The sequence below is a fragment of the Streptomyces sp. NPDC051921 genome, from assembly GCF_040680975.1.
In the GTDB taxonomy this organism is placed as follows: domain Bacteria; phylum Actinomycetota; class Actinomycetes; order Streptomycetales; family Streptomycetaceae; genus Streptomyces.
Map to the genome: position 1 here is coordinate 112,731 of NZ_JBFAXU010000020.1, position 55,842 is coordinate 168,572.

52 protein-coding genes (2 of these 52 running past the window's edge) are annotated in these 55,842 nt (G+C 72.9%); 15 read left to right on the forward strand and 37 right to left on the reverse strand.

All coding sequences use genetic code 11. From position 1 onward, the window contains the following. The 8 genes from AB0M16_RS25420 to AB0M16_RS25455 all read right to left on the reverse strand — a co-directional run. On the reverse strand, positions 1–388 hold the beginning of the coding sequence (locus AB0M16_RS25420) for a S1 family peptidase (protein ID WP_365346791.1). 473 nt of this gene lie to the left of the window's left edge; only the first 388 of its 861 coding nucleotides appear in the window; the start codon lies at positions 386–388; the stop codon falls past the left edge of the window. Positions 389–652: 264 nt separating this feature from the next. Beyond that, the gene (locus AB0M16_RS25425; RefSeq protein WP_365346670.1) at positions 653–1,507 is read right to left on the reverse strand and encodes a S1 family peptidase; all 855 of its coding nucleotides are present in this window, start codon (positions 1,505–1,507) and stop codon (positions 653–655) included. Between the two features lie 206 nt (positions 1,508–1,713). After that, a complete protein-coding gene (locus AB0M16_RS25430) occupies positions 1,714–2,529 on the reverse strand; it encodes a DUF1684 domain-containing protein (RefSeq protein ID WP_365346672.1) in 816 nt (271 codons plus the stop codon). 21 nt (positions 2,530–2,550) lie between these two features. Beyond that, entirely contained in the window at positions 2,551–3,531 is a 981-nt protein-coding gene (locus AB0M16_RS25435; RefSeq protein ID WP_365346674.1) for an ABC transporter substrate-binding protein, read from the reverse strand. 140 nt (positions 3,532–3,671) lie between these two features. Then, entirely contained in the window at positions 3,672–4,424 is a 753-nt protein-coding gene (locus AB0M16_RS25440; protein ID WP_365346793.1) for an amino acid ABC transporter ATP-binding protein, read from the reverse strand. Positions 4,425–4,429: 5 nt separating this feature from the next. Next, positions 4,430–5,317 (reverse strand): amino acid ABC transporter permease, encoded by an 888-nt coding sequence (locus AB0M16_RS25445; RefSeq protein WP_365346676.1) that lies wholly within the window; start codon positions 5,315–5,317, stop codon positions 4,430–4,432. Between the two features lie 134 nt (positions 5,318–5,451). Further along, positions 5,452–7,284, reverse strand: a complete 1,833-nt coding sequence (locus tag AB0M16_RS25450; RefSeq protein ID WP_365346678.1) for an FAD/NAD(P)-binding protein — start codon at positions 7,282–7,284, stop codon at positions 5,452–5,454. After that, positions 7,281–8,138: an amino acid ABC transporter permease gene (locus AB0M16_RS25455; RefSeq protein WP_365346680.1), complete on the reverse strand. Its 858-nt coding sequence runs from the start codon at positions 8,136–8,138 to the stop codon at positions 7,281–7,283. The genes AB0M16_RS25450 and AB0M16_RS25455 overlap by 4 nt, the downstream gene beginning before the upstream one ends. Positions 8,139–8,614: 476 nt before the next feature. On the opposite strand from AB0M16_RS25455, the gene AB0M16_RS25460 reads away from it, so the two are divergent. Together AB0M16_RS25460 and AB0M16_RS25465 are read left to right on the forward strand one after the other, a co-directional pair. Then, positions 8,615–9,094, forward strand: coding sequence for a GNAT family N-acetyltransferase (locus AB0M16_RS25460; protein ID WP_365346681.1), 480 nt, complete (start codon positions 8,615–8,617; stop codon positions 9,092–9,094). After that, a complete protein-coding gene (locus AB0M16_RS25465) occupies positions 9,091–10,080 on the forward strand; it encodes an ABC transporter substrate-binding protein (protein WP_365346683.1) in 990 nt (329 codons plus the stop codon). The genes AB0M16_RS25460 and AB0M16_RS25465 overlap by 4 nt, the downstream gene beginning before the upstream one ends. Positions 10,081–10,087: 7 nt before the next feature. Here AB0M16_RS25465 and AB0M16_RS25470 read toward each other — a convergent pair whose 3' ends face one another. Next, positions 10,088–11,317: a DUF5685 family protein gene (locus AB0M16_RS25470; RefSeq protein WP_365346685.1), complete on the reverse strand. Its 1,230-nt coding sequence runs from the start codon at positions 11,315–11,317 to the stop codon at positions 10,088–10,090. Between the two features lie 343 nt (positions 11,318–11,660). Here AB0M16_RS25470 and sepF point away from each other — a divergent pair, with 343 nt between their 5' ends. Then, on the forward strand, positions 11,661–12,101 hold the full coding sequence (gene sepF / locus AB0M16_RS25475) for a cell division protein SepF (RefSeq protein ID WP_365346687.1): 441 nt from the start codon (positions 11,661–11,663) through the stop codon (positions 12,099–12,101). A 34-nt stretch (positions 12,102–12,135) separates the two neighbouring features. Here the strand turns inward: sepF and AB0M16_RS25480 are convergent, their stop codons facing one another. Continuing rightward, a complete protein-coding gene (locus AB0M16_RS25480) occupies positions 12,136–13,968 on the reverse strand; it encodes an MFS transporter (RefSeq protein WP_365346689.1) in 1,833 nt (610 codons plus the stop codon). Between the two features lie 403 nt (positions 13,969–14,371). Here AB0M16_RS25480 and AB0M16_RS25485 point away from each other — a divergent pair, with 403 nt between their 5' ends. Then, entirely contained in the window at positions 14,372–15,385 is a 1,014-nt protein-coding gene (locus AB0M16_RS25485; RefSeq protein WP_365346691.1) for a phosphatase PAP2 family protein, read from the forward strand. 75 nt (positions 15,386–15,460) lie between these two features. Here the strand turns inward: AB0M16_RS25485 and AB0M16_RS25490 are convergent, their stop codons facing one another. Further along, complete coding sequence (locus AB0M16_RS25490) at positions 15,461–15,652, reverse strand: I78 family peptidase inhibitor (RefSeq protein WP_365346693.1); 192 nt, start codon at positions 15,650–15,652, stop codon at positions 15,461–15,463. Positions 15,653–15,971: 319 nt separating this feature from the next. Here AB0M16_RS25490 and ctaD point away from each other — a divergent pair, with 319 nt between their 5' ends. Then, a complete protein-coding gene (gene ctaD, locus AB0M16_RS25495) occupies positions 15,972–17,684 on the forward strand; it encodes a cytochrome c oxidase subunit I (RefSeq protein ID WP_365346695.1) in 1,713 nt (570 codons plus the stop codon). Here the strand turns inward: ctaD and AB0M16_RS25500 are convergent. The 4 genes from AB0M16_RS25500 to AB0M16_RS25515 all read right to left on the reverse strand — a co-directional run bounded on the left by AB0M16_RS25500 (position 17,623) and on the right by AB0M16_RS25515 (position 21,798). After that, a complete protein-coding gene (locus AB0M16_RS25500) occupies positions 17,623–18,609 on the reverse strand; it encodes a YafY family protein (RefSeq protein ID WP_365346697.1) in 987 nt (328 codons plus the stop codon). The genes ctaD and AB0M16_RS25500 overlap by 62 nt on opposite strands. Positions 18,610–18,693: 84 nt before the next feature. Beyond that, a complete protein-coding gene (locus AB0M16_RS25505) occupies positions 18,694–19,971 on the reverse strand; it encodes a glycosyltransferase (protein WP_365346699.1) in 1,278 nt (425 codons plus the stop codon). Positions 19,972–20,039: 68 nt separating this feature from the next. Beyond that, positions 20,040–21,323 carry an ABC transporter substrate-binding protein gene (locus AB0M16_RS25510; RefSeq protein ID WP_365346701.1) on the reverse strand — a complete coding sequence of 428 codons (1,284 nt, stop codon included), beginning with the start codon at positions 21,321–21,323 and terminating at the stop codon, positions 20,040–20,042. Further along, complete coding sequence (locus AB0M16_RS25515) at positions 21,301–21,798, reverse strand: hypothetical protein (RefSeq protein WP_365346703.1); 498 nt, start codon at positions 21,796–21,798, stop codon at positions 21,301–21,303. The genes AB0M16_RS25510 and AB0M16_RS25515 overlap by 23 nt, the downstream gene beginning before the upstream one ends. Before the next feature lie 107 nt (positions 21,799–21,905). Between AB0M16_RS25515 and AB0M16_RS25520 the strand changes: the two genes are divergently transcribed. Genes AB0M16_RS25520 through AB0M16_RS25530 form a run of 3 tightly spaced genes read left to right on the forward strand, consistent with a single transcriptional unit; the run spans position 21,906 to position 25,599 of the window. After that, positions 21,906–22,322 (forward strand): hypothetical protein, encoded by a 417-nt coding sequence (locus tag AB0M16_RS25520; RefSeq protein ID WP_365346705.1) that lies wholly within the window; start codon positions 21,906–21,908, stop codon positions 22,320–22,322. Next, positions 22,310–24,940 (forward strand): ATP-binding cassette domain-containing protein, encoded by a 2,631-nt coding sequence (locus AB0M16_RS25525; RefSeq protein WP_365346707.1) that lies wholly within the window; start codon positions 22,310–22,312, stop codon positions 24,938–24,940. Before AB0M16_RS25520 ends, AB0M16_RS25525 begins: the two co-directional genes overlap by 13 nt. Beyond that, positions 24,937–25,599: an ATP-binding cassette domain-containing protein gene (locus AB0M16_RS25530; protein ID WP_365346709.1), complete on the forward strand. Its 663-nt coding sequence runs from the start codon at positions 24,937–24,939 to the stop codon at positions 25,597–25,599. The genes AB0M16_RS25525 and AB0M16_RS25530 overlap by 4 nt, the downstream gene beginning before the upstream one ends. Here AB0M16_RS25530 and AB0M16_RS25535 read toward each other — a convergent pair. Continuing rightward, a complete protein-coding gene (locus tag AB0M16_RS25535) occupies positions 25,596–26,141 on the reverse strand; it encodes a transglycosylase family protein (protein ID WP_365346711.1) in 546 nt (181 codons plus the stop codon). The two genes, AB0M16_RS25530 and AB0M16_RS25535, sit on opposite strands and share 4 nt — an antisense overlap. A 204-nt stretch (positions 26,142–26,345) precedes the next feature. Between AB0M16_RS25535 and AB0M16_RS25540 the strand changes: the two genes are divergently transcribed. Continuing rightward, the gene (locus AB0M16_RS25540; RefSeq protein WP_365346713.1) at positions 26,346–27,128 is read left to right on the forward strand and encodes a hypothetical protein; all 783 of its coding nucleotides are present in this window, start codon (positions 26,346–26,348) and stop codon (positions 27,126–27,128) included. A gap of 128 nt (positions 27,129–27,256) precedes the next feature. Further along, on the forward strand, positions 27,257–27,541 hold the full coding sequence (locus tag AB0M16_RS25545) for a hypothetical protein (protein WP_365346715.1): 285 nt from the start codon (positions 27,257–27,259) through the stop codon (positions 27,539–27,541). A gap of 86 nt (positions 27,542–27,627) precedes the next feature. Here AB0M16_RS25545 and der read toward each other — a convergent pair whose 3' ends face one another. The 5 genes from der to aroH all read right to left on the reverse strand — a co-directional run bounded on the left by der (position 27,628) and on the right by aroH (position 32,080). Next, positions 27,628–29,076 (reverse strand): ribosome biogenesis GTPase Der, encoded by a 1,449-nt coding sequence (gene der / locus AB0M16_RS25550; RefSeq protein WP_365346717.1) that lies wholly within the window; start codon positions 29,074–29,076, stop codon positions 27,628–27,630. A 69-nt stretch (positions 29,077–29,145) separates the two neighbouring features. After that, positions 29,146–29,790 carry a lysophospholipid acyltransferase family protein gene (locus AB0M16_RS25555; protein WP_365346719.1) on the reverse strand — a complete coding sequence of 215 codons (645 nt, stop codon included), beginning with the start codon at positions 29,788–29,790 and terminating at the stop codon, positions 29,146–29,148. After that, a complete protein-coding gene (cmk, locus tag AB0M16_RS25560) occupies positions 29,787–30,461 on the reverse strand; it encodes a (d)CMP kinase (RefSeq protein WP_365346721.1) in 675 nt (224 codons plus the stop codon). The genes AB0M16_RS25555 and cmk overlap by 4 nt, the downstream gene beginning before the upstream one ends. Positions 30,462–30,632: 171 nt before the next feature. Further along, positions 30,633–31,721: a prephenate dehydrogenase gene (locus tag AB0M16_RS25565; protein WP_365346723.1), complete on the reverse strand. Its 1,089-nt coding sequence runs from the start codon at positions 31,719–31,721 to the stop codon at positions 30,633–30,635. Next, entirely contained in the window at positions 31,718–32,080 is a 363-nt protein-coding gene (gene aroH / locus AB0M16_RS25570) for a chorismate mutase (RefSeq protein WP_365346725.1), read from the reverse strand. Before aroH ends, AB0M16_RS25565 begins: the two co-directional genes overlap by 4 nt. Positions 32,081–32,290: 210 nt before the next feature. Here aroH and AB0M16_RS25575 point away from each other — a divergent pair, with 210 nt between their 5' ends. The 3 genes from AB0M16_RS25575 (at position 32,291) to AB0M16_RS25585 (ending at position 34,083) form a co-directional block, all read left to right on the forward strand. Further along, positions 32,291–32,626: a DUF952 domain-containing protein gene (locus AB0M16_RS25575; protein ID WP_365346727.1), complete on the forward strand. Its 336-nt coding sequence runs from the start codon at positions 32,291–32,293 to the stop codon at positions 32,624–32,626. Positions 32,627–32,672: 46 nt separating this feature from the next. Then, on the forward strand, positions 32,673–33,182 hold the full coding sequence (locus AB0M16_RS25580; protein ID WP_365346729.1) for a Rieske 2Fe-2S domain-containing protein: 510 nt from the start codon (positions 32,673–32,675) through the stop codon (positions 33,180–33,182). 154 nt (positions 33,183–33,336) lie between these two features. Next, on the forward strand, positions 33,337–34,083 hold the full coding sequence (locus AB0M16_RS25585; RefSeq protein WP_365346731.1) for a nucleotidyltransferase domain-containing protein: 747 nt from the start codon (positions 33,337–33,339) through the stop codon (positions 34,081–34,083). Here AB0M16_RS25585 and AB0M16_RS25590 read toward each other — a convergent pair. The 14 genes from AB0M16_RS25590 to AB0M16_RS25655 form a co-directional block, all read right to left on the reverse strand. Next, entirely contained in the window at positions 34,006–34,821 is an 816-nt protein-coding gene (locus AB0M16_RS25590) for a nucleotidyltransferase domain-containing protein (RefSeq protein WP_365346733.1), read from the reverse strand. The genes AB0M16_RS25585 and AB0M16_RS25590 overlap by 78 nt on opposite strands. A 3-nt stretch (positions 34,822–34,824) precedes the next feature. Beyond that, positions 34,825–35,853, reverse strand: coding sequence for an ADP-ribosylglycohydrolase family protein (locus AB0M16_RS25595; protein WP_365346735.1), 1,029 nt, complete (start codon positions 35,851–35,853; stop codon positions 34,825–34,827). Then, positions 35,850–36,590, reverse strand: a complete 741-nt coding sequence (locus AB0M16_RS25600) for an NUDIX domain-containing protein (RefSeq protein ID WP_365346737.1) — start codon at positions 36,588–36,590, stop codon at positions 35,850–35,852. Before AB0M16_RS25600 ends, AB0M16_RS25595 begins: the two co-directional genes overlap by 4 nt. After that, positions 36,587–37,666: an AAA family ATPase gene (locus AB0M16_RS25605; RefSeq protein WP_365346739.1), complete on the reverse strand. Its 1,080-nt coding sequence runs from the start codon at positions 37,664–37,666 to the stop codon at positions 36,587–36,589. Before AB0M16_RS25605 ends, AB0M16_RS25600 begins: the two co-directional genes overlap by 4 nt. Then, on the reverse strand, positions 37,663–38,313 hold the full coding sequence (pnuC, locus tag AB0M16_RS25610; protein WP_365346741.1) for a nicotinamide riboside transporter PnuC: 651 nt from the start codon (positions 38,311–38,313) through the stop codon (positions 37,663–37,665). Before pnuC ends, AB0M16_RS25605 begins: the two co-directional genes overlap by 4 nt. A 124-nt stretch (positions 38,314–38,437) precedes the next feature. Next, the gene (locus AB0M16_RS25615) at positions 38,438–39,556 is read right to left on the reverse strand and encodes a pseudouridine synthase (protein WP_365346743.1); all 1,119 of its coding nucleotides are present in this window, start codon (positions 39,554–39,556) and stop codon (positions 38,438–38,440) included. Then, positions 39,556–40,119 (reverse strand): SMC-Scp complex subunit ScpB, encoded by a 564-nt coding sequence (gene scpB, locus AB0M16_RS25620; protein ID WP_365346795.1) that lies wholly within the window; start codon positions 40,117–40,119, stop codon positions 39,556–39,558. Before scpB ends, AB0M16_RS25615 begins: the two co-directional genes overlap by 1 nt. Before the next feature lie 32 nt (positions 40,120–40,151). Beyond that, a complete protein-coding gene (locus AB0M16_RS25625) occupies positions 40,152–41,633 on the reverse strand; it encodes a ScpA family protein (protein ID WP_365346745.1) in 1,482 nt (493 codons plus the stop codon). A 45-nt stretch (positions 41,634–41,678) separates the two neighbouring features. Beyond that, complete coding sequence (locus AB0M16_RS25630; RefSeq protein ID WP_365346747.1) at positions 41,679–42,194, reverse strand: hypothetical protein; 516 nt, start codon at positions 42,192–42,194, stop codon at positions 41,679–41,681. Continuing rightward, positions 42,179–43,204 (reverse strand): ParA family protein, encoded by a 1,026-nt coding sequence (locus tag AB0M16_RS25635; RefSeq protein WP_365346797.1) that lies wholly within the window; start codon positions 43,202–43,204, stop codon positions 42,179–42,181. The genes AB0M16_RS25630 and AB0M16_RS25635 overlap by 16 nt, the downstream gene beginning before the upstream one ends. A 450-nt stretch (positions 43,205–43,654) precedes the next feature. Next, positions 43,655–44,770, reverse strand: coding sequence for an alanine dehydrogenase (gene ald, locus AB0M16_RS25640; RefSeq protein ID WP_365346749.1), 1,116 nt, complete (start codon positions 44,768–44,770; stop codon positions 43,655–43,657). 203 nt (positions 44,771–44,973) lie between these two features. Continuing rightward, positions 44,974–46,965 (reverse strand): tetratricopeptide repeat protein, encoded by a 1,992-nt coding sequence (locus tag AB0M16_RS25645; RefSeq protein WP_365346751.1) that lies wholly within the window; start codon positions 46,963–46,965, stop codon positions 44,974–44,976. Positions 46,966–47,473: 508 nt separating this feature from the next. Beyond that, the gene (locus AB0M16_RS25650) at positions 47,474–48,100 is read right to left on the reverse strand and encodes an NUDIX hydrolase (RefSeq protein ID WP_365346753.1); all 627 of its coding nucleotides are present in this window, start codon (positions 48,098–48,100) and stop codon (positions 47,474–47,476) included. Between the two features lie 90 nt (positions 48,101–48,190). Continuing rightward, positions 48,191–49,849: a CTP synthase gene (locus tag AB0M16_RS25655; RefSeq protein WP_365346755.1), complete on the reverse strand. Its 1,659-nt coding sequence runs from the start codon at positions 49,847–49,849 to the stop codon at positions 48,191–48,193. Positions 49,850–50,339: 490 nt separating this feature from the next. On the opposite strand from AB0M16_RS25655, the gene AB0M16_RS25660 reads away from it, so the two are divergent. Then, entirely contained in the window at positions 50,340–52,142 is a 1,803-nt protein-coding gene (locus tag AB0M16_RS25660; protein ID WP_365346757.1) for a glycoside hydrolase family 15 protein, read from the forward strand. Between the two features lie 208 nt (positions 52,143–52,350). After that, entirely contained in the window at positions 52,351–53,739 is a 1,389-nt protein-coding gene (locus tag AB0M16_RS25665) for an FAD-binding oxidoreductase (protein ID WP_365346759.1), read from the forward strand. Positions 53,740–53,752: 13 nt separating this feature from the next. On the opposite strand, the gene AB0M16_RS25670 is transcribed toward AB0M16_RS25665, so the two are convergent. Next, positions 53,753–55,396: an NAD(P)/FAD-dependent oxidoreductase gene (locus AB0M16_RS25670; protein ID WP_365346761.1), complete on the reverse strand. Its 1,644-nt coding sequence runs from the start codon at positions 55,394–55,396 to the stop codon at positions 53,753–53,755. A 29-nt stretch (positions 55,397–55,425) separates the two neighbouring features. Further along, positions 55,426–55,842: the final stretch of an APC family permease gene (locus tag AB0M16_RS25675; protein ID WP_365346763.1), read on the reverse strand. Its footprint extends 1,119 nt past the window's final position; only the last 417 of its 1,536 coding nucleotides appear in the window; its start codon lies off the right edge, out of view; the stop codon is at positions 55,426–55,428.

Consider the following 55,842-nt stretch of genomic DNA (forward strand, 5'->3'; position numbering starts at 1 on the left):
GGAAGTAGTAGTTCCCCGCACTGTCCCGGACGTTGAAGCCCAGCGAGCAGCGCCAGCTGCTCGCGTAGATGGCGTCACCGCCGGAGATCAGCTTCCTGAAGGTGCCGGAGGTGCGCTCGATGCGCAGGGCTCCGGCGTTGGCGCCGGCCTGGCGCTTGATCTTGGCTATCTCCGCCTGGGAGACGGTGGAGTCGACGGTGACGACCATCTTGTTGGTCGCCGGGTCGAGGTTCCAGGCGGTGCCCGGCACGTCGGCGGCGAGGACGGCGTCGCCCGCGGCCGAGAGCTGGGAGGCAGTGAAGGTGCCGGCCGACGCGGCGGAGTCGGCATTGGCGGCGGGAACGGCGATCGCCGCCGCGGCGATCAGACCGGTCGCCACGGCGAGCATCCGGATCGTTCTCGTGGGGGTGGTGCGCGTGGTCCTCACTTCTCGTTCCTCCAGAGGGGAATCGGGGGTCCGCCGTGGGGGTGGCCGGACCCGTGAGCCGCGGCCTTGGGGGGCCCGCGCTGTGGGGGAGTCTCAGGCCGTACGACTTCGCGCCGCAAGGGCTGCTTTCGGCCGTACATCCTTCAACTGACCAGCTTTATACGGGAGTTGCTCAGGTCTGCCTCGGCCTCGGTCCAGGACGCGACCTCGGTCCAGTCCTGGGCCTCAGTAGAGGCTGACCTTGTACTTGGCGAGCGCCTCCGGCACCGGCTGGTAGAACGTGGTGCCTCCGGTCGAGCAGTTGCCGCTGCCGCCGGAGGTGATGCCGAGCGCCTTGGTGCCGTCGTAGAGGGCACCGCCCGAGTCGCCGGGCTCGGCGCAGACGTTGGTCTGGATCATGCCGCGCACGGTGCCGCCACCGGAGTAGTGGACGGTGGCGTCGAGGCCGGTCACGGTACCGCTGCGGGTGCCGGTGGTGGAGCCGGAGCGCTTGACGGACTCGCCCACGTAGGCATCGGCCGCGGTGAAGCCGCCGGTGTGGCTGAGCGAGGTGTTGTCGTAGCGAACCAGGGCGTAGTCGTTGCCCGGGAAGCTGGAGCCGACGGTGGCGCCGATCAGCGTGGACTGCGCGGAGTTGGCGTACCAGGTGTTCGCGACGTTGCCGCAGTGGCCGGCGGTGAGGAAGTAGTAGGTGCTGCCGCTGCGGACGTTGAAGCCGAGCGAGCAGCGGTAGCCGCCGCCGTAGATGGCGTCGCCGGCGGCGAGCAGCGGCTTGAAGACACCGGGGGCCCGCTCGATGCGCAGGGCTCCGGCGTCGGCGCCGGCGGTCTGGCGGATCTTCGCGAGGCCGGCCTCGGAGACCGTGGAGTCGGCGGTGACGACGACTCTGCCGGAGGCCTTGTCGACGTACCAGGCGGTGCCGCCGACGTCCGCCTTCAGCACGGCGGCGTCCGCGCGGGCGAGCGCCGCGGCGCTCGCGGGTCCGGGAGCGGGGGCGGCCTGGGCGCCGGGCAGACCGAGGGCGGTGGCAGCCGTGACGGCGGCGGCGACGGCGAGCAGTCGGATGCGCGTGGTCCTCACTGTTCTCCTTCGGGGTACGGCGGAGGGACCCGTGGGTGACGGGCCCATGAGGCACCGTCAGGTGACGTGTTCCTGACATGCACCGCCAGCGATACTGGCCGCTCGAAACGGAACACACAAGACCGCCCGCACCCCTTGTCTACGCGCGCGGACACGCGCGGACGGCGCGGCCCCCCGTAGGCCCGCGCCGTCCGTGGCCGGCAGGTTCAGCCCTCGACGACCCGCCGCTCCCCCGCCGCGACCGCCGTGTCCAGCGTGTTCCCCGGCGGCGGGAAGGGGCAGATGAAGTGCGCCGCGAACGCACACGGCGGCAGCAGCGCCCGGTTCAGGTCCACCGTCACCGAGCCGTCCGCCGCCGGCGCGGGCGGCCGGAGGAACCGGAAGCGATAGCTGTCCCGCCCGCTGGTGGCGTCCGCGAAGACCGCCCAGAGCGTACCGTCGTCCTCCACCGCCACCTGCAGGCTGTGCTCGGCACCGTGCAGGTCGAAGACCAGCTCACCGGCGAGCCCCAGCCCGCGCTCCTTGCCGTCCGCGTTCTCCACCCGTACGTGCCGGTCCTCGGCGTACGGGCGGAACACCCCCGGCCGCACCCACGCGTCGTCGTACGGCGTGGCCTCGATGCCCCGGAAGGCGCGCCGCGCCTCCGACTCGGGGTCGAAGTCCCGCACCGCCCACTCCCCCTCACGCCGCAGGACGACGAGCCGGCGGCCGGCCGACTCGGCCCGTGACTCGTGGATCGGGGGGTGGTCGGCGGTCAGCCGCACGGTGCCGATCAGCGGCTTGCCGTCGACGGTGATCGCGTCCTCGGCACCCGCCGTCAGGACGACCTCGTCGCCCTCGGCCCGCCACTCCCCGGGAACGTCCGGAATTCGCCCTTCCGGGTAGTCCGAGAGCCAGTACGTGCCGGTCAGCGAGAGCGGTCCGTAGGACGAGGCGACCGCCGCCGTCCGCTGCTCGTGCCAGTGCTGCCACTCCTGCCGGGGGTCGTCGCCGTGCGCGCCCCGGGCTGCATCCGTACTCATGGTGTGTCACCTTTCCACACGTCAGTTCTTGGTGCGGGGCAGGCCGGGCGGGTTGGTCTCGGAGCTCGTCACCGCCTCGGTGCTCAGCCCCCAGCGCTTGAGGACCTGCGCGTAGGTGCCGTTCTCGATGACGTGGTTCAGAGCGGCGGCATAGGCGTCGACGAGGCCGCTGTCCTTCTTCGTGGTGGCGGCGATCTTGCCCTGGAGCCCGGCGCCGGCGCCGGAGAACTTGCCCACGATCTCGGTCTGGCCGGCCGAGGCGACGTGGTAGGCGGAGGTCGGGTTCGGGCCGAGGTAGGCGTCGATGCGGCCGGACTGGAGTGCCAGGTAGTAGTCGGTCTGGTTCTGGAAGTACGTGATGTCGACCGGCTTGCGGCCCGCCTTCTCGTTCTGCCGGCTCCAGTCGACCAGGATCTTCTCCTGATTGGTGCCGGAGCTGACCGCGATGGTCCGCCCCGCGACGTCGGCGGGGCCCGCGACCTTCCAGCCGGCGCCCTTCTTGGCCTCGAAGGCCAGGTCGTCCAGGCGGTAGGTGGCGAAGTCGTACTTGTCCTTGCGCTCCTCGGTGACGGTCACGTTGGAGAACACGCCGTCGAACTTGCCGCTGTCGAGGCCGACGAAGAGGTTCTCCCAGGAGACCGGGGAGAACTCGGGCTCCACTCCGAGGGTGTCGGCCACGAGGGTGGCGATGTCGAGCTCGGCGCCGATCAGGGTTCTGTCGTCGGTGGCGTAGAAGGCGAGCGGCGGGGCGCTGCCGGTGGAGACGCCGAGGCTGAGCGTCCCGCGCTTGCGGACGGCTTCGGGGAGCTTGGCGGCGATGGCGTCGACCTTGGCGGTGTGGACGCGCTGCTGGTCCGGGCCGAGGTTGATCGTGGTGCCGCCCTTCTGGCCCTTGGGCGCGACCTGGTCGGTGGCGGCGTCGCTCGCGCCGCAGGCGGTGAGCGGGCCGAGGGCGGAGAGCGCGGCGAGGGCGACGACGAGCGGACGGTGGCGGAGGGACATGGGGAACTCCTTCGATGGGGTCGGTGGGAGGACCTCGGAGGTGATCGGAAGACCACGGAGGAGGTGGGAGCGCTGGTCCTGAGGTGGCGGGAGGACTGGTGGTGCCGGGAGGACCTGAGGTGGCGGGAGGGCCGGTGGGGTCAGAGGACCTTGGAGAGGAAGGCGCGGGTGCGTTCGTGGCGGGGGCTGTCCAGGACCTCGGCGGGCGGGCCCTGCTCGACGATCCGGCCCTCGTCCATGAAGACGACCGTGTCGGCGACCTCTCGCGCGAAGCCGATCTCGTGGGTGACCACGATCATGGTGGTGCCGCCGGCCGCCAGGTCCTTGATGACGTCGAGCACCTCGCCGACCAGCTCCGGGTCGAGTGCGGAGGTCGGCTCGTCGAAGAGCAGCAGCGCCGGTTCGAGGGCGAGCGCGCGGGCGATGGCGACCCGCTGCTGCTGCCCGCCGGACAGCTGCCGGGGGTAGTCACCGGCCTTGTCGGCGAGGCCGACCCGGTCGAGCAGTTTCAGGGCGGCGGCCTCGGCGGCCTTGCGGGGGCGCTTCAGGGCGGAGACCGGGGCCTCGACGATGTTCTCCAGGACCGTGAGGTGCGGGAAGAGGTGGAAGTTCTGGAAGACGAAGCCGATCCGGGTGCGCTGCTTGAGGACCTCGCGCTCGGGCAGCTCGTACAGCTTGTCGCCGGAGCGGCGGTAGCCGACGAGGGTGCCGTCGACGCTGACGGTGCCGCTGTCGACCTTCTCCAGGTGGTTGATGGTGCGCAGCAGGGTGGACTTGCCGGAGCCGGACGGGCCGAGGACGACGGTGACCTCGCCGGGCCGGACGTCGAGGTCGATGCCGCGCAGCACCCGGAGGTCCCCGAAGCTCTTGTGGACGGACCGGACTTCGACCATGGAGCTCATCGGGTGCTCCCCTTCGCGTAGTGACGTTCGACGTAGTGCTGGACGACGGAGAGCACCGTGGTGAGCAGGACGTACCAGACGGTGGCGACCATCAGGAGCGGGACGACCCGCCCGTTGCGGCCGTAGACGACCTGGACCTGGTAGAAGAGCTCGCCGATCGCCATGACGGAGACGATCGAGGTGCCCTTGAAGAGCGAGATGATCTCGTTGGCGGCGTTGGGCAGGATCGCGCGCATGGCCTGCGGCAGCACGATCCGCCGCAGCCGGCGCAGTCGCGGGATGCCGAGGGAGGCCGCCGCCTCCAGCTGACCGGTGTCCACGGCCAGGACGCCGCCGCGGACGATCTCCGCCGCGTAGGCGGCCTGGTGGAGGGCGAGGCCGAGGACGGCCGCGCTCATCGCGCCGACCAGGCCCATGGTGTCGAAGGCCCAGAAGCTCGGCCCGAAGGGGATGCCGAGGCTCAGCTCCTCGTACAGGTAGGCCAGGTTGAACCAGAACAGCAGCTGGACGATGAGCGGGATCGAGCGGAAGGCCCAGATGTAGCCGAAGGCGACCGCCTTCAGGAAGGGGCTCGCGGACAGGCGCATGAAGGCGAGCACGATCCCCAGGGCGAAGCCGAGGACGGTGCCGTAGAAGGTCAGCTGGAGGGTGACCCAGACCGCCTGGAGGACCGCGTCGGTGGCGAAGAAGCGGGCGAAGACGTCCCACTCCCAGCCGGGGTTGGTGACGAGACCGTGCAGGAACTGGGCGAGCACGACGGCGGTGGCGGCGACGGCGACCCAGCGCCAGGGACGGCGTACGGGCACGATCCTCAGGGCCGGCGGGTCGGTGACGGGGGTCTTCGCCCGCGCGAGGTCGACGGGCGGATCACTGGTCAGGGACATGGGGTACCTCGGAGACGGGAGTTCGGCACGGGGACGGGCGGTCGGGCGGGACAGGCGGACGGGCGGCCGGGCGACAGGCGGACGGGCGGCCGGGCAACGAACCGACGGACCGACGGACCGACGGACCGACAGGCTCAGGCGATCGCCGGCACGGACGCGGGGGCGGCCTCCGCCGGACAGGACAGGTCGCGCAGCAGCGCGAGCGCGGTGCGCGCGGTCCGGTCGTTCTGGCGGAAGGCGAAGCCGCCGGTACGGGGCCGGGTGAAGGCCGCGCCCGCCCGGGAGGTGGTGTGCGGGCCGAGCGCGAAGCGCCGCGGGTGCGGGCGTCCGTCGCGCCCGAGGACCCGGCCGTCGCCGGGGTCGACGGCGAGCAGCCCGGCGTCGGTGGCACGGGCGCCGTCCGCGTGCAGGGCGCGGAGCAGCGGGTCCGCGGTGTCCGCCACGGTGGGGTCGGGGAGCCGGGCCTCGACGAGGGCGCGGGCTTCGGTCCACTCCCCCGGCAGGCTCGACGAGGAGGCCCGGAAGACGCCGCGTTCCTCGTCGGTCTCGATCGTGACGTCGGCGCCGAGGAAGCGGACGATCCCGGCGTCGGAGAGGGCGAGCAGCTGCCGCAGCCGGGGGCCGGGCGGGCCGGAGGCGAGGTAGCTGAAGAAGCCGTGCCACCAGTTGCCGGGGTCGCCGATGTCGCCGAACCGCGCCAGCTGTCCGTAGACGGAGAGCAGGGCCTCGAAGACGGCCAGGTCGGTGCTGTACGCGGGGTCGTGACGGCGGGCCAGGTCATCGGCGATGTACCGGCGCAGGCCGTCCTGGAGAGCGTCGGAGGAGGCGTAGCGGAGCCCGGCGAGCGGGTGGTCGAGGGCGTCCGGGTCGAAGCGGTCGGCCGGGTCCGGTACGGCTCGGGCGACCAGGGCGTCCAGTTCCGGGCCGAGGGGGGCGGCGGCCGCGTAACGCTCCTCGAAGGCCTGCCGGGCGACGGCGGTGCGCTCCGGGTGGGCGGCGAAGAGCCGGTGGTAGTGGGCCCAGCCGAGCTCCTTGGCGACGAGCGGCCACAGGTCGCGCCGGAAGTCGACCGGCCGACCGGCGGCGAGCAGCGCGTCGACCTCGGCGGGTCCGAAGAAGCGCGGCAGCGGCGGGCGTTCGCCGGCGGTCTCGTAGCCGATCTTGGAGTGGTACGGGACTCCGCGCCGTGATCCGACGTGCAGCACGGGCTCCCGGCCGGACGGCACGTACACCAGCCGGTCGGCGTCCTCGGGGTGCTCCTCGTACCGACCGCCCCGCCCCTCGGTGAGCAGGACCGTCAGGTCGACGAAGGCGAGGCCGAAGCCGCGCACCAGGACGGGCTCGCCGGCCGGCAGGACCGACAGGTCGGAGTCGGCGGTGAACTCGGGCGGCAGGTGCACCAGGCCGTGCCGGGCGGCGAACTCGGCCGTCCCGCGCAGCCGGGCGTCGGGCCGGGCGTCGAGGTGGCCGAGGGCGAGGACCACGAGGTCGGCGGCGAGCGGTACGGCGTGCCCGTCGAGCCAGACCCGCTGCCGCCCGTCGCGCGGGCCGGTGACGCGCAGCGCGGTGGTGGGGTGCTCGTGCACGGTGACGGCGGCCGGCAGGTCGGCCCTGGCCCGCGCGTGCACCCAGCGCAGATAGGCGCCCTGCTGGGGGCGGCTGGGGAAGGCGCGGCCGTCGATGCCGGCCCACTCGGCGAGGCTGGGCCCGGGGCGTACGGGCCCGTCGATCCGGACGGTCTCGTCGGTGAACATGGTGACGTCCTCCGCCCGGGAGTTCATCCAGAGCAGCGGGGACTGGGCGGTGCGCCAGATGCGCCCGGGGCCGGCCGGGTGCGGGTCAACGAGGTGCACGTCGAGGGGCCGGTCGCCGTACAGCTCGGGCAGGTTGGCGGCGAGGCGTTCGAGGAAGCCGGTGCCTCGGGGCCCGGCGCCGACGACGACGATCGAGGGGCGTCCGGCGCTCATCGCGTGCCGCCCGTGCCGCGCGCGTAGTGCCGCTCGACGTAGTGCTGTCCGACGCTGAGGACGGAGGTGACCAGGACGTACCAGACGGTCGCGACCAGGAGCAGCGGGATGACCTGGTAGGTGCGGTGGTAGACGAGCTGCACGGAGTAGAGCAGGTCCTGGACGGCGATGACGGAGACGATCGAGGTGCCCTTGAGCGTGCCGATGAGCATGTTGCCGGCGGGCGGCACGATCGAGCGCATCGCCTGGGGCAGCACGATCCTGGTGAGCCGGCGCCGGCGGCCGAGTCCGAGGGACTGCGCGGCCTCGATCTGACCGCGGTCGACGGAGAGGACGCCGCCGCGGACGACCTCGGCGGCGTAGGCGCCCTCGTGGAGGGTGAGGCCGATGACGGCGACGGAGACGGGGCCGAGCAGGTCGACGGTGTGGATGCCGAGGACGGTCGGGTACAGGGCGCCGATGTTGAACCAGAACAGCAGCTGGACCAGGATCGGCGTGGACCGGAAGAACCACACGTAACCCCAGCTGACCGCGCGCAGCACGGGGTTGGCGGAGAGCCGGAGCACGGCCAGCGGGGTGCCGATGACGAAGCCGAGCACCATCACGACGGCGGTCAGCCACAGCGTGAGCCCGAGGCCGCGCAGGACGGCGGTGGACGTGAAGTAGGCGCCGACCACGTCCCATTGGAAGGCCTGGTTGGTGACGACGGAGTACAGCCCGAGGGCGACCAGGACGAGGACGGCGCCGGCGGCGGCCCACTGGCCGGTGCGACGGGCCGGGACGATCGGGAGCGCCGGTTCGGACGGGGTCGGGGCGGGCGCGGGGGCGGAGGCTTTGGCGAGGATCGCGGACATGGCGAAGGCTCCGTGGATTCCAGGGACGGATCGAACACGGGATGCGCCTTCAGCGCGCGGTGAGCCGCGGACCTCAGCCCCTCAGCTCGGTCCGCGCCTTCACGCTACGCGGAGCGCACGGCGGCCTGTCAAGTGCGTCCGGATGATGAGCCGTACGTCTCATCGTGGTTGACGCGGAAACGGATGCCTGTTCCACTTGGGCCATGCATCCGCAGCAGTGGCTGGTCACGCGCTCCCACATCGACTTCGGTCGTGTGTGGTCCTCTTCCTGTTGAGCCGACCCCCTGCTCCTCCCTGCCCGCGTGCTGTTCTCCGCGGCGCCTTCACCTGCGTACACCGGTCGAGTACCCGAGCCTGACGCCCCTCGCTCAGCGTTCCCTGCTCCCCTCCCCGCCCTTCTCCCTCCTTTGCTCTCCCCCTTCTTCGCCTTCTTCGCCTTCCTCTCCCGTTCCTCTCCTTCGTCCTGAAGGACCGTCATGACCTTCGCGTTGTCCGTGCACCGGACCACGACCACCGACCCCCTGGCACGCCCGCTCCTCGACGAGCTGGCGCACGAGTACACGACCCGCTACGGCTCGTCGGAGGACCTGAGCCGCTATCCGGCGGAGGAGTTCGCCCCTCCGCGCGGGGCGTTCCTGCTGCTCCTGGAGCAGGGGAGGCCCGTCGCGGGCGGCGCCTACCGCCGCTATGACGAGCACACCGCCGAACTGAAGAGGATCTGGACCCACTCCGGGCACCGCAGGCGCGGGCTCGCGCGCAGGGTCCTGACCGAACTGGAACGTGAGGCCGCCGAACGCGGCTACACCCGCGTCTACCTGACCACCGGTCCGCGCCAGCCCGAGGCCAAGGGCCTCTATCTGGCGACCGGATACCGCCCCCTCTTCGACGTCGCCGCGGACCCCGAGTCGATCGGACCGCTGCCGTTCGAGAAGCACCTGGAGACCCCGAGCCCATGAGCACCCCCCGTACGACGCCCCGCGCGACCACGCGCACGAAACGCCACACCGCCGCCTTCGGGCTGATCACGGCCGCGGCGCTGCTGCTCACCGCCTGCGGCTCGGGCGAGCCGGTGACGGCACCCGCCGGCGCGGCCGGGAAGGGGGGCGCGCAGGGCGCGCTCCCGACCGAGGACGTGGTCTCGGGCGTGCGGAAGAACGAGGCCGCGGCGAAGCTGTTGCCCGCCGACGTGCGGCAGCGCGGCACCCTGACCCTCGCCTCCTCCGTCGGCAGTCCGCCGAGCTCGGCCTATCTGCCCGACGGCCGGACCGTGGTCGGCCTGGACGCCGACTTCGCGCAGGCGGCGGCGAAGGCGCTCGGCCTGGACGTGAAGCGTGAGGTGGCCGGCTTCGAGGCGATCCTGCCGGCGCTCGGCAGCGGCAAGTACGACGTCGGTACGGGGAACTTCGGTGTGACCGAGGAGCGCCGCAGGACGATCGACTTCGTCACCTACGTCAACGACGGCCAGGGCTTCGCGGCCCGCTCGGACAGCACGCTCGCAGCGGTCACCGACCTCACCCAGCTGTGCGGCCTCAAGGTGGCCACCGGGGCGGGCACCACGTTCGAGCGCACCCTGGAGAAGAACAGGGACCGGTGCGCGGCGTCGGGCAGGAAGCCGTACGAGGTGAACGTCTTCAACGAGCCGGCGGCGGTCTGGATGTCGCTCCAGCAGGGCCGCAGCGACGTGGTGATGAGCACGATCAACGGCATCCGCTACGCGGTGACCCAGCAGCCGGGCACCAAGTTCCTCAACGAGTACCGCCGCCTCGACGTCGGCTTCGCCTTCAAGAAGGGCACGGCCCTGGCCCCCGCCTTCCAGGCCGCCGTGAACGGCCTGAAGGCGGACGGGACCTACGACCGCATCCTCAAGAAGTGGGGCGTGACGGCCTCGGGCATCGCCGAGTCCCGGATCTCACCGCCGGAGATCCCGGCACCCGTGAAGTGAAGCGGGGTCAGCACCCGTCGCAGGGGCAGCAGCAGTCGCAGCCCGAGCAGTCCGGACCGTCGCAGTTGTAGCAGCAGCCCTCGCGCTTCTTGCGGGACCAGGGGCCCTCGTACTCCTTGGCGCAGCAGATCTGGCAGGTGCAGCAGAGCCAGGTGAACATGGCGCAGCCGGCGAGGAAGCCACGGGGCTTCCTGGGCTGCTGCGGCCCGCCGGAGCCGAACTGCGGCGGCAGCCCGCCGGGCCCGCCCGGGCCGGCGGGGCCCGCGGGCCCGCCGCCGTAGGGGTTGCCGCCGCCGTGCGGGTTGTACGAGCCGTACGGACCGGGGGCACCGCCGCCGTACGGATTGCCCTGAGCGGGTCCCGGCGCCCCGTGCGCGCAGGTCGTCGTGCCGAAGGCGCGGTCGACGGAGGCGCGCAGTTCGTGGGCGAGGAGCACATGGGCGAGTCGGCGGTCGGCGAACTCGGCGTCCTTCAGCGCGAGGCGGATGCCGTGCAGCGCGTCGTCGGCGAGCCGGCGGGCCTCCTCGCGGGAGGTGCCGGTCGCGGTGAGCGGGTTCCAGGCGCCGACGGCGTCGTCGGCGGCCTGGTCCTCGACGGCGTCCAGGAGGTGGGCGAGGCGTCCGAAGAGGCGGCCGGCCTCGGCCAGGGGTTCGGCGTTGCCGGGGCGCCCGGCCAGGACCGCGGTGTGCGCGAAGGCCGCCGCGGTCGCCGTCTCGGTCGGTTCGGTGACGGCGAGCAGCGGGGTGCCGGGGCCCGCGAGGGCCTCGATGCCGGTCTGCCGGTCGACCGCGTCGACCAGGACGGCGGTGTCGAAGCCGAGCGCTCGGCCGGTGCGTGCGCCGGCCCGGTCCCAGGAGCGGGCGACCCGGCGGGCCGCGGCGGCGACCGGGCGCCGGGCCAACAGGCCGTCCCGGTCGGCGACGTGGTCGCGTATCTTCGCCGAGGCGAGCACCAGCGACACGGCGGCGGCGAGCCGCGCGCCTTCGCCGCGCGCGACCGGCGCGGTCCGCATGGCGCGGAGCGGGCAGGGTCCCGCGGTGCGGCGCCCGGCCTCGGTGGCGCCGGTCTGAGCCTCCGTCAGGACGGAGACGATCAGGCCGTCGTAGTTGGTGACGACCCGGGCGAGCTGCCCGTGGTCGGCGCGAAGTGCCAGGCAGAGGCCGCAGAGATGGGCCATCCACTCGGTCTTGAGCCCCTCGCTGAGGCGGTGCGTGCAGGGCCTGACGATTCCGAACACTGTGACTCCCCCGTACTTCGCGCCCTCGCCGCACGAGGTTCCGCGCGGCCGCGTCGGGCATCGTACCGAGGAGGCGCCGTGGGCATCAGTTCACCCGTACGCCGCCATCGTCACCCTTCCGGACCGACTTGCATATTTTATGTTCCACCTGTCGAGCCGACCCCCCGTCAGCCCCGGCATACCGCAGGATTCCTGACGAATCGCCAGATTTCGAGCCTCACGTTCTGCACCAGTACCGTCACGAATCCCCTGCGCGCCGACTATCCACTTGGCGCGCGATCCGCATCATGGACGACGATAGGGATTGCGGAACCACGAGTGACCGCGCTGAAAGGAGGCGTCCATGGGATCGGTGCGCAAGGCCAGTGCCTGGCTGGGACTCGTCGAGGACAACGACGAGCGTTACTACGACGACGAGTACGCCGACGGTGCCGAGAGCGGCGGCGGCGACGCCTGGGTGACGGACCCGCGGGTGCGGGTGGCGTCCGACACGGCGCACGAGCAGGGCCGTCGGATCGCGACCGTCTCCCCCGACGGGTTCCGGGACGCCCGGGGCATCGGCGAGCTGTTCCGGGACGGGGTCCCGGTGATCGTGAACCTGACCGCGATGGAGCCGAACGACGCCAAGCGCGTGGTCGACTTCGCCGCCGGCCTCGCCTTCGGTCTGCGCGGCTCGATCGAGCGGGTGGCGACCCGGGTCTTCCTGCTGACCCCGGCCGACACGCAGATCGTCAGCGGCGAGTCCGCGGGCCGCTCGCAGGACGGTTTCTTCAACCAGAGCTGAGGGCGGCGGGCCCCCGGCGCGGCCGGTGGTCCCGTCAGTGGCCGGGTCTGCCAGAGCCGGCCGTCTCGGCACGGCCCCGCGAGGCGGGGACCCGTACGGCATCCGCGGTCCCGCCCCCCGTCCGCGGCTTCCGGTCCTCGCCCGCCGTGCGCCACGACCGCCCCTCGTCGGCCGGCCCCGCGGCCTGCCCCGCACCCGCGAGCTCCGCGCGCGCGGGCGCCGCGTCCGCGAGCTGCCGGCCCTTCGGGACCGCGCCCCCGGTGGGCGCGTGCGCCTGTGCCGGCACGGCGGCCTCGACGTCCTCCCGGTCCTGTATCGCCGCGCAGTCCATGACGCGCGGCAGACGCAGGGCCATCAGCGCGCCGACCAGCAGCAGGCCCGCGCTCACGAACAGCGTCACGTGCAGACCGTTCACGAAGGCGTGCCGGGCGGCCGCGTGCAGGGCCGCGCCGGCGGTGCCGCCGAGCTGGTCGGCGACCTGGTAGGCCTCGCCGAGCGAGTTGGTGGCGGCCTTGGCGGCGCTCTCCGGCACCCCGGGCACCCCGCTCAGGCCGGGCGCGTACGCCGCGTTCATCACGCTGCCGAGCAGCGCGGTGCCCATGCCCGCGCCGAGCTGGTACGAGGTCTCGCCGATGGCCGCCGCCCCGCCCGCGCTCTCCGGCGGGGCCTCGCTCAGCATCGACTCGTACGCCGAGAAGAGTGTGGTCTGCAGCCCGAAGCCGAGCAGCACGAAGCCGACGGTGAGCAGCAGCGGCCGGTCGTGGTGCCCCATGAGGACGAGCAGCAGCACCGCCGCGGCGGTCAGCACGAAGCCCCAGCCGACCATCCGGCGCGGGCCGAGCCGGCGCAGGGTGTACGAGCCGGTGCCACCGGCGGCCATGGCCGCGAAGGTCAGCGGGAGCAGTCGGAGTCCGGTCTCCAGGGGGCTGAGGCCGAGCACCAGCTGGAGGTACTGGACGGCGATCAGCTGCAGGCCGACCAGGGCCAGCATGGCGAGCACGACGCAGCCGACCGAGGTGGTGAAGGCGGCCCGGGCGAAGAGCCTCATGTCGATCAGCGGGTGCGCCCGCCGCCTCTGACGCCGCACGAAGACGATCAGCAGCGCGGCGCCGAGCAGCAGCGGAGCGGCCGTGGCCGGGTCGAGCGGCGGATCGCCGGCGCCGAGCCGCTTGACGCCGAGGACGAGGCCGAGCACTCCGGCCGCGGCCATCAGCGCGCCGAGCACGTCCCAGGGGCCGTCGGAGCCGCCCCGCGACTCGGGCAGCAGCAGGCGGCCGAGGGGCAGGATCAGCGCCATCAGCGGGATGTTGATCAGGAAGACCGAGCCCCACCAGTAGTGCTCGACCAGGAATCCGCCGAGCACCGGTCCGGTCGCGGCACCGATGGCGGCGGTCGCGGTCCAGATGCCGATCGCGGTGGCCCGCTCGCGCCGGTCGGGGAAGACCGCGCGGAGGATGGAGAGCGTCGCCGGCATGATCATCGCGCCGCCGACGCCGAGCAGCGCGCGGGCGCCGATCAGGACCTCGGGGGCGGTGGCGAGCGCGGCGACCGCCGAGGCGACGCCGAACAGGGCGTAGCCGATCAGCAGCACCCGTCTGCGGCCGACGCGGTCACCGAGGGTGCCGAAGAGGATCAGGAGCGAGGCGCAGATCAGTGGGTAGGCGTCGACGATCCACAGCAGCGCGGTCGCGCTCGGGCGCAGGTCCTCGGTGAGGGAGGGGACGGCGACGTGCAGCACGGTCGCGTCGAGGGCGACGAGCAGCAGGCTGACGCAGAGGACGACGAGGACGACCCAGCGGTTGGCACCGCCGTCGGTTCCGCGGCCTTGGGGACGCGGCCGCGTTCCGGCCGTGATCGTCCGCGCCATGTACGTACCTCCCAGTGAAGCCCTCGCGCTCGGCGGGCACCGGCCGGGGAGCGGCCCCGGGGCGGCCCGGCATCGACGGGCGAGTGAGCCGTCAGCGTACGCGAGTTCAAGGCCCGAGCGCGTGGTGCAGCTCTCACCCCGGCGGGCCGCGGAGTGTGGCGTACGCCACTCGGGGCGGGCCGCGCGCCGGCCGCAATTCCCCTCGTGCGGCCGTTTGCGGAATTCTCCGGACGCTCAAACACCCTTCCGGAAACACCCCTCCGACAATAGGGCGGAAGGTCATCGGATTTTCCGACGGACGACGGGAACAAACGCGCGGCTGAGAGCAACTCCACATCACATCGTCATCACGAAGGCACCGGAACGACCGAGGTCGCTACTCACTCCCTGTAACGTCGATTGGGTGCGTACCGACATCTTTGCCCGGCTGGACCGGGAGCCGGAACCGCCGAAGATAGAGGTCCCGCGGATGACCCGCACGCGTCTCGCCCTCTTCGGCGGGACGTCGGCGTTCTACCTGGCCATCGTCGTCGCCGTACTGCTGTCGACCTGGCTGGTGGCCCTCGACTGGAAGATCATGCTCTTCCGGCCCTATCAGCAGTGGCCGGAGCTGCACGCCTTCCTCGACTACTACGTCGTCCTCGGCCAGCGCGGCCCCACGGCCGTGATGGTGGCGGCCTGGCTGGGCTGGCGCTCCTGGCGCCAGCACACCCTGCGCCCGCTGCTCTCCCTCGGCGCCGCACTGCTGTTGCTCAACGCGACGGTCGGCGCGGTGAAACTCGGACTCGGCCGGCTCGGCCCCCACTACGCGACGCAGGTCGGCTCCGCCGAGCTCTTCGCGGGCGGCGATATATTCCCGTCCGGGCACACCGCGAACGCGGTCGTGACCTGGGGAATCCTGGCCTATCTGGCGACCACGCCGAGGGCCCGCCGCTATCTGTCGGCCCTGTCGGCCGTGGTCGCGCTCGGCGTCGGCCTCACCACCGTCTACCTCGGTACGCACTGGCTCAGCGACGTGCTGCTCGGCTGGGCCGCCGGCCTGCTCATCCTGCTCGCGCTGCCCTGGTGCGAGCCGGTGATCGCGGTGGCGGAGGCCTGGATCCTGAGCCTGCGCGACCGGCTGCGCGAGCAGCTGCGGTCCCGCCGCCGGCTGGTGCCCTCGCTGCCCGTGGCGACCGGCGGTCCGCTGCCGGGGCTGTTCCCGCAGCGCCCGGCCGGGGCCGAGGAGTCGGTCCGGGAGGCCGTGGGTGCCGGCTCGGGCCGGTCCGCGGCCGGCCGGAGCGCGGGTCTGCCGACCCCGCCGCTGGCCGCCCCACGAGCCCACGCCGACCGTCACGCGGTGCGCTCGGAGCGCGGTCCGGCCGGTCCGGCCGGCAGCCGCCGCCCGCCGCACTCGCGGCCGGTGACCGGAGGCTGAGCCGCCGCAGGCGCACGGGAGGGCCCCGGCCGTGGGACCGGCCGGGGCCCTCCCGCGTGTCGTGCGGCCCGGTGTTCAGCCGAGCCAGACGCGGGTGACGACGCCTTCGTCGACCTCGAAGTTGATGCGCCCCTCCAGGTACTCCATGGTGATGATCGAGCCCGGCGGCAGGGACCGGACGACGCTCCAGCCCCGGATCCGGGCGAGCCGTTCCGCCTCGTCCTCGGCGAGTCCCACATACGTATCGGGTGCGTGTTCGGGTGTCATACAGCTCACGTTAGTCCCCTGCCGGTCACGCTTGTGTCACAGCTTCTCGACATATGTTTGACGCACCGCCGGCGCCTCGCAGCGAACGTTTCCAGCCGCTTCCCGGGGAATTCCCGGTCATCCGCACGAGGCCTTCGCACACCGCAGCCAAGGACTCGGGGAATTCCGCGGGGCCGTGTTCGGGGCGGAAATTCCCGGCTCCGCACCGCCCGCCCGGCATTCACGTTTTCCCCGCAACTCGCACACGACGTCCGCCGACCGGACGACCTGTCGGGGCGGCCTCCCCGGCCGCCCGTACGGGGAGCGACATCATCCGGGGATGGGTACCGAGACCGAGACCGCGGCCGTCGAATCGCCGCGGCAGCGGCATGGGCGGATCCTGATCGACTGGATCACCACGACCGACCACAAGAAGATCGGTCACCTGTACCTGGTGACCTCGTTCGTCTTCTTCCTGATCGCGGGAACGCTCGCGATGGTGATGCGGGCCGAGCTGGCCAGGCCGGGGCTCCAGCTGGTGTCGAACCAGGAGTTCAACCAGGCCTTCACCATCCACGGCACCATCATGCTGCTGCTCTTCGCCACCCCGACCTTCGCGGGCTTCGCCAACGAACTGGTGCCGCTCCAGATCGGCGCGCCCGACGTCGCGTTCCCGCGGCTCAACATGTTCTCGTACTGGCTGTTCCTCTTCGGCGGCCTGATGGTGGTCGGCTCCTTCCTCACCCCGACCGGCCCGGCCGCCTTCGGCTGGACCGCCTACGCCCCGCTCAACAGCCTGCTGCGGTCGCCCGGCGTCGGCATCGACCTGTGGATCATGGGGCTCGCGTTCTCCGGTTTCGGCACCATCCTCACCTCGGTGAACTTCCTGGCGACGATCATCGGGATGCGGGCGCCGGGCATGACGATGTTCCGGATGCCGATCTTCACCTGGAACGTCCTCTTCACCACCATCCTGGTGTTGATGGCCTTCCCGGTCCTCGCGGCGGCGCTGCTGGTCCTGGAGTCCGACCGGCGGCTCGGCTCGGTGGTCTTCCAGCCGCAGAACGGCGGCGCGCTGCTCTGGCAGCACCTGTTCTGGTTCTTCGGCCATCCCGAGGTCTACATCATCGCGCTGCCGTTCTTCGGCATCATCAGCGAGATCATCCCGGTCTTCTCCCGCAAGCCGATCTTCGGCTACGTGACCCTGATCGCCGCCACCATGACCATCACCGGCCTCTCGGTGGTGGTGTGGGCGCACCACATGTTCGCGACCGGGGCGGTGCTGCTGCCCTTCTTCTCGTTGCTGTCCTTCCTCATCGCGGTGCCGACCGGGGTGAAGTTCTTCAACTGGACCGGGACCATGCTGCGCGGTTCGCTGTCCTTCGAGACCCCGATGCTCTGGGCGGTCGGCTTCCTGGTGTCGTTCCTGTTCGGCGGGCTCACCGGGGTGATCCTGGCCTCGCCGCCGATGGACTTCGCCGTCACCGACTCGTACTTCGTGGTCGCGCACTTCCACTACACGGTCTTCGGCACCGTCGTCTTCGCGACCTTCGCCGGCTTCACCTTCTGGTGGCCGAAGTTCACCGGGCGGATGCTCGACGAGCGCCTCGGGAAGATCCACTTCTGGACCCTGTTCGTCGGCTTCCACACCACCTTCCTGGTGCAGCACTGGCTGGGCGCCGAGGGCATGCCGCGGCGGTACGCCGACTACCTGGAGAGCGACGGCTTCACCGCCCTCAACACGGTCTCGACGATCGGCGCCTTCCTGCTCGGCACGTCCACCCTGCCGTTCCTCTACAACGTGTGGCTGACCTGGCGGTACGGCGAGAAGGTCGAGGTCGACGACCCGTGGGGGTTCGGCCGCTCGCTGGAGTGGGCGACCTCCTGCCCGCCACCGCGGCACAACTTCGCGGTCGTGCCCCGGATCCGCTCCGAGTCCCCCGCCTTCGACCTGCACCACCCCGAGTTCGCCGCGTACGAACGGCTGCGGATCACGAGTCCGCCGCCGGAGCGCCGTCCGACCGGTCGAGGGCCCGGGACAACAGGTCCCTGAGCGCCCGCACCCGCTCGACCAGCTCCGGCGGGTCGAGCACCTCGAACTCGAAGCCGATCATCGACACGTGGATCACCATCAGGTCCAGACCGTGCGCCCCGGTCCGCAGCAGGCAGGAGTGCTCCCCCTCGCCCGTCAGCACCCCGTCGGCGGCGCCCACCGCCGCGGCGGCCTCCGCCAGCGGCACGTGCAGCCGGATCGTCGCCTCGGTGGGGTACGCGCCGGTCGACACGCCCTTCGCCACGTAGGCGGCCAGGTCCTCGGCGGGCGGCTCGCGGGGCGGGAAGCGGGGGCCGTGCGGCGGCGTCGGCACGATCCGGTCGACCCGGAAGGTCCGCCAGTCGGCCCGGTCGAGGTCCCAGGCGACCAGGTACCAGCGCCGCTCGCTGCACACCAGGCGGTGCGGCTCGACGGTCCTGCGGGTGGCGGCGCCGCCGTGGTCGCGGTACTCGAAGCGCAGCCGCTCCGCGTCCCGGCAGGCGTTCGCGAGTTCGGTCAGGACGGCCGGGTCGATCCGGTCGCGCGGGGTGCGCAGCATCGGCACGGTGAAGGCGTTGAGGGCGCTCACCCGGCGCCGCAGCCGCCCGGGCAGCACCTGCTCAAGCTTCGCGAGGGCGCGTACGGAGCTCTCGCCGATGCCCTCGACGCCCTGGCCCGCGGCGGACCGGAGCCCGACGGCGACCGCGACCGCCTCCTCGTCGTCGAGGAGCAGCGGCGGCAGTTCGGCACCGGCCCCGAGCTGGTAGCCGCCGCCGGTGCCGGGCGTGGCGTTGACCGGGTAGCCGAGTTCGCGGAGCCGGTCCACGTCGCGGCGCACGGTCCGCGGGGTCACTCCGAGCCTCTCGGCGAGGTCGGCCCCGGACCACTCGCGGTGGGCCTGGAGCAGCGAGAGCAGACGCAGGAGTCGTGCGGAGGTCTCCACCATGCGCCCGAGTCTGCCAGCCCTCGCGGACAGCTACGGTCCGCGATGCTCCCGGGCCTGCGGACCCGGAGGGCGGTCGGCGGGGGCTCAGCGGAAGCGGCGCACGATCCTGCCCGCCCGGGCCTTCGCGGCGTAGCCGGCGTCGAGGACCGCCCCGACCGCGCGGTGGACGGCGGCGCGGGCCCGGCCGTGGCTGCGCACCCGGGCGGCGCCGACGGCGGCGAGCTCGGTCCAGATGTCCTCGTGGCGGACGGCGATCCGGACGGGGTCGAAGCGCTCGGAGGCGACGAGGGCGGCCTTGGCCGCGCGGGCCCGGGCCTCGTCGTCGTTGATGAGCGCGAGCAGGGCGGCGGAGACCGCTGCCGTGTCGTCGACGGGGACGAGCCGCCCGTCGACGCCGTCCTCGATGATCTCGGCGGGTCCGTGCGGGCAGTCGGTGGCGACCACGGGCAGGCCGCAGCGCATCGCCTCGACGATGGTCATGCCGAAGGACTCGCGCCGGGAGGTGACGGCGGCCAGGGATCCCTTGGCCCACTCCGGCTCCATCGGGTGGGCGGTGCCCATGAGGAAGACGTGCTCTGCGAGCCCGCGCCGCTCGATCTGCCGGGCCAGCGTCTTCTTCAGGTTGTCGGCGGCGTCGCCCGTGCCGTAGATCCGCAGCTTCCAGTCGGGGCGCGCGGCGGCCACGTCCGCGAAGGCGTCGATCAGCAGGTCGTAGCGCTTGACCGGGGTGAGCCGGCCGGCCGCCACGACGACCTTCGCGGCGGGGTCGGCGGGCGGCACGCTCGGCGCGGGCACGCTGTTGGGCACGGCGTCGATCCGCACGCCGGGCAGGGCGAGCGCCCGGTAGGAGCGGGCGTCGGCCTCGGTGACGGTGGTGACGGCGTCCAGGAGGGCGTACTCGTGGGCGATGTCGCGGCGCAGCCGGTAGCTGTGCCCGTCGAGGATCAGGTGTTCCTGGCCGACGAGGACCGGTCCGCGCGGGGCCTGCCGGGCGAGCTGCACGTTCAGCCCGGGGCGGGTGGCGATGACGACGTCGGCCTCGACGGCGGCCAGGTGCGCGCCGATCCTGGCGTCGGTGAGGGCGCTGTACTGCTTCCAGCGCCCGTCGCCGCGCGGGAAGACCCGGGCGGGGCGGTGGAAGTCGGGGTGCTCGCCGTCGTAATCAGGGCTGTTCTTCCGGATGTCGACGAGGTGCCGCAGCGTCACGCCGTCCGGGACGCCGAGGATCGGCTGGTCGCGGTGGCGGAACACCGAGACGATCTCCACCTGGTGACGGGCCGCCAGCTCGGCGGCCAGCGTGAACGTCGTCCGGATGGTCCCGCCGATGTGGTAGCCGTTGTGGAGCAGGAAAGAGATGCGCATCGTGCCGCCGGTTCCCCCCGGTGAGGTGCGTGGTCGGGGCGACTGTACTGCCCCGGGCGGGGAGTTGTTCACGGCCGGTATCCCAGCTGGGGGACGGTGGCACAGTTCTTGTTCATGTCCCCCTGGGCGACCCAGCCCCGGCCGTCCTGCCAACGGGCCACGGACAGACAGGTGTGACGGGCCTTCGGGGGCTCGGCGAGGTGCTCGAAGCGGACGGGCAGGAGCAGCCCGCGGGCGGTGTACGGCTCCGCCCGGTTGACGAACTCCTCGACGCAGGCCCGGGTCGGGCCACCGGGCCGGCCGGCACAGGACTTCGCCGCGTCCGTGAACCACATGGCCGCCGCCCAGCCCTCCAACTGCCACTGGGAGAGCGGCCGGTTCCCCATCGCGGCCCGGAACTCCCGGACCGCCGGGAAGTCCCGGTCGTCGTAGTTGCGGCCGGCCCCGGTCACGTAGAGGGCAGCCCGGCAGCCGGGCGACTTCGCGTAGTCGCGGGGCACGGACGCGGACCAGTTCTGCACGTTGGTCACCTTGGCCGCGACGCGCACGCCCGAGGCCTCCATCGCCTCGCACAGCTGGGCGTTGCCGTGCGTGTCCATCGCGTCGAACACGACGTCGGCGTGTTGCGCGCGCAGATCGGCGGCCACCGCACGGAAGTTGGGCAGCACGAAGTCGACCTGCTCCTCGACGACCCGGTAGCCCTCGGTGCGCAGGCCCTCGGCGACCAGCCGGGCGTAGGCCGCGGAGGCGGCCTGGTTGTACGAGACGACGGCGGCCGTCCGGGCCCCCAGATGGGTCCTGAACCACCGGTACACCTCCGTGCCGCCGTACAGGACCCCGTCCCAGCCGGGCGTGCCGGTGCGCGGGGCGGAGCTGCCGTAGATCCCGTACAGGTGCGGATACGTGTCGTACGCCGGGGTGAGCGGCTGGCCGCCGATGTCGGGGACGCCGGCCTTCGCGACCAGCGGGGCGCCCGCGTAGTCCAGGGCGGTGGTGGCGACCAGTGCGAAGACCTTCCGCTCGTCGACCAGCTTGTGCACGCACGCGTTGTTGCCGATGCCGCTGCCGCCGTCGTCGCAGGTGACGACCTCGATCCGGCGCCCGTCGAGGCCGCCGCGGGCGTTGAGGGCGTCGAAGTAGGCGCGGGCGCCGTCGCGCGGACCGGTGAAGGTGTCCCCGCCGACCGGGCTGGTGGCACTGGTGATGATGCCGACGCGGAGCGGCTCACCGCCGGAGGGGTGGGCGGTGGGCCGCGTCTCGAAGGCGCGCTCCGGAAGCCGGCTGCCACAGCCCGCGACCAGGCCGGCGAGCAGCAGCGCCGCCAGGCACTCAGCAGCCCGGAACCGTCGCACCGCTCAGCTGGACCAGGCCGCAGAGGGTCGTCACGGACACCTTCCACGTGTCGTTCTGGAGCACCGACGTTCCCTTGGCGTCCGGCAGCGCCGGGTTGCCGCCGACCAGCAGGTCGTAGGTGACGTTGGCGTTCGTCGGCGAGGTGAACTCGACGCCCGTCACCTTGGCCGAGGTCATGGCGGCGTTCTTGTCGCCGGAGAAGGCCGCCAGCACGGGCGCCATCTGCTCGCCGTTCTCCAGGAGCTCGACCCGCTCGGCGGCCGGGGTCTTCGGGTCGAAGAAGGCCGTCCAGTTCTTGGTGATCTCCGCCTTGGCGGCGACCGGGTCCGCCGGCCGGTCCGTCGCGGCGGGTGCGGTGGTCTGGGTCCCCTGGTCGGAGGACGTGCCCCCGTCGTCCGAGCAGCTCGCCACGGCCGGAGTCAGCACCAGCACCGCGACGGCCGCGAGCGCGGCGACGCGTCTCTTGAGAACCATCTGGCTCACCACCGGATGTCCGTGCAGGCCGGGCGGCCTGATGATTCCAGGGTGTGCCGCTTCGGGGCATAGTGCAAGGAAGGGGACGAAAGGCGGGTGAGGCCCCCGTGCCGTCGACATCGCGGATTCTCCTGTGGGCCGGTCTCGCGGCGGCCTTCGGGGGCGCGGTGCTGTGCGCGGCGGGCTGGTACGGGATCTCCGGCGAGCGCTTCGCCGAGCGCCAGCTCCCCTATCTGGCGTCGTGCACGGTGCCGGGAGCGGCACTGATCGTGGCGGGAGCGGTGCTCTCCGTGGGCGCGGTGCTGGCCGGGGCGAAGGAGGCCCGCACTGCGGCACCCGCCCCCGAGCCGGCCGGCACCGGCCCGCCGGAAGCCCCGTCCTCGGACGCCCCGCCCCTGCGGGCGCCGGGCGGGACGCTGGCGCACCGCCCGGACTGCCCGCTGATCGTGGGGAAACCGGAGGCGGTCCCGGTCGGGGACGCCGAACTCGCGCCGTGCCCGGTGTGTGAGCCGTGGCCTCGCTGACCTACGACCTCACGCTCGCCGGTCTCGCCGTCGGCAGTGCGGCGGCGCTCACCGGCATCGGACTGATCGTCACCTACCGGGCGACGGGCGTCCTCAACCTGGCGCACGGCGCGATCGCCATGGTCTGCGCGTACGTGCTGCGCCAACTGGTCGTCGAGTGGGGCTGGCCGCTGCCGCTCGGGGCGCTCGTCACGCTGCTCGTGGTCGCGCCGGGCATCGGCCTCGTCCTCGACCGGGCGGTGTTCCGGCCGCTGGCGTTGGCCGGCGCGGGCGCGGCGCAGACCCTGGTCGCCTCGATCGGCGTGTTCGTGCTGCTGGTCGGCGCGGCGGCACTGATCTGGGGCGGCGACGCCCGCGCGGACGCGCCCGTGCTCGTGGGTGACGACCCGTGGGCCCAGCTCGCCGTGGTGGTGGCGCTGGCCTGCCTGGTGGGGGCGGTGACGCGGTGGACGCGGTTCGGCCGGGAGCTGCGGGCGGTGGTGGACAACCGCCCGCTCGCCGTCCTGTCCGGCATCCCGGCGGACCGGGTGTCGGCGGCGGGCTGGGCGTTCGGGTCCTTCACCGCGGGCCTCACGGGCGTCCTCATCGCACCGTACGTACGGCTCGACCCGTACGGGATGCCGCTGCTCGTGGTGGAGGTGATCGCGGTCGCCGTGCTGGCCCGGATGCGGAGCCTGCCGGTGGCGATCGGGGCGGCGCTCGCGATCGGCGTGGCCCAGGCCCAGCTGACCCGGCTCCACCCGGGGGGCTGGGGCGGCGAACTGGTCCAGGCGGCCGCGGCGAACCTGTTCGTGCTCGCGCTGCTCGTGGCCGCGCTGGTCCTGCCGGGCATGGGCTCCGACGACACGCTGCCACCCCCGAGGGCGGCCCCGCGGGTCCCGGCGTCGGTGTGGCTGGTGGCGGGCCTGCTGTTCCTGCTCCCGCTGGGATTCGCGGGTGACGACCTGACGACGGCCGTGCAGATCCCGGCGCTCGCGGTGATCCTCCTCTCGCTGGTGGTGGTCTCGGGCCGCGGCGGCCAGATCACGCTGGGGCAGGCGGCGTACGCGGGCCTGGGCGCCCTGTTCACGGCCCTGCTGGCGGCGGCGGGCCTGCCGGAGCTCCTGGCGCTCGTGCTGGCCGTGGCGTGCGTGGCGCCGCTGGGCCTGCTGACCGGCTGGCCGGCGATCCGCCGGCACGGGCTGGCGCTGGCGCTGGCGACGCTCGCGGTGGGCGTGGCGGTGAGCCGCTTCGTCTTCGCGCAGCCGTACGCGACGGCGGGCGTGACCCTGGACCGCCCGAGCGGCCTGGAGCAGGACCGCCCCTACTACGTCCTGGAACTGGTGGTCCTGACGTGCTGTCTGCTCCTGGTCGCCACCCTGCGCCGGGGCCGTACGGGCCGGGCGCTGGCCGCCCTGCGCGACCACGAACGGGGCGCGGAGGCGGCGGGCGTCCGCGTGGCAGGCCTGAAGCTCCTGGTCTTCGTCCTGGGCGCGGCCCTGGCGGCCCTGGGCGGCGGCCTGCTGGGCATGGGCGTCCGCGCCTTCGATCCGGACGCCTTCGACCCGGTCCGCGGCCTCCTCTGGTTCGCCGCGGTCCTGACCCTGGGCGCCGACACCCTCCTCACCCCCCTGGCGGCCGCGACCCTCCTGGTCGCCCTGGACGCCGGCACCCACGCGGGCGTGGCGGTGGCCCTGATCGGTGTGCTGGCCGCCCTGACGGGCCGCGTCCCGCCCCTCCTGACGGCCCTCCTCCCGAAGGCCCGCCCACCGTCCGCCCCGGCGACGGACCGCCGCCGGCACCGGGCGAAACCCGCCGCCCCGACGGAACGCCGAGCGCACACCAACACTCACCGGCCCCCGGCCGCCGACGCAGCCACTTCCATGGCCCGCGCGAAACCCGCCGCCCCGACCGAAGGCCAGGGGCACCCCCACCTGCCCGCCGCCACCGACGCGGGCGCCACCCGCCCCCCGACGCTCAGCGCTCACCGCCTCACCCTCACCTACCCCGGCGGCCTCACCGCTCTCGACCGCGTCGACCTGGAGCTCCGGGCGGGTGAGGTGACCGCCGTCGTCGGGCCCAACGGCGCGGGGAAGAGCACCCTCTTCGACTGTCTCGCCGGCACCCTGCGGCCCACCTCCGGCCGCGTCGCCCTCCACGGCGTCGACATCACGGCGCGCCCCGCGCACACCCGCCACCGGCTCGGGATCGCCCGGACGTTCCAGCAGCTCGCGGTGTTCCCGTCGCTCACCGTCGAGGAGAACGTCCGCGTCGGCGCCAGGAGCGCGGCGGCCGAGCCGGTCGAGCAGGCGCTCCGCCTCTTCGGGCTCGCCGGCGCGGCGCGGCACCGCGCCGCGGCCGGGCTGCCGACGGGGACGCTGCGCCGGGTCGAGCTGGCCCGTGCCCTGGCGGGCGCTCCGCACACGCTGCTGCTCGACGAGCCCGCCGCGGGGCTCGACGCGGACGAGACCGCCGCCCTCGCCCGTGTCCTCGCCGCGCTCGCCGCCGACGGCCTGACCGTGCTCGTCGTCGAGCACGACCCCGACCTCGTCGCGGGCATCGCCCACACCGTGCACACCATGGAGGGCGGCCGCATCGTCTCCCGGGCCTCCCGGACCGGGCCGGGGGCCGCGCCGTGACCGCCGAGATCGCGCTCCGCCGCGCCCGGGTCCGCTACGGCCCCCTGGAGGCCCTGCACGGCCTCGACCTCGTCCTGCCCGCCGGCACCGTCACCGTCCTCCTGGGCCGCAACGGCTCCGGCCGCACCACCGCCCTGCGCGCCCTCGCCGGTACGGTGCCGCTGGCCGCCGGGCGGGTGGTCTGGCGGGGTGCGGACGTCACCCGGCTGCCCGCCCACGAGCGCGCCCGGCGCGGGCTGTGCTTCGTACCGGACCTGCGGGCCGTGTACGCGACCCTCACCGTCGCCGAGAACCTGGACCTGGCCGCGCCCGGCCGCCGGGACGCGGCCCTCGCCGCGTACCCGGAGCTCGCCCGGCTGCTCGCGCGCCCCGCGGGAACGCTGTCCGGCGGGGAGCGCCGGATGCTGGCGCTCACCCGGGCGCTGCTCTCCCCGGCCCGCGTGGTCCTGGTCGACGAGCCGTCCCTCGGCCTGTCGCCGGCGGTGGCCGCCCGCACGTACGGACTGCTCGCCGCCCTCACCCGGCCACCCCGCTCCGCGGCGGTCGTGCTGGCCGAGCAGCGGGTCCCGCACGGGCTGCCGCCGGGCTCGCTGGCGTACCGGCTGAGCCGTGGCTCCCTCGCCGGCGCCGGCGAGATCACGGCCGGCGGCGCACCCTAGAGCGGCGAGATGCGCAGCATCGTGCCGACGACCAGCCGGTTCGGGTCCGGCCCGATCGCCGCCTTGTTGGCCGCGTACAGCGTCCGCCAGCCGCCCCGGACCGCGAAGCGCCGGGCGATCGCGCTGAGCGTGTCGCCGGGCTGCACCACGTGCGCGCGCCCGCTCAGGCCGTACCGCCGTGAGCAGACCGGCCAGGCCCCCCAGCCCTGCACCCGCAGCACGTTCTCGGCGACCGTGATCTGCTGCGCCCGGGTCGCCAGGTCGGCGCGCTTCGCGTACCGGCGGCCGCCGAACTCATCCCAGGTGGGCTGCCAGAACTGCAACCCCCCGTAGAAGCCGTTCCCCGTGTTGGCGCGCCAGTCCCCGCTGCTCTCGCACGCGGCGACGCACCCCCACGGCCACTGGTCCTTCACGCACGCCTCGACGGGCGTGGGGGCCGCGGGCGCCGCGGGGGCCGCCGCGGCGCTCCCGGTCAGGCCCTGCGGGAGCAGCGCCGCGGCCAGCACGACGGCACCGGCCGTCCAAGATCGGATCTTCGACATCGGGGCAGGCTAGGCAGCGTCCCCGGGGCCCGGCCCCGTGCCGCGCGGAAACAGCGTTCACATCCCACCCGTCCGGAGTCATGGACCTGTGACCCAAGTTGTCCGCCCGGACGCGTTACCCGGGCCGATCCTTCCCCGTTGAACTCGGCATGAGACGACCGGGAACCGCCCGGCGTCGCACGCGAAGAGTCCAGGGAGTCCCCCGTGCCGCGCATGCTCGACGTCAGCGAGGACGTACGCGCCGAGATCGGCGACGAAGAAGCCGACCGGCTGCTGGCCGGCGAGAACGCCCCGGGCAGCTACGACTGCACCTCGTGCCGTACGCCGGGCAACTCCGAGCAGGAGCGGACCAGCACGGTGCTGTTCGTCGGCGACGAGACGGCCGTGCTCGCCTTCGCCCACGCCACCTGCATCCCGTCCCAGGTCGTCCGGGTCGCCGAGGAGCAACTGCAGGGCGCCGTCGCCTCGATCACGGCGGCCGACGCCGTCGACTCCCTCTCCGCCGCCCACCCCGAGCAGGCGGTCCTGGGCGTCACGAGCGGTCTGGTCCTGATCGACGGCGAGCTGCACCCGGCGCTCGTGGTGGAGCCGACCGCACCGGTCGCCCGTCCCGGCTCGGACGGTCTGACGGATGAGTTCCTGCCGCTCCTGGTCGAGCAGGGCTTCCAGCCCGTCGCCGACGTCAACGAGAAGCCCGCGCCGCTGCCCGGCTGGTCGGTGCTGGTGGCCATGGGCCAGCTGCACTCGGTGCTCCAGCCCGGTACGGGCGGCACGGGCCAGGCCGCCTGGTGGCAGGCGCACCAGCCGCTGCAGGTCACCGAGGGCTGGCGGGCCGCGGCCAACAAGTCGCACACGGTCCTGGTCTTCGCCGCCCCGGTCGGCTCCATCGGCCAGCAGCCCCGCGAGGACCTGCTGCGCGACGCCCTGGAGAAGGCCGCGGCCAACGGACGGCTGGTGGCCGCGGCGATGCCGCTGGCCGGCACGTGACGGACCACGCGCGTCCCGGCTTAGGGCCGGGACGCGCCCCGGGGGTGCCGACCGTTCCGCGGCCCCGGCGCGCTCCTCTTTCCGAGGGCCGCCCGCATCCCACGGACGGCGGGGTCGTTGGCACATACGTGCACGCATACGACCCTTTCCGCCAGCAGCAACCGAGTCCCGCCCCGATCCCGGCCATGCGCCCGGCGCAGGACGTCTCGGGGGGACTCTCGGCGACGCCGATCTACGACGCCCTGTACTCCGAGTTCCGGCGGTCGTTCCGCACGTTGCCGGGTGATCGCAGCGGCGAGGAGGAGCTGAGCTTCCGGTCCTTCGGCACCGCGGTGACGAGCGGGCACCGTCACGCGGGCAGGGGATGGACATCGGCCTACGCGCTGCCGCCGGGGCCGAGGAGCAGTCTGTAGAACGGCCGAGGGCCGGGGCGACGAAGCCCCGGCCCTCGGCCGTTCGCAGATGCGGGACGGATGCCCGACAGCGGCTGCCCTTCCCGCTACTTCTTCTTGCCGCGCTTCTCGCGCACGCGCACCGAGATGTGGATCGGGGTGCCCTCGAAGCCGAACTCCTCGCGGAGGCGGCGCTCGACGAAGCGACGGTAGCCCGCCTCCAGGAAGCCGGAGGCGAAGAGCACGAAGCGCGGCGGCTTGGTGCCCGCCTGCGTACCGAACAGGATGCGGGGCTGCTTGCCGCCGCGGATCGGGTGCGGGTGGGCGGCGACGAGCTCGCCGAGGAAGGCGTTGAGCCGGCCGGTGGGGACGCGGGTCTCCCAGCCGGCGAGGGCGGTCTCGATCGCCGGGACCAGCTTCTCCATGTGGCGGCCGGTCTTCGCGGAGACGTTGACCCGGGGCGCCCAGGAGACCTGCTGCATCTCGGTCTCGATCTCGCGCTCCAGGTAGTAGCGGCGCTCCTCGTCGAGCTCGTCCCACTTGTTGTAGGCGATGACGATCGCGCGGCCGGACTCGACGGCCATCGTGATGATGCGCTGGTCCTGGACCGAGATCTTGTCGGTGGTGTCGATGAGGATGACGGCCACCTCGGCCTTCTCGACGGCGGCGGCCGTGCGCAGGGAGGCGTAGTAGTCCGCGCCCTCCTGGAGGTGGACCTTCTTGCGGATGCCCGCGGTGTCCACGAACTTCCAGGTCTTGCCGCCGAGCTCGATCAGCTCGTCGACCGGGTCGCGGGTGGTGCCGGCCAGCTCGTTGACGACGACGCGCTCCTCGCCGGCGACCTTGTTGAGCAGGGAGGACTTGCCCACGTTGGGGCGGCCGATCAGGGCGATGCGGCGCGGGCCGCCGACCGCGTTGCCGAAGCGCTGCTCCGGGGCGTCGGGCAGGGCCTTCAGGACCTCGTCGAGCAGGTCGCCGGTACCGCGGCCGTGCAGCGAGGAGACGGGGAACGGCTCGCCGAGGCCCAGGGACCACAGCATGGCGGCGTCGGCCTCGCCGGACTGCCCGTCGACCTTGTTGGCGGCGAGGACGACCGGCTTGCCCGCACGGCGGAGCAGCCGGACGACGGCCTCGTCGGTGTCGGTGGCGCCGACGGTGGCGTCCACGACGAACAGGCAGGCGTCGGCGGCCTCGATGGCGTACTCGGCCTGGGCGGCGACGGAGGCGTCGATGCCGAGGACGTCCTGCTCCCAGCCGCCGGTGTCGACGACCTTGAAGCGGCGGCCGGCCCACTCGGCCTCGTAGGTGACGCGGTCGCGGGTGACGCCCGGGCGGTCCTCGACGACGGCCTCGCGGCGGCCGATGATGCGGTTCACCAGGGTCGACTTGCCGACGTTCGGGCGGCCGACGACGGCGAGGACGGGCAGCGGGCCGTGCCCGGCCTCCTCGATCGCGCCCTCGACGTCCTCGAGGTCGAAGCCCTCTTCCGCGGCGAGCTCCATGAACTCCGCGTACTCGGCGTCGCCAAGTGCCCCGTGGTCGTGCTGGTCGTTCATGAAGTCCGTTCCTCGATCATTCGTGGTCGGTGGGTCCCCGTCGCCGGGGCCCACTACTGAGAGTGTCGCTCAGCGCCCGGTGAGACGCCTGGCGTTTTTCAGGTGGTCGGTGAGCCGCTCCTGGATGCGGACCGTCGCCTCGTCCAGCGCCTTGCGGGTGCGCCGGCCGCTGCCGTCGCCGGCCTCGAAGGCGTCGCCGAAGACGACGTCGACGCTGCTGCGCAACCGGGGCAGCGCCTTGACCAACCGTCCGGGCCGGTCGGTGCTTCCCAGCACCGCCACGGGGACGATCGGGGCGCCGCTGCGGACGGCGAAGTAGGCGAGGCCGGACCGGAGGGAGGCGAAGTCGCCCTCGCCCCGGGTGCCCTCGGGGAAGATCCCGAGGACGCCGCCGTGCTCCAGGACCGCGAGGGCGTTGCCTATCGCGGTGCGGTCGGTGGAGTGCCGGTCCACCTTGAGCTGCCCGATGCCCTCCAGGAAGGCGCCCAGCGGCCCGACGAACGCTTCCTTCTTGATGAGGAAGTGCACGGGTCGCGGGGCGGTGCCCATGAGCATGGGGCCGTCGATGTTGTGCGCGTGGTTGACGGCGAGGATGACGGGGCCGGAGGCCGGCACCCGCCAGGCGCCGAGGACGCGCGGCTTCCAGAGGCCGTACATCAGACCGATGCCGATGCCACGGCCGACGGCGGCGCCCCGCTCGGAGGGCTGGGTCACTTGGCGGCCGTCCGCTTCTCCTCCACCAGGGTGACGACGCACTCGATGACCTGGTCGAGGGTGAGCTCGGTGGTGTCGACCTCGACGGCGTCGTCGGCCTTGGCGAGCGGGGAGGTCTTGCGGCTGGAGTCGGCCGCGTCCCGCTTGATCAGGGCCTGCTGGGTGGCGTGCACGTCCGCGCCCTTGAGCTCGCCGGAGCGGCGGGCGGCGCGGGCCTCCGGCGAGGCGGTCAGGAAGATCTTGAGGTCGGCGTCGGGCAGGACGGTGGTGCCGATGTCCCGGCCCTCGACGACGATGCCCTGCTCGGCGCCCTTGGCGATGGACCGCTGCAGCTCCGTGATCAGGGTGCGCACCTCGGGGACGGCGCTGACGGCGCTGACCTTGGAGGTGACCTCCTCGGTACGGATCGGGCCGGCGGCGTCGACGCCGTCGACGGTGATGGTCGGCCTGAGCGGGTCGGTGCCGGACACGATGACGGGCTTGGCGGCGGCGTTGGCGACCGCGTCGGCGTCCTGGACGTCGACGCCGTTGCTGATCATCCACCACGTGATGGCCCGGTACTGGGCCCCGGTGTCGAGGTAGCTCAGCCCCAGCTTGGCGGCAACCGCCTTCGAGGTGCTCGACTTGCCCGTGCCGGAGGGGCCGTCGATGGCGACGATCACGGTTTCCACGGTGGGGAACGCCTTCCTGGGGGGAGCGGGAGGTCCCGGCGGACGTGCGGGGACCCCCACAAGGTTACCGAGTCCGCCGCACCCGTTCGGCCCAGCGCCCCGCTCCGCCCGCCCGGACGCCCGCCCGCACCTCTCGACCCGTCCGGCAACGGGCCTCCGCCCCGCCCGGCGTCAGCTCGTGCGCAGCGCCCAGCCCCGCTCCCGCAGGGCCTCCGCGAGGACCGGGGCGGCCTTCGGCTCGACCATCAGCTGGACCAGACCCGCCTGCTGCCCGGTCGCGTGCTCGATGCGGACGTCCTCGATGTTGACGCCCGCGCGACCGGCGTCCGCGAAGATGCGGGCGAGCTCGCCGGGCTGGTCGCTGATGAGGACGGCGACGGTCTCGTACGCGGTGGGAGCGGCGCCGTGCTTGCCGGGGACGCGCGCGCGGCCGGCGTTGCCGCGGCGCAGGACGTCCTCGACGCCCGACGCGCCGGCCAGGCGCTCGGCGTCGTCCTCGGACTCCAGCGAGCGCAGCGCCCGTACGGTCTCGTCCAGGTCGGCCGCCACGCCGGCGAGGACGTCGGCGACGGGGCCCGGGTTGGCGGAGAGGATCTCGACCCACATGCGCGGGTCGGAGGCCGCGATCCGGGTGACGTCGCGGATGCCCTGACCGCAGAGCCGTACCGCCGTCTCGTCCGCCGCCTCCAGCCGCGCCGCGACCATCGACGACACGAGCTGCGGGGTGTGGGAGACCAGCGCGACCGCGCGGTCGTGGGCGTCGGCGTCCATGACGACGGGGACGGCCCGGCACAGGGCGACCAGCTCCAGGGCCAGGTTGAGGACCTCGGTGTCGGTGTCCCGGGTGGGGGTGAGGACCCACGGGCGGCCCTCGAAGAGGTCGGCGGTGGCGGCCAGCGGGCCGGAGCGCTCCTTGCCGGACATGGGGTGCGTGCCGATGTACGCGGTGAGGTCGAGGCCCATGTCGAGCAGCTCCCGCTCGGGGCCGCCCTTGACGCTCGCCACGTCCAGGTAGCCGCGGCCGAGTCCGGCCCCGATCGCCTCGGCGAGGGTGCCGGCGACGTGCGCGGGCGGTACGGCGACGATCACGAGGTCCACCGGACCGTCGGGCGTCTCGTCCGTGCCGGCGCCGAGCGCGGCGGCCGTACGGGCCCGGGCGGGGTCGTGGTCGCGCAGGTGGACGGTGACGCCGCGCCCGGCGAGGGCGAGCGCCGCCGAGGTGCCGATCAGGCCGGTGCCGATGACGAGGGCGGTTCTCACTGGGCGATGTCCTTGCGCAGGGCGGCCGCGGCTCCGAGGTAGACGTGCGCGATCCGGGACTTGGGCAGATCCGACTCGACGTGCGCGAGGAGCCGTACGACCCTCGGCATGGCGCCCGCTATGTCGAGCTCCTGCGCGCAGATCAGGGGGACGTCCACGATCCCGATGCGGCGGGCCGCCACGGCGGGGAAGTCGCTGTGCAGGTCCGGCGTGGCCGTGAACCAGATGCTGATGAGGTCGTCCGCACTCAGCCCGTTGCGTTCGAGGACGGCGGTGAGCAGCTCCTCGACCTGCTCGTGCATGTGGCCGGCCTCGTCCCGCTCCAGCTGGACGGCGCCTCGGACCGCTCGTACCGCCACCTCGTCACTCCTTCGTCGCCTGCGTCGTGCTCCGTCGGCCAGCCTAGTCAGCCGTACGGAGTCGTCGTCGCGGCGCCCGCCCTCCGAGACGGGCGGGCGGTCCGGCTCGGCCGGGGGCCGGGCGATCCCGGCGCCGCCCTGTCACCCGGACCGACTCGTTCCGCCATTCGGGGGAGGGCGGGGACGGGGGCGCGGGGTACAACTGTCGGCATGTTGCTGCACGTCGTACCGCTGGCCGAATGGTCCGCCGACCCCGAGCTCCCCTACGCCCCGGCCTCGCTCGCCGCCGAGGGCTTCGTCCACTGCTCGCCCGACGGGCCCGCGGCCCTCGCCATCGCCGACGGGCACTACCGGGACGTGCCGGGGCCGCTCCTGGTCCTGGTGATCGACGAGGCGCGGCTCTCCGGCGAGGTCCGCTGGGAGGGCTCGCAGGACCAGCTGTTCCCGCACGTGTACGGGCCGATCGAGCGGGTGGCGGTCACGGCGGTCCTGGAGGTACGGCGGGACGCGGACGGCCGTGCGAGGGAGCTGGCGCCCTGGGCGTAGGCGTGTTGCGGCGCGTCGGGCGGGGAGCCCGCCCAAGCTGGTCGGCATGACTGCTGACGTCCTGCCCCGCCCGTCCCGCCGAGCGACGCTCATCGCCGGCACGGTCCTCGTCACCGGCTGCGGTTCCGACGGATCGGACACGTCGAAGGAGAGCCCGTCCCCCGCGACACCGACGGCTGCCTCCCCCTCGGCGGCCTCGCAGACGCCGGCGCCCTCGCGGACCCCGTCCTCCCCGGCCGCCTCCTCGGGCCCCCCGGCGCTCGCGAAGACCTCCGACATCCCGGTCGGCGGCGGCACCGTCTTCAAGGACGAGAAGGTCGTGGTCACGCAGCCCGCGCAGGGCGACTTCAAGGCCTTCTCGGCGGTCTGCACCCACCAGGGCTGCCTGGTGAACAAGGTGGCGGACGGCACGATCGACTGCCCCTGTCACGGCTCCAAGTACCGGATCACCGACGGCTCGGTGGTGGCGGGCCCGGCGCCCCGCCCGCTGCCGGCCGAGAAGATCGACGTCACGTCGGGAACGATCACCCTGGCCCAGGTCGCGTCCGGACAGTAGCGCAGTCCGCCCCCAGGGCGGGGCTCGCGGCGAGCGTGCGTGCCGGGGGTCGCGAGCCGGGCGGACTTCACGGACACGGCCTGGGGACGTGCGGAAGTCCCGTGCGGTGCGGGTGCTGCGCGGGACCTTCGCGACACCCCCTAGCCTGTCGCGCATGACTCCTGAGGAACTGGTGCGCGACCACACGATCTACTCCTGTGTCATGGGGTCGCGCGCGTTCGGTCTGGCGACCGAGGGCAGCGACACCGACCGCCGGGGCGTCTACCTCGCCCCCACCCCGCTGTTCTGGCGCTTCGACAAGCCGCCGGCCCATGTGGAGGGCCCGGCCGACGAGCAGTTCAGCTGGGAGCTGGAACGCTTCTGCGAGCTCGCCCTGCGCAACAACCCGAACGTCCTGGAGTGCCTCCACTCCCCCGTGGTCGAGCACGCCGACGCCCTGGGCCGCGAGCTGCTGTCCCTGCGCGGGGCCTTCCTGTCCCGCCAGGCCCACAGCACCTTCGTCCGCTACGCGGGCGGCCAGCGCCGCAAGCTGGACGCGGACGTGCGCCAGTACGGCGCCCCGCGCTGGAAGCACGCGATGCACCTGCTGCGTCTGCTGACCAGCTGCCGCGACCTGCTGCGCAGCGGCGAGCTCCGCATCGACGTCGGCGAGGAGCGCGACCGCCTGCTCGCGGTCAAGCGCGGCGAGGTGTCCTGGCCGGAGGTCGAGTCCTGGATGAACCGCCTCCAGGACGAGGCCGACCTCGCCCACACCACCGCTCCCCTCCCCGAGGCCCCGGACCACGCCCGCGTCGAGGACTTCCTCGTCCGCGCCCGCCGCGCCTCAGTGCTGCGCCTGCTGGAGTCGGACCCGCACGACGAGATCGTGCAGCGCGTGGAGAGCGCCGGGCTCGCCGGCTAGCCGGGAAGCGGCCTGCGCCAGGTCCAGGACCTCGTGCAAGCGCTCCACCTCCTCCCGTACGGCCTCCGGAGCCGCCTCCGCCGCCCCGTGCTCGGCGGCCTCCTTGGCCGCGACGAGTTCGGGCAGCCGGGCCGGCGCCTCGGGCACCTCGGCCGCGAGCGTGGGCAGATGGGCCTGGACCTCGCCGGACCGCATGAGGTGGATGCCGGTCAGCAGCGCCCGGTAGGTGTAGAGCAGCGGCTTGAGCTCGCCGCTGGTCTCGTACAGGCGCCACTGGGTGCCCGCGAAGCCGCGGTAGTGGTGGGCGTGGTGCGAGGTGACCACGCCGGGCACGAGCGCGCGCAGCTCGGCGTGCGCGGCGGTGGTGTGGGCGACCAGCGGCGAGGTCAGCTGTTCGAGGACGTAGCCGTTGCGCCGGAGCATGAGCCGGACGAACTTCCGCAGGTCGTGCGTCACCAGGTCCATCTCGACCCCGTCCCGGTCCCACATCCGGGTTCGGGTCTCCTCGGGGTCACGCAGCCCGACGAGCTCCTCGACGGGCAGCAGGTGAACGCCCCGGAGGTCCACGTCCGAGTCACGGGAGGGGAAGCCGTAGAGGTGGGCGCCGGAGACGGTCGCGAAGAGGAGCGGATCGGGCTCCTCGGCGACGACGGCCGAGAGGTCGAGCCCGGTGAGGCCGGGGAGCCCGGTGAGGCCGGGGAGGCCGGGGAGGCCGGAGGGTTCGGTGCGGTGTGGCATGGTTCACGCGTCCCAGAGCGCGCCGAAGGCGAGCAGTTCGTCGCGGTGCTCGATGCGGTCGGTCCACTCCTTCGGCCAGGCTTCCGCGCCCAGGTGGGCCCCGGCGAAGGCGCCGGCGAGGGCGGCGATGGAGTCGGAGTCGCCGCGCGTGCAGGCGGCCCGGCGGAGGGCCGTCAGGGGCTCGTCGGGGAACAGCAGGAAGCTGAGGAGGGCGGTGGCCAGGGCCTCCTCGGCGATCCAGCCGTCGCCGGTGTACTCGCAGGGGTCGCGCTCCGGGTCGGCGGTGCGCTGGACGGCGTCCAGACGCTCCAGGACCGCCAGGCACTCGTCCCAGCCGCGCCGGATGAAGTGCGCGGCGTCGGGGTCCTGGGAGCGGGTCCACAGGTCGCCGAGCCAGCGCTCGTCGTAGCGGGAGCGGTGGTCCAGGGCGTACGAGCGGAGCCGGCCGACCAGGCCGGTGGGGTCCGCGCCCTGGGCGAGCAGGTGCACGGCGTGTGCCGTCAGGTCGGAGGCCGCGAGGGCGGTGGGGTGGCCATGGGTCAGGGCGGACTGGAGCTGGGCGGCGCCGGACCGCTGCTCGTCCGTGAGGCCGGGTACGAGGCCGATGGGGGCGACACGCATGTTGGCGCCGCAGCCCTTGGAGTGGATCTGGCTGGCGTCCTGCCACAGGCGGTCGCTGTCGAGGAGCCGGCAGGCCACCAAGCAGGTGCGGCCGGGAGCCCGGTTGTTCTCCGGCGAGTGGTACCAGTCGACGTACTCCGACCGTACGGGCCGGGCCAGCCGCAGCGGGGCGAGCACGCCCCGGCCCATGGCGGTGCGGATGCCCCGCGCGAAGGCCAGGGCCATCTGGGTGTCGTCGGTGACGTACGCCGTGCCCCGGCTGGTCGGCAGCTCCATGGCGCGCCACGGCCCGCACTTCGCGAGGATCTGCGGCACGTCGTTGAACTCGGTGGGGAAGCCCAGCGCGTCGCCCAGCGCCAGCCCGAGCAGGGAGCCCGTCGCGGCCGCCTTCTTCGTCCCCCGTGTCGTCATTCCGTCCGTCCTTCCGGTCGCAGCAGCGGCGGGTGCAGGGCGGTCGCCTCGCCCGCCCGGTAGAGAGCGGCCGGTTTCCCGCGGCCGCCGGTGCGGCGCGGCGGTGCCTCGACCGGCCGGACGAAGCCGGGGGTGGCGAGGACCTTGCGCCGGAAGTTGGGGCGGTCGAGCGTGACGCCCCAGACCGTCTCGTAGACCTGCCGCAGCTCGCCGAGGGTGAACTCGGGCGGGCAGAAGGCGGTGGCGAGACAGGTGTACTCGAGCTTGGCGCCGACGCGTTCGCGGGCGTCGGCGAGGATCAGGTCGTGGTCGAAGGCGAGGTCGCGGACGTCCTCGTACGGCAGCCAGCGGGCCTGGGCCGCGTCGCCGCCGCCGCGCGGCTCGGGCAGGTCGGGGACGAGCGCCGTGAAGGCGACGGAGACGACCCGCATCCGGGGGTCGCGGCCCGGGTCGCTGTAGGTGCGCAGCTGTTCCAGGTGGAGCCGGGCGGCGGTGGTGTCCGACAGGCCGGTCTCCTCGGCGAGTTCGCGGCGCGCGGCCTGCTCGGCGGACTCGTCGGGCAGGACGAATCCACCGGGCAGGGCCCAGGCACCCGCGTAGGGCTCCTGCCCGCGCTCCACGAGCAGGACGTGCAGGCTTCCCTCGCGGACGGTGAGGACGGCGAGGTCGGCGGTGAGGGCGAAGGGCTCGAAGGCGTGCTTGTCGTAGCCCGACGGGTCGGGCAGTGCGGTGGTCATCTGCGTTCCGGGAGGGGGTCGGTGAACTGCCAGCCCTCGGCGAGCAGCGCGTCGACGGCGGCGACGGCCGTCGCGAGGCGCTCCTCGTGCGGGCCGGTGAGGACGACGGTCCTGCGGCCGGTGTGGGCGAGCTGGGTGAGGAACCGCGCGGTCATCCAGGGCCGCAGGTGCTCCCCGTCGCGCAGTCCGTCGTCCTCGAAGGGGACGCCCCGGTGGTCGGTGAGCAGCCAGAGGTGCTGTCGGCCGCGCGCGGCGATCTCGCCGGTGCCGGGGCTGGCGGTGCCCATGTAGCGCTCGTGCCAGATGGTGGTGGCGAAGGCGTCCGTGTCGCAGAAGAGGACCGGCGCGCCGTCGCGGGCGGCCTGCTCCTCCAGCTCGGCCTGGCGCAGGGCGATGACGGGGAAGTCGGCGGAGTGGAAGCTCACGTCGGACCAGCCGGCGCCGGGCCGCTCGGCGCGGAGCTCGGCGAGCTTGAGCTCGCTGTACTCGCGCCCGTACTCGGGCACGCAGCGGGTGCGGGCCCAGACGCCGCCGCGCCGCCGGTAGTGGTCGGCGAGTGCGAGCGCCATGGTGGTCGTCCCCGTGGACTCGGCGCCGAGGACGACGACCCGCCGGGTGAGCGCGGCCCGCACAGGCGCCTCCAGGTGCTCCCAGCAGGCGACGGGGTCGGCGCGGACGGCGGTCCCGGAGACGGGGTGGCGCAGCCGGTCGGGGTCGACGCACACGGACGCGGCGCCGAAGCGGCGGCCGAGTTCCTCCCCGTACGGCTCCGACGTGAAGACGGCGTCGACGGGCTCGGGCACGGCGGCCCGGAAGATCTTCATGTGGGCGTCCCAGACATCGGGGTCGTGGAGGTCGACGGGGACGTCGTCGACGGCACCGACGACGAGCGCGTCGGGGTGGATCTCCCGCATCCAGGCGACGCGGTCGGCGAGCGGGACGGACTCCACGGAGGAGGCGCAGACGAGCACGGTCAGGCGTTCGCACCGCTCGCGCGCGGTGCGGACGAGGTGGTGGTGGCCGGCGTGCGGCGGATAGAACTTGCCGAGGACCAGGCCGTGGCCGTAGCGGCTCATGCGCCGGCCTCCCGGAGGCGGAGGGAGCCGGCCAGGTCACGGCGCCAGTCCCGCAGCCCGACCGCGCACAGCGTCATGAAGCCGATGTACAGCAGGGAGGTCAGGTAGAGCTCCTTGTACGCGTACAGGGGCACGTAGACCACGTCGGCGGCGATCCAGAGCCACCAGGACTCCAGGCGCTTGCGGCACTGCCCGTAGGTGGCCATCAGGGAGAGGGCGGTGGTCAGGGCGTCCCAGAAGGGGACGGTCGAGTCCGTGGCACGGTCGAGGAGCAGGGTGAGGGCGAGGGTCCCCACCGCCCCCGCCGCCAGCAGCCAGGTCCACTCGGTGCGGCTGGTGCGCCGCACCGGGAGGGCGTCGGAGCCTGGTCCACCCCCGTGGGTCCAGGTCCACCAGCCGTAGGCGGCGAGGGCGATGAAGACGAACTGGAGGCCGGCGTCGGCGTAGAGCCCGCTCTGGGTGAAGAGCAGGACGAAGAAGAGGTTGTTGGCGATGCCGATGGGCCAGTTCGCGACGTGCTGGCGGGCGACGAGCCAGACGCAGAGCGCCCCGCTGCCGAAGCCCAGCACCTCGGTCCAGCTGACCGGGGTGTCGAGCAGGGTGAAGAGCGGCCGCTGCAGTGGTTCCAGGACGTTCGCGAGACTCATGCCCGCCTCCTTGAATCCTTAAGAGTCATCCTGACTATAAATGGCGGCGCGGGTCGACCACAAGTACGAAAAAGGCCCGTGACCGCCGGGTGTGGCGATCACGGGCCTTCGGGGCCGGAAAGGACTACAGGCCGACTTCCTTCATCAGCATGCCGACCTCGGTGTTGCTCAGGCGGCGCAGCCAGCCCGACTTCTGGTCGCCCAGGGTGATCGGGCCGAAGGCCGTGCGGACCAGCTTCTCCACCGGGAAGCCCGCCTCGGCGAGCATGCGGCGCACGATGTGCTTGCGGCCCTCGTGGAGCACGACCTCGACCAGGTAGTTCTTGCCGGTCTGCTCGACGACCCGGAAGTGGTCGGCGCGCGCGTAGCCGTCCTCCAGCTGGATGCCGTCCTTGAGCCGCTTGCCGACCTCACGGGGCAGCGGGCCGGTGACGGCGGCCAGGTAGGTCTTCTTCACGCCGTACTTCGGGTGGGTGAGACGGTGGGCCAGCTCGCCGTGATTGGTGAGCAGGATGATGCCCTCGGTCTCGGTGTCGAGCCGGCCGACGTGGAAGAGCCGGGTCTCGCGGTTGGTGACGTAGTCGCCGAGGCACTGGCGGCCGTCGGGGTCCTCCATGGTGGAGACGACACCGGCGGGCTTGTTCAGCGCGAAGAACTGGTACGACTGGGTCGCCACGGTCAGGCCGTCGACCTTGATCTCGTCCTTCGCGTCCACGCGGAGGCCCTGCTCGAGGACGATCTCGCCGTTGACCTCCACGCGGGCCTGCTCGATCAGCTCCTCGCAGGCGCGGCGGGAACCGTAGCCTGCGCGCGCCAGCACCTTCTGCAGGCGCTCACCCTCCTGCTCGGCGCCCGGGAAGGTCTTGGGGGTCTTGATCTCCGGCTTGTTCGCGTACCGCTCGCGGTTGCGCTCCTCCGCGCGGGCGTCGTACTCGCGGGAACGCGAGGGAGCGGTGCGGCCGCCGCCGCGCTTCGGGGACTGCTTGGGGCCGCCCTTGGCGCCGCCGCGGGCCGCGTCGCCGCGACCGCGCTTCGGGCCGTCGGACGGACGGCCGGCCATGCCGTCGACGTCGTAGCTGCGGTCCTCCGGGCGGGGGCGGCGCGGACGGCCGGCGCTCTGGCCGCCCTGGCCGCCCCGCTCGTCGCGGTTGTTGCCCGCGCCCCGGTAGTTGCCGCGGCCGCCGCTCTTGGCACCACGGCTCCCGCCGTTGTTTCCGCTGTTCCTGCCGCTGCTGCTTCGCATCAAACTTCCGTCGTCTCGTCTGCGTGATCTTCTGCGTCGGGGTCGAACGACGGAACTCCTTCCAGGCTGTCCGGCTCGACCGCCTCGGCCTCGGGGAGGAAGGGGGCGAGCTCGGGGAGTTCGTCCAGGCCGCGCAGGCCCATCCGCTCCAGGAAGTAGTTCGTCGTCCTGTACAGGATCGCACCTGTTTCGGGTTCCGCGCCCGCCTCCTCCACCAGACCCCGCTGGAGGAGGGTGCGCATGACGCCGTCGCAGTTCACCCCGCGGACGGCGGAGACCCGGGACCGGCTCACCGGCTGGCGGTACGCGACGACCGCGAGCGTCTCCAGGGCCGCCTGGGTGAGCCGGGCCTGCTGGCCGTCCAGGACGAAGGCCTCGACGGCGGAGGCGTACGCGGCGCGGGTGTAGAACCGCCAGCCGCCGGCGACCCGGCGCAGCTCGAAGCCGCGGCCCTGCACGGTGTACTCGTCGGCGAGCTCGCGCAGGGCGTCGCCGACCTCGCGCGGGCTGCTGTCGAGCACCTTGGCCAGGTGGGCCTCGGTGGCGGGCTCGTCGACGACCATGAGGACGGCTTCGAGCGCGGGCTTGAGATCGCTCACGGGGCGGCCTCCTGGTCTTCCGTGGCTTCCGGATCTTCCTGGCCTTCTTGGCCTTCTTGGCCTTCCTGGTCTTCTTGGCCTTCCTGGCCTTCCTGGCCTTCTTGGCCTTCTTGGCCTTCCTGGCCTTCTTGGTCTCCCTGGCCTTCTCGGTCTCCCTGGTCGAATTCGTCGGTCACGGCACCGGAGAGGTCCGCCTCCCCGCCGGTCCAGGACACGGTGAGGTCGCCTAGGGCGGTCTCCTGGTCGAGGGCGACCGCCTTCTCGCGGTAGAGCTCCAGGAGCGCGAGGAAGCGGGCGACGACGGTGAGGGTGTCGTCGGTGCCCTCGACGAGCTCGCGGAAGCTGAGCGTGCCGCGCCGGCGCAGCAGGGCGATCACGATCCCGGCCTGCTCGCGGACGCTCACGAGCGGGGCGTGGATGTGGTCGACGTACACCTGCGGCTCGGCCCTGGGCTGCATGGCCTTGACGGCGAGTCTGGCGAAGCCCTCGGCGCCGATCGAGATGACGACCTCGGGCAGCAGCTCGGCGTGGTGCGGTTCGAGGCCGACGGTGCGCGGGTGGCGCCGCCCCTCGGCCTCCCACCGCTCGGCGAAGATGTCGGCGATCTGCTTGTACGCGCGGTACTGCAGCAGCCGCGCGAACAGCAGGTCCCGCGCCTCCAGGAGCGCCAGGTCCGCCTCGTCCTCCACCTCGGCGGCCGGCAGCAGCCGGGCCGCCTTGAGGTCGAGCAGCGTCGCGGCGACCACCAGGAACTCGGTCGTCTGATCGAGGTCCCAGTCGGGCCCCATGGCGCGGATGTGCGCCATGAACTCGTCGGTGACCTTCGACAGCGCGACCTCGGTGACGTCCAGCCTGTGCTTGGCGATCAACTGCAGCAGGAGGTCGAACGGCCCCTCGAAGTTCGCGAGCCGCACGGTGAACCGCCCGTCGCCCGCCTCGGGCGCGGGCGGCACGGGGTCGTCGACGCCGGGAGCCTGGACCGCGGGAGCCCTGACCACGGCGGGTCCGGCTGAGGCTCGGCGTCCGGCTTCGGCCTCGACTTCCGCTGCGGCCTCGGCATCGGCTCCGGCCTTGTCCTCGGCTTCGGCTCCGGCTTCGGCTCCGGCCTCGGCTTCGGCTTCGGCCTTGTCCTCGGCTTCGGCCTTGTCCTCGGCTTCGGCCTTGTCCTCGGCTTCGGCTGCGGGAGCCGCCTCGGCAGGGGCCCCGGGGGTGGTCTGGGGGAGCAGCTCGGGCTCCGCCTCGGTCCCGGGGACGTCGACCGCCGGGGCTCGCCCCAGGACCTCCGCCGGCTGCTCAGGCGCCTCCGTACGCCGCTCCGGGGAGCTCGCGGCCACTGACGGGCCCGCGTGGCCCGCCGCAGCCGGCTCCGGCTCGGCGGCGGGCGCGGAGGGCGCCGGAGCGGCGGACGGGGACGCCCCCGGGCCGCGGCCCAGGAGGCGGCGGCGTGGGCGGGACGTTTCGTCAGGGGGTGGAGACATCGGGGTCCTGGTGGAGCGGGGGCGCGGCAGAGCCGCAGGCTACCCTCAGCGGCCGCGCAGGCGGCGCACGAGGATGCTCGCGTCGCCGCGGGACTCCAGGTCCGCCAGGACCACCGCGACCGCCTCGCGGACGATCCGGCCGCGGTCGACCGCGAGGCCGTGCTCGCCGCGCAGCACCAGGCGCGCGTGCTCCAGGTCCATCAGCTCCTCGGCGGAGACGTAGACCGTGATCTTCTCGTCGTGCCGCTCGCGCCCGCTCGGGCGCCGGTTGGTGGTGCGGCCGCCCCGCCGCCGCGCCTGGCCGGCGGGCGCGGCGGGAGCGGGGGCCTTCGCGGGAGCCTCCGGCTCGGTCGCGCGGGCCCGGGGCTCCGCCGCCTCCGAGTCCGCCGCGGCGTGCTCCGCGGAGCCCGGGCCTTCGGCCCCCGTCCCCGCCGCTGCCGCGGAGTCGCTCTCGCCCGCCGGCGCCGGCACGGTCCGGCGCGGTGAGGACGCCTGGAGCGCCATCCCCCCGGTCGTACGGAACAGTTCGTCGGCGCCGGGAAGACTCACTCGGCGTGACACCGGGCGAGCACCTCCCTGGCGAGCTGACGGTAGGCGGCGGCGCCCACGGAGTTGGACGCGTAGGTGGTGATGGGCTCGCCGGCGACCGTGGTCTCCGGGAAGCGGACCGTGCGCCCGATGACCGTGTGGTACACGTGGTCGTCGAAGGCCTCGACGACGCGCGCGAGCACCTCGCGCGAGTGCACCGTGCGCGAGTCGTACATCGTGGCGAGGATGCCGTCGAGCTCCAGGTCGGGGTTGAGCCGCTCCTGGACCTTCTCGATCGTCTCGGTGAGCAGCGCGACACCACGGAGCGCGAAGAACTCGCATTCCAGCGGCACGATGACCTTGTGAGCGGCCGTCAGGGCGTTCACGGTCAGCAGGCCCAGCGAGGGCTGACAGTCGATCACGATGTAGTCGTAGTCGTTCATCAGCGGCTTCAGCGCGCGCTGCAGCGTGGACTCGCGCGCGACCTCGGAGACCAGCTGGACCTCGGCCGCCGACAGGTCGATGTTGCTGGGCAGCAGGTCCATGTTGGGGACCGCGGTCTTGAGCAGCACCTCGTCCGCCGACATGCCCCGCTCCATGAGCAGGTTGTAGACGGTGAGGTCGAGCTCCATCGGGTTCACGCCGAGGCCGACCGACAGGGCGCCCTGCGGGTCGAAGTCGACGAGCAGGACCCGTCGTCCGTACTCCGCGAGCGCGGCACCCAGGTTGATGGTCGACGTGGTCTTGCCGACGCCGCCCTTCTGGTTGCACATCGCGATGATCTTCGCGGGGCCGTGGTCGGTCAGCGGGCCCGGGATCGGGAAGTACGGCAGGGGCCGCCCGGTGGGGCCGATCCGCTCGCGGCGCTGGCGGGCAGCGTCGGGTGCGAGGGTGGCCGCGTACTCCGGGTCGGGCTCGTACTCGGCGTCAGGGTCGTAGAAGTGCCCCTCGGGCACCTCGTCATAGGCGGCGAAGTGGGTGGACTCTCGGCCCATCTCGTTGCCGGCCGTGGCGTTCACGTGTAGGCCGTCCGTCATCTTCATCGTATGGGCTGGCGTCATGGGCTGGTGCGTCGCGAAGGTCCGCACCGCGACGGAGCCGATCGGGGCTCCTGGCTCCGCACCCCCGGGAGTAAATGTCGACTCATTCACAAGTCGTCTTACCTCCTTGGATGTGACCAGGAACATTTATCGATAGGTCAGCGTGGCACCATGCCGACGGTTGGCGACTCTATGGCGTGTCACCGCTCCGCAGCAACACAATCCGCCGGACCCGGCCCGATGTGTCGGCAACCGAACACCCCTCTGTCAAGGGTGCGCAGGCAGGGAACCGCACGTTTCAGGGCTGCGCGAAACGGTTAAAGAGTTACGTTCGAGGCGAGTTGACCGGGCGTCGGAACGTGGCCGGACACACATCGGGCCGGACCTTGCTCGACAAGGTCCGGCCCGATGCGTGAGGTTGACGACGGGGGTTGACACCGCCGCCTACGGGGGTCAGCCCAGCAGGGTGCTCAGCTCGAGGTGCTCGTAGCCGTGCGCCTCGGCGACCTCCTTGTAAACCACCTTGCCGTCATGGGTGTTGAGGCCCTTGGCGAGCGCGGCGTCGCGGCGCAGCGCCTCGACCCAGCCGTTGTTCGCCAGCGACACGATGTAGGGCAGCGTGGCGTTGGTGAGGGCGTAGGTGGAGGTGTTCGGGACCGCACCCGGCATGTTGGCGACGCAGTAGAAGACCGAGTTGTGGACCTGGAAGGTCGGCTCGGCGTGGGTGGTCGGGTGGGAGTCCTCGAAGCAGCCGCCCTGGTCGATGGCAATGTCGACAAGGACACTTCCGGGCTTCATCTTGGCGACGAGCTCGTTGGTGACCAGCTTCGGGGCCTTGGCGCCCGGGATGAGGACGGCACCGACGACGAGGTCGGCCTCGATGACGGCCTTCTCCAGCTCGAAGGCGTTGGAGACGATCGTCTTGACCTTCGTGCCGAAGATCTTGTCGGCCTCGCGGAGCTTGTTGATGTCCCGGTCCAGCAGGGTCACGTGGAAGCCCAGGCCGATGGCGATCTGCACGGCGTTCCAGCCGGAGACACCGCCGCCGATGACGACGCACTCGCCGGCGTGGGTGCCGGGGACGCCGCCGGGGAGCACGCCACGGCCGCCGGCCGAGCGCATCAGGTGGTAGGCGCCGACCTGCGGGGCCAGGCGGCCCGCGACCTCGGACATCGGGGCGAGCAGCGGGAGCGCGCGGTTCGCGGTCTCGACCGTCTCGTACGCGATGGCGGTGGTGCCGGACTCCAGGAGGGCGTCCGTGCACTCCTTGGAGGCGGCGAGGTGCAGGTAGGTGAAGAGGGTCTGGTCCTTGCGGAGGCGGTGGTACTCCTCCGCGATGGGCTCCTTGACCTTGAGCAGCAGGTCGGCGGTGGCCCAGACCTCGTCGGCGGTGGCCAGGATCTCGGCACCGGCGGAGACGTACTCCTCGTCCGTGATCGAGGATCCGACACCGGCGTTCTGCTCGATGAAGACCTGGTGGCCGTTGCGGACGAGCTCGTGGACACCGGCGGGGGTGATGGCCACGCGGAACTCGTTGTTCTTGACCTCGCGGGGGATGCCGACCTTCATCGTCGATCACGGTCCTTGAATCAGGGGATAAACGGGGGAGGAACTGCGGGTACTGCGGAGTGCTGCGCGGGCGGCCACGCCGGCGGAGAGGCCGACATAGCCATACATACCAGGATGCGCTGCGGCACACCGGGACAGACCGCGATCGAACGCGGCGCACCCAGTCTAATGAAGGAGTTCCCCCTGTCTAGCCTTTCAAAGTATTAATCTTCAGCAGAAGCACTGCGGATTTCGTAGGCGGAGGCGTCGGTTCCCAGCAGTCTCTCCGCAGCGGACCGGTGCAGCCGGGCAGCCGCCGGGTCGCCGAGCCGGTCGAGGGTGTCGGCCAGCCTGAGCTGCAGCGCCGCCTGGAGTCGTACGTCGCCCGCGCGGCGCGCCCACTCGACCGCCTCCTCGCAGGTCCGGAAGGCCTCGTCGGGGCGGCCCGCGTACTCCTGGACCCGGGCCGCCTCGCTCAACGCCCGTGCGTAGCCCGGGAGATCGGCCAGCCGCCGGTAGCCCGCGGCGGCGGCGCGCCAGTTCCGCAGGGCCTCCCCGTAACGCCCGGCATAGGTGTGCACCGCGCCGAGCCGGCCGTAGAGCCGGGCCTGGTCGGCGCGCTCGTCGCGCGCGAGGCGTTGCGCGAGGGCCCGCCCGTACCAGTCGCCGGCCCGCTGCCAGTCCCCCAGCTCCTGATAGGTCCCACCTACGGATTCCATTGCTCGACCCGTCGCGTACGGGTCATTTGCTGCCCTTCCGGCCTCCAAAGCCGACCGATATCGCAGCAGAGCGTCCTGGGAGCGGCCGGTCCGGGCGTCCAGGTCGGCCAGGTTCAGCAGGGCCGCGGCCCGCTCCCGGTGCAGCCCGCGACGCTCGGCGACGTCCAGGACGAGCTGGTGCAGCCCGTAGAGGTCGGGGGCGGCGGCCTCGGCACCCCGGTGCGCGGCGAGCGCCCGGACCAGGGCCGCGACCAGCCGCCGGGCCAGGGTGTCGAGCTCGCCGTCGGCGACGGCGAGCCGGGCCGCGGCCAGCAGCACGGGCCGCCGGCTCTCCAGCCAGGCGGCTGCGGTGGCCGCGTTCGGGAAGCGCAGGGCGCGCGGCAGCCCGGCGAGCTTGCGGCGGGCCGGGGAGCCCTCGGGTTCGGTGACGGCGCGGCTGGACTGCAGGAGCCGCACCGTCCGCTCCAGCATCCGGGCCCGGGCGAGTTGCACCTCGGCCGTGCGGTCCTGCTCCTCCAGCTCGGCCCGCAGCAGCGGCACGAGGTGTCCGGGCACCTCGTACTGTCCGTCCCCGCCGGGGATCTCCCGGGCGAGGCCGAGCGCGGCGAAGTCGGCGAGGGTGGTCGCGGCCGCGGAGACCGAGCAGCCGGCCAGCGCGGAGGCGGTGTGCGCGTCGGCCCGGCCGAGCGGCGCCAGGCACAGGTGTCGCAGTATCCGGGCGGCCGGCTGCGGCAGGGACGAGTGGACGAGGGTGAAGGCGCGGGTGACCGGGTCGCCGGTGAGGCCGCGCAGCCGCTTGGTGAGGTCGGCGACCGAGGCCTTCGGGCGGGCGGCGAGCCAGCCGCCGGCGAGCACGAGCGCGCCGGGCAGTCCGCCGCACTCCTCGGCCAGGCTCTCGGCGGCCTGCGGGTCGACCGTGACGCGGACGGAGCCGGTGAAGGAGGTGAGCAGTTCGATGGCCGACTTGGGGTCGAGGCCGCCGACGGTGCAGGGCCGGACGTCCGTGATGCCGGTGAGCGGACCGCGGGCCACACCGACGACCAGGGCGTCGGGGTTGTCCGGGAGCAGCGGCTCGACCTGCTCGGCGTCGGCGGCGTCGTCGAGGAGCAGCAGTGCCCTGCGGTCCGCGAAGGCCCCGCGGACCAGGGCGGTGAGCTCGTCCTCGGCGGCCCCGGGCGGCTCGGCGACGCCGAGCGCGGCGAGCAGCTCCTGGGCGGCCCGAGCGGTGGGGACGGGTTCGCCCCCGGGTTCGGCGAGCCGGGCCCGGAACACCCCGCCGGGGTAGCGGTCCGCGAGCGAGGCCACCAGCTCCTCGGCGAGCGCGGTCCGGCCGGAGCCGGGCTTGCCGGCGACGAGCAGGACCCGGGCGCGGGGCGCCTTGCGGCCGGTCAGGGTGTCGAGGCCGGTGCGTTCGATGTCCGCGCGGAGCGCTTTCAGCTCCCGCTGGCGGCCGTAGAACTGCGAGGCGCCGCCCGCTGCCACCGCCTGATCCGTCACGGGCCACGCTCCCGTCCACCTGCGCACGACGATCCCGCGGGGGGCTCCGCGGGGCGATCACGAGCGTAGTTCAGCGGGACCCGCCGACCGGGCGGAGCACGGCGGACAAATCCCCCGATCGGATCACTGGATTGTCTGACCGGCGCACTCCCCCGGCCGATGCGCCCCGCCACCGGCGGGGGCGCCCGCCCCTCCGTCCGGTCCGACAGCACGCGGCCCCCGCCCGCGGGGAGGCTCCCCACGCTTCGCCCGCGCCTCCGGTCCGTGAGCGGCCGGGCTTCGCGCCGGTCACCCGTGCCCCTCCGGCCGCGCGCCTCCGGTCCGTACGACCGCGGGCCCCGCCCCGTACGACCGCGCGCTTCCGGTCCGTACGACCGCGGGTCCAGCCGGTACGGCCATAGGTCCCGCCCCGTACGACCGCGGGCCCCGCCCCGTACGGCCGCATGCGCCGATCAGTACGAGGCGCCTCACCCGTACGGCCGCACGCGCCTCCCCCTCGCCGGGGTGCCTACGCCTGGTAGGGCCGGGCCGGCCACGGCGCGTCCGCCGGGCGCAGCGCGTCCAGGCCGTCGCCCGTCCGGGCGGCCGTCAGCGAGAGCACGCCGGTGACCAGGCAGGTGTTGTGCAGCTCGCCGGCGAGCACGCCCCGGACGAGTTCGGCCAGCGGCACCCGGGCCAGTTCCATGTCGGCCTCCTCGTCGGAGACCTGGTAGCGCTCGCCCTCCGCCTCGGACAGGTCGCGCGCCAGGAAGATCCGTACCGCCTCGTCGCAGCCGCCGGGGGTGGTGTACACGTCGGCGAGCACCCGCCAGTCCTCGGCCTTGACGTGCGCCTCCTCGTACAGCTCGCGCTGGGCGGCGTGCAGCGGGTTCTCGCCGGGTACGTCGAGCAGGCCGGCCGGGATCTCCCACAGCTTGTGCCGCACGGGGTGCCGGTACTGCTTGAGCAGCACGACGCGGTCCTGGTCGTCGAGGGCGACGACCGCGACCGAGCCGGGGTGGACCTGGTAGTCACGGCGGACGACCGAGCCGTCCGGCATCTCCACGTCGTCCGTGCGGACACTCGTCTTGGCGCCCTTGAAGGGGGTGGTGGTGGCGACGACCCGCCACTCCTCCGGGGTGTCCTGCACCTGCATGAGCTGTCCTCCCACGATGACCGCATACGAAAGCCGGGGTACGCGCCCCCGGAAGGGAACCCGTACCCCGGCAACGTTAACGCCAGGCGATCAGTTGGCGGGCTTGCCCGTCTTGCGCTCGACGGCCGCCTTCACCAGGCCCGCGAACAGCGGGTGCGGGCGGGTCGGGCGGGACTTCAGCTCCGGGTGCGCCTGGGTGGCGACCAGGTAGGGGTGGACCTCACGCGGGTACTCGACGAACTCGACGAGCTTGTTGTCCGGGGAGGTGCCGGAGAAGACCAGACCGGCCTTCTTCTCCAGCTCCGCGCGGTACGCGTTGTTCACCTCGTAGCGGTGACGGTGGCGCTCCTCGACGTAGGGCTCGTCGGCGTAGACCTCGCGCACGACCGAGCCCTCGGCGAGCTTCGCCGGGTAGAGGCCGAGGCGCATCGTTCCGCCCAGGTCGCCGGCGCCCTCGACGTAGGCCAGCTGCTCCTCCATCGTCGAGACGACGGGGTGCGCGGTGGCCGGGTCGAACTCGGTGGAGTTGGCCTCGGGGATGTCGGCCAGGTTCCGGGCCGCCTCGATCACGATGCACTGCAGGCCGAGGCAGATGCCGAGCAGCGGCACCTTGTTCTCGCGGGCGTACTGGATCGCGCCGACCTTGCCGGACACGCCGCGGTCGCCGAAGCCGCCGGGGATGAGGATGGCGTCGCAGTCGCCGAGCTGCTTCTCGGCGTCGGCCGGGGTCTTGCAGTCGTCGGAGGTGACCCACTTGACCTTGACCCGGGCGCGGTTGGCGAAGCCGCCGGCCCGCATGGCCTCGGTGACCGAGAGGTAGGCGTCGGGCAGGTCGATGTACTTGCCGACGAGCGCGACGGTGACCTCGTGCTCCGGGTTGTGGACGCGGTCCAGGAGGTCCTCCCAGACGGTCCAGTCCACGTCGCGGAACGGCAGGTCGAGCTTGCGGACGACGTAGGCGTCGAGGCCCTCGGAGTGCAGGACCTTCGGGATGTCGTAGATCGACTTGGCGTCGATGGCGGCGACGACCGCGGCCTCGTCGACGTCGCACATCAGCGAGATCTTGCGCTTGATGGCGGTCGGGACCTCGCGGTCGGCGCGCAGCACGATCGCGTCGGGCTGGATGCCGATGTTGCGCAGGGCGGCGACCGAGTGCTGGGTCGGCTTGGTCTTCAGCTCGCCGGAGGGGCCGATGTAGGGCAGCAGCGAGATGTGCACGACGAAGACGTTGTCGCGGCCGACCTCGTGGCGGACCTGACGCACGGTCTCCAGGAACGGCAGCGACTCGATGTCGCCGACCGTGCCGCCGACCTCGGTGATGACGACGTCGACGTCGTCGGTGGCCATGCGGCGGATGCGGGACTTGATCTCGTTGGTGATGTGCGGGATGACCTGCACGGTGTCACCGAGGTACTCGCCGCGCCGCTCCTTGGCGATGACCTGCGAGTAGACCTGGCCGGTGGTGACGTTGGCCGAGCCGTCGAGGTCGACGTCGAGGAAGCGCTCGTAGTGGCCGATGTCCAGGTCGGTCTCGGCGCCGTCGTTGGTGACGAACACCTCGCCGTGCTGGAACGGGTTCATGGTGCCGGGGTCGACGTTCAGATACGGGTCGAGCTTCTGCATCGTGACCCGCAGGCCCCGGGCCTTGAGGAGCGCACCCAGGCTGGAGGCGGTCAGGCCCTTGCCGAGGGAGGACGCGACACCCCCGGTGACGAAGATGTGCTTGGTCGTCGTGGTGTTGGGCGGCATCGCCAAGAGGGGGCTCCCGTGGTCGCGTTCTGAAGGTGCGTACCGGCGTGCCCTCCGGAAGAATCGGGGGGTGCCGTCGCTGCGGTTTCGGGGTCCTCGGCTGTCGCCGTTTCCCACCGGTCCACGGGGTACCAGGGTATCAGCGACATCGGGAGACCGCTTCCGGCCACACGGGGCAGTCGGGTGCACACGGTGCGCGACACGACGTGACCGGAGCGGGCGCCTCCGGCACCATGGGCGGGGTACGGGAGGGATCGTGGCGGAGGTCAAGACCTGTTCACCCGATCGGACCAGCAGCCTGACAAGATCGGCTCTGCCCGGCCCAGGGCGCGTCGTATCCTGCTCGGACACGCGCTGCCGAGCCGGACCGGCACGGCACCACCCCCGCCCGTCATCCGGTACCAAGAGGCTCGTCAACGATCCCTTGACCGCTGACCAGTAGGAGTCGCCCCGCGGGGCGGACGTGGCCGTTCGATCTGGAGTGAAGCACGTGGCCGGGCGCATCGAGGATTACGCACTCATCGGAGACATGCAGACCGCTGCCCTGGTCTGCCGGGACGGCAGCGTCGACTGGCTCTGCCTGCCCCGCTTCGATTCGCACGCCGTCTTCGCGGGACTGCTCGGCACCGAGGAACACGGCTTCTGGCGGGTCGGTCCCGCCGGGCCCGAGGGCGCGCCCGCGCCCCTGGCCGACCGGCGCCGGTACCGGGGCGACTCGCTGATCCTGGAATCCGAGTGGGACACCCCGCGCGGCACCGTCCGGGTGACCGATTTCATGCCCCCTCGTGACGGCGCCCCGCAGCTGATCCGGGTCGTCGAGGGCGTCAGCGGCCGGGTGCCGATGCGCTCCAGCCTGCGGATGCGGTTCAGCTACGGCCGGGTGGTGCCCTGGGTGCACAAGGTCGGCGATCGCACGGTGGCCGTCGCCGGGCCCGACTCCGTGTGGCTGGACACGGACGCCGAGACCCACGGCAAGGACCTCACCACGTACTCCGAGTTCACCGTCACTCCCGGCGACACGATCACCTTCACGCTCTCCTGGCAGCCCTCCCACAAGGAGCCGCCGCCGCTGCCGGACCCGGCGGGCTCCCTGGAGGCGACCGCGGACTTCTGGCGCGAGTGGGTCGAGCACTGCACGTACCACGGCCCCTACCGGGAGGCCGTGGTCCGCTCCCTGATCACCCTCAAGGCGCTGACCTACGCGCCGACCGGCGGGATCGTGGCCGCGCCGACCACCTCCCTGCCGGAGGAGATCGGCGGCGTGCGGAACTGGGACTACCGCTACACCTGGCTGCGGGACGCGGCGATCACCCTCTCCTCGATGCTGCGCACCGGCTACCGCGAGGAGGCCCGCGCCTGGCGGGACTGGCTGCTGCGCGCGGTCGCCGGCGACCCGGAGAACCTGCAGATCATGTACGGCATCGCCGGCGAGCGGGAGCTCGGCGAGGCGGAGCTTGACTGGCTGCCCGGCTACGAGAACTCCGGGCCCGTCCGGGTCGGCAACGGCGCCGCCAACCAGCTCCAGCTCGACGTGTACGGCGAGGTCACCGAGGCCCTGCACCTGGCCCACATGACGGGTCTGTCCCGCAACGACTACGCCTCGCTGCTCCAGATCAAGCTGATCAACTACCTGGAGAAGAACTGGGACCAGCCCGACGAGGGCATCTGGGAGGTGCGCGGACCGCGCCGCCACTTCACCCACTCCAAGGTGATGGCCTGGGTGGCGGTGGACCGCACCATCAAGCTGATCGAGTCCGGCGACGCCGACGGCCCCCTGGAGCGCTGGCGCGAGCTGCGCGACGACATCCACCGGGACGTCTGCGAGAAGGGCTACGACAAGGAGCGCAACACCTTCACGCAGTCGTACGGCTCCCAGGAGCTGGACGCCTCGCTGCTGCTGATCCCGCAGATGGGCTTCCTGCCGCCGGACGACAAGCGGGTGATCGGCACGATCGAGGCGATCCAGCGGGAGCTGTCCACGGAGGACGGCTTCGTGCTGCGCTATCCGACCGCCGGCGAGGAGGCGGGCGTGGACGGCCTGGAGGGCGACGAGGGCGCGTTCCTGGCCTGCTCGTTCTGGCTCGCCGACGACCTGGCGATGATCGGCCGGGTCGACGAGGCACGCAAGCTCTTCGAGAAGCTGCTGTCGCTCCGCAACGACCTGGGGCTGCTGGCCGAGGAATGGGACCCGCGGCTGCAACGGCAGGTGGGCAACTTCCCGCAGGCCTTCAGCCACGTTCCGCTGATCGACACGGCACTGCGGCTGACCGCCTCCGGCGCGTACGGGGGCTGACCCGGCCGACACGCGAGGGGCAGGGCCCGGACCTACGATGAAGGTGTCCTGTCCCCCCGCAGGCGAGTGAGCCCGAGGGCGCCACGGGTGCCGAGAGGGAGAGCGCGCGCAGGTCCCGAGGGACGTGGGACCGAGCACGGTCGACCATCGGCGCAGGCACGAGGCGCCCACAGGCGAACCGAGCCGAAAAGAGAAAGGGGGGCGCGCCATGGCTCCCCCGACCACCCTTCCGGACAGAGCACTGGCCGGCCTCCGCGAGGATCTGGCCGGTGAGGTGTACCTGCCCGGTGATCCGGGGTACGACGAGGCCCGGACGATCCACAACGGCATGATCGACCGGCGCCCCGCGGTGATCGCCCAGTGCGCGAGCCAGGCCGACGTCTCCAACGCGATCCTGTTCGGGCGTGAGGCGGGGCTGCCCGTCGCGGTGCGCGGCGGCGGGCACAGCGTCGCCGGGACCTCCGTCGTCGACGGTGGCCTGGTCGTCGACCTGCGCCGGATGCACGCCGTCGTCGTCGACCCGGAGAACATGATCGTACGGGTCGAGGGCGGGGCGACGATGGGGCACCTGGACCACGCCTGCCAGCCGTTCCACGTGGCGACCACGGGCGGACGGGTGTCCACCACCGGCGTCGGCGGCTTCACGCTCGGCGGCGGATCGGGCTGGTTGGAGCGCAAGTTCGGTCTCGCCAGCGACAACCTGCTGGCCGCCGACCTGATCACCGCCGAGGGGAAGCACGTCCACACGGACGCGGAGGAGAACCCGGAGCTCTTCTGGGCGCTGCACGGTGGCGGCGGCAACTTCGGGGTGGCCACCTCGCTGACGCTGCGGCTGCACGAGCTGCCCCGGATGAGCGTCGCGATGCTGTTCTTCCTGCCGGACAACGCCCCGGAGGTCGTGCGCACGTTCCGGGACCTCGCCGCGGTCGCCCCCGACGAGGTGGGCGGCGGCGCGATCTACCTGCCGGCGCCGCCGGAGCCGTTCGTTCCCGAGGACCTGGTCGGCAAGCTGGTCAGCGGGACGCTGTTCACGTACGCCGGACCGGTCGAGGAGCTGCGGGAGATGGCGGCGCCGCTGTTCGCGCTGAAGCCCGTGATCGAGATCGTCACGGACATCCCGTACGTGGACCTGCAGTGCATGCTGGACGACCCGCCGGGGCTGCGGAACTACTGGTCGGCCGAGTACCTGACCGCCTTCCCGGACGAGGCCGTGGACCTCTTCTGCGAGCGGGCCGCGAAGATGCCGATGCCCGCGGCCATCCAGCAGGTCCTGTTCATGATGGGCGGGGCGGTGGCGGCCGGGCCGTCCCAGTACCCGCAGCCGTGGCGGACCGCCCCGTGGGCGGTGCACCCGTTCGCGACCTGGGAGGACCCGGCGCTCGACGACCGGGCGCGGCAGTGGGTCCGGGACGTACGGGCCGATGTGGAGCCGTGGGCGCTCGACGCGACGTACCTGAACTTCGTCGGCGCCGAGGGCGACCAGCGGGTGGTCTCCTCCTTCGGCGAGGAGAACCACCGGCGGCTCGCCGCGGTGAAGGCCGCCTACGACCCCGACAACGTCTTCCGCTTCAACCACAACATCGCCCCGGCCCCCTGAGGGCCCGTCGGCGTCAGCCGAGGGCGGCGACCACCTCCTTCGCGGCCCGCTCGCCCTCGGTGGCGCCGCCCTCCATGAAGCCCTGGAAGTCGTAGGAGCAGTGCTCGCCGCCGATGTGGACGTTGCCCTGGGCGGTGCCCTCGTAGCCGGCGTAGCGGTGCAGGTAGCCGACCGGCCAACAGGAGTACGCGCCGAGGGAGTACGGGTTCCGGTGCCACGCCGAGAGCTGGGCGCGGCCCGTGTACGCCCTGGAGGTACCGGGGAAGAACGCGTCGATGCCCGCGAGGTACCGGGTGACCAGGCCGCGCACGTACGGGTCGGACTCGGTGGAGAACGGCCCCGCCGGGGTGAGGGACTTGGCCAGGGTGCCGCCGCCGTACTGGAGGAGGATGCCGCCCGTGCCGCCCTGGACCTTGGTGGTGTCCCAGGTCTGCTGCACCTCCGAGTCGGTGAAGCAGTCGCCTGCGGAGACCCCGGGCCAGGGCCCGGTGCCGCGCCACGGGCGGGTGGCGAACTGCATGTTGAGCTTGGTGCAGTGGCCCATCCGCGCGTCCCGCAGCAGACCGGTCATCAAGGGGTCGAACCCGGCCCGGGAGAGGTCGAGCCGCTGGAGGATCGGCAGCGGCACGCACAGGATCGTGTGGTCGGCGGTGACGGTGCGGGTGGCGCCGGCCTCGGTGAAGGTGAGCGTCTGGGTGCCGTCGGCGTTGGCCCGTACGGCGTCGAGCGACCAGCCCATGCGCAGGGTGCCGGGCTTGAGGGCGCCGGCGACGGCGTTCGGGAGCAGGTCGTTGCCGCCGACGACGTGGTAGCGCTCGTTGGACAGGCCCCAGACGTTGAAGTTGCCGGGATTCGTCTGGTAGCCCATGAGCAGGACGAGGGCGAGCGAGGACTGTTCGGTGGTGTCGGCGCCGTACTCGACGTTGTAGGCGACGTCGAGGAACTGCCCGAGACGGGAAGCGTGTCCGCCGGGGACCCGGCTCTCGATCCACTCGTACAGCGACATGTCGTCGAGGGCGGTGCCGGTGGGCGTGGTCCTGTTCCACTTCACCTCGCCCGCGTCGAGCAGGTCGCGGTGGAGGGCCTGGTAGACGGCGTTGAAGTCCGCGTCGGCCTGTTCGCGCGGGTAGTAGCCGCCGTCGAACCAGAGGACTTCCTCGGCGCCGTTGGGCCCGCCGCCGAGGAAGTCCTCGGTGGCGAGGCCGAAGCGGCGGCAGAGTTCGAGGATCTTCTTGTGGCTGGTGTCGATGAGCTCGCCGCCGATCTCGGAGGTCTGCCCGTACGCCCAGTGGTCGCGCTGGGTCCACATCCGGCCGCCGACCCGGGTGGGGTTGGCCTCGTAGAGGACGGGGCTGAGACCCGCGTCCTGGAGGGTGAGGGCGGCGGTGAGACCGGAGATGCCGGCGCCGACGACGGCGACCCGGGCGCTGCCCTTGGCCTTCGGGTCGGGGGTGGCGGCGGCCGCCGCCGCCGCGGGCACGGCGGTGCCCGCGCCGACGGCGACGCCGGCCGCGGCGGCGTACTTGAGGAGGGCGCGGCGCCCGAGGGCGTCGCTCCGCATGCCGCGGAGTTCGCCGACGGGGAGGTTCAGCCGGCGGGCGTCGGCGTGCTCGGCGGCCAGTCGCTTCAGGAGGTGCATCGGGTTGGTGCGTGCCATGGGGCGCTCCTGGGATCGTCGGGGAGGGATCAGCTCTGCGGTACCGCGGCGGGGGCGTGCTCCGTGCTCTCGTCGGCGCGCTCGGTGGCGTCCTCCAGGACGATCCGGCCGATGATCTCGTAGCGCTCGGGCCGCCGGGCCTTGAGGTGGAGGCCGAGGCCGAGGCCGCCGAAGAAGACGAGGCCGACGATCCACGGGATGGCCTTGAAGAAGAGGGAGTCGGCGGCGAGTCCGGCCGCGGTCTCCATGTTCATGATCAGCAGCACGACCACGGCGATCATGCCGATGCCGCCGAGCAGCGGGGCGGTCAGCGTCGTGAACCAGTGCCGGTCCTCGGGGTGGTTCTTGCGGAAGTAGCCGATGACGGCGAAGGAGCACAGCGTCTGCACGATGAGGATCGCCATCGTGCCGAGGATCGCGAGCAGCGTGTACAGGTGGATGTACGG

What these genes read in the sequence shown, in the direction of transcription:
- AB0M16_RS25430 (WP_365346672.1), bottom strand. Translation starts at nt 2,529, where the DNA reads ATGAGTACGGATGCAGCCCGGGGCGCGCACGGCGACGACCCCCGGCAG.
- AB0M16_RS25435 (WP_365346674.1), bottom strand. Translation starts at nt 3,531, where the DNA reads ATGTCCCTCCGCCACCGTCCGCTCGTCGTCGCCCTCGCCGCGCTCTCC.
- AB0M16_RS25440 (WP_365346793.1), bottom strand. Translation starts at nt 4,424, where the DNA reads ATGGTCGAAGTCCGGTCCGTCCACAAGAGCTTCGGGGACCTCCGGGTG.
- AB0M16_RS25445 (WP_365346676.1), bottom strand. Translation starts at nt 5,317, where the DNA reads ATGTCCCTGACCAGTGATCCGCCCGTCGACCTCGCGCGGGCGAAGACC.
- AB0M16_RS25450 (WP_365346678.1), bottom strand. Translation starts at nt 7,284, where the DNA reads ATGAGCGCCGGACGCCCCTCGATCGTCGTCGTCGGCGCCGGGCCCCGA.
- AB0M16_RS25455 (WP_365346680.1), bottom strand. Translation starts at nt 8,138, where the DNA reads ATGTCCGCGATCCTCGCCAAAGCCTCCGCCCCCGCGCCCGCCCCGACC.
- AB0M16_RS25460 (WP_365346681.1), top strand. Translation starts at nt 8,615, where the DNA reads ATGACCTTCGCGTTGTCCGTGCACCGGACCACGACCACCGACCCCCTG.
- AB0M16_RS25465 (WP_365346683.1), top strand. Translation starts at nt 9,091, where the DNA reads ATGAGCACCCCCCGTACGACGCCCCGCGCGACCACGCGCACGAAACGC.
- sepF (WP_365346687.1), top strand. Translation starts at nt 11,661, where the DNA reads ATGGGATCGGTGCGCAAGGCCAGTGCCTGGCTGGGACTCGTCGAGGAC.
- AB0M16_RS25480 (WP_365346689.1), bottom strand. Translation starts at nt 13,968, where the DNA reads ATGGCGCGGACGATCACGGCCGGAACGCGGCCGCGTCCCCAAGGCCGC.
- AB0M16_RS25490 (WP_365346693.1), bottom strand. Translation starts at nt 15,652, where the DNA reads ATGACACCCGAACACGCACCCGATACGTATGTGGGACTCGCCGAGGAC.
- ctaD (WP_365346695.1), top strand. Translation starts at nt 15,972, where the DNA reads ATGGGTACCGAGACCGAGACCGCGGCCGTCGAATCGCCGCGGCAGCGG.
- AB0M16_RS25500 (WP_365346697.1), bottom strand. Translation starts at nt 18,609, where the DNA reads ATGGTGGAGACCTCCGCACGACTCCTGCGTCTGCTCTCGCTGCTCCAG.
- AB0M16_RS25505 (WP_365346699.1), bottom strand. Translation starts at nt 19,971, where the DNA reads ATGCGCATCTCTTTCCTGCTCCACAACGGCTACCACATCGGCGGGACC.
- AB0M16_RS25515 (WP_365346703.1), bottom strand. Translation starts at nt 21,798, where the DNA reads ATGGTTCTCAAGAGACGCGTCGCCGCGCTCGCGGCCGTCGCGGTGCTG.
- AB0M16_RS25535 (WP_365346711.1), bottom strand. Translation starts at nt 26,141, where the DNA reads ATGTCGAAGATCCGATCTTGGACGGCCGGTGCCGTCGTGCTGGCCGCG.
- der (WP_365346717.1), bottom strand. Translation starts at nt 29,076, where the DNA reads ATGAACGACCAGCACGACCACGGGGCACTTGGCGACGCCGAGTACGCG.
- AB0M16_RS25575 (WP_365346727.1), top strand. Translation starts at nt 32,291, where the DNA reads ATGTTGCTGCACGTCGTACCGCTGGCCGAATGGTCCGCCGACCCCGAG.
- AB0M16_RS25580 (WP_365346729.1), top strand. Translation starts at nt 32,673, where the DNA reads ATGACTGCTGACGTCCTGCCCCGCCCGTCCCGCCGAGCGACGCTCATC.
- AB0M16_RS25585 (WP_365346731.1), top strand. Translation starts at nt 33,337, where the DNA reads ATGACTCCTGAGGAACTGGTGCGCGACCACACGATCTACTCCTGTGTC.
- AB0M16_RS25590 (WP_365346733.1), bottom strand. Translation starts at nt 34,821, where the DNA reads ATGCCACACCGCACCGAACCCTCCGGCCTCCCCGGCCTCCCCGGCCTC.
- AB0M16_RS25595 (WP_365346735.1), bottom strand. Translation starts at nt 35,853, where the DNA reads ATGACGACACGGGGGACGAAGAAGGCGGCCGCGACGGGCTCCCTGCTC.
- AB0M16_RS25600 (WP_365346737.1), bottom strand. Translation starts at nt 36,590, where the DNA reads ATGACCACCGCACTGCCCGACCCGTCGGGCTACGACAAGCACGCCTTC.
- AB0M16_RS25605 (WP_365346739.1), bottom strand. Translation starts at nt 37,666, where the DNA reads ATGAGCCGCTACGGCCACGGCCTGGTCCTCGGCAAGTTCTATCCGCCG.
- pnuC (WP_365346741.1), bottom strand. Translation starts at nt 38,313, where the DNA reads ATGAGTCTCGCGAACGTCCTGGAACCACTGCAGCGGCCGCTCTTCACC.
- AB0M16_RS25615 (WP_365346743.1), bottom strand. Translation starts at nt 39,556, where the DNA reads ATGCGAAGCAGCAGCGGCAGGAACAGCGGAAACAACGGCGGGAGCCGT.
- scpB (WP_365346795.1), bottom strand. Translation starts at nt 40,119, where the DNA reads ATGGTCGTCGACGAGCCCGCCACCGAGGCCCACCTGGCCAAGGTGCTC.
- AB0M16_RS25625 (WP_365346745.1), bottom strand. Translation starts at nt 41,633, where the DNA reads ATGTCTCCACCCCCTGACGAAACGTCCCGCCCACGCCGCCGCCTCCTG.
- AB0M16_RS25635 (WP_365346797.1), bottom strand. Translation starts at nt 43,204, where the DNA reads ATGAAGATGACGGACGGCCTACACGTGAACGCCACGGCCGGCAACGAG.
- ald (WP_365346749.1), bottom strand. Translation starts at nt 44,770, where the DNA reads ATGAAGGTCGGCATCCCCCGCGAGGTCAAGAACAACGAGTTCCGCGTG.
- AB0M16_RS25650 (WP_365346753.1), bottom strand. Translation starts at nt 48,100, where the DNA reads ATGCAGGTGCAGGACACCCCGGAGGAGTGGCGGGTCGTCGCCACCACC.
- AB0M16_RS25655 (WP_365346755.1), bottom strand. Translation starts at nt 49,849, where the DNA reads ATGCCGCCCAACACCACGACGACCAAGCACATCTTCGTCACCGGGGGT.
- AB0M16_RS25665 (WP_365346759.1), top strand. Translation starts at nt 52,351, where the DNA reads ATGGCTCCCCCGACCACCCTTCCGGACAGAGCACTGGCCGGCCTCCGC.
- AB0M16_RS25670 (WP_365346761.1), bottom strand. Translation starts at nt 55,396, where the DNA reads ATGGCACGCACCAACCCGATGCACCTCCTGAAGCGACTGGCCGCCGAG.